The sequence below is a fragment of the Rhodopirellula bahusiensis genome (assembly GCF_002727185.1).
GTDB classification, from domain to species: domain Bacteria; phylum Planctomycetota; class Planctomycetia; order Pirellulales; family Pirellulaceae; genus Rhodopirellula; species Rhodopirellula bahusiensis.
The window spans coordinates 173,015-230,685 of the sequence record NZ_NIZW01000006.1 but is presented as its reverse complement, the minus strand read 5'-3'; the positions used below and the strand labels follow the sequence as shown (position 1 = coordinate 230,685).

40 protein-coding genes (2 of these 40 running past the window's edge) are annotated in these 57,671 nt (G+C 55.8%); 20 read left to right on the top strand and 20 right to left on the bottom strand.

Features of this window, described 5'->3' with window-relative positions; translation table 11 throughout:
- The 3 genes from CEE69_RS08725 to CEE69_RS08715 form a co-directional block, all read left to right on the top strand.
- A protein-coding gene (locus CEE69_RS08725) for an Hsp70 family protein (RefSeq protein ID WP_099260297.1) crosses the window boundary here: on the top strand, positions 1-319 show its 3' portion. 1,544 nt of this gene lie to the left of the window's left edge; only the last 319 of its 1,863 coding nucleotides appear in the window; its start codon lies beyond the left edge, outside the window; it ends in the stop codon at positions 317-319.
- Between the two features lie 9 nt (positions 320-328).
- A complete protein-coding gene (locus CEE69_RS08720) occupies positions 329-3,181 on the top strand; it encodes an Hsp70 family protein (RefSeq protein WP_099260296.1) in 2,853 nt (950 codons plus the stop codon).
- Between the two features lie 96 nt (positions 3,182-3,277).
- Positions 3,278-7,267, top strand: coding sequence for an FG-GAP-like repeat-containing protein (locus CEE69_RS08715; protein WP_099260471.1), 3,990 nt, complete (start codon positions 3,278-3,280; stop codon positions 7,265-7,267).
- Here the strand turns inward: CEE69_RS08715 and CEE69_RS08710 are convergent.
- The 6 genes from CEE69_RS08710 to CEE69_RS08685 all read right to left on the bottom strand — a co-directional run bounded on the left by CEE69_RS08710 (position 7,264) and on the right by CEE69_RS08685 (position 15,560).
- The gene (locus CEE69_RS08710) at positions 7,264-8,115 is read right to left on the bottom strand and encodes a TerC family protein (protein WP_099260470.1); all 852 of its coding nucleotides are present in this window, start codon (positions 8,113-8,115) and stop codon (positions 7,264-7,266) included. The genes CEE69_RS08715 and CEE69_RS08710 overlap by 4 nt on opposite strands.
- 94 nt (positions 8,116-8,209) lie before the next feature.
- Positions 8,210-8,986, bottom strand: coding sequence for a sulfite exporter TauE/SafE family protein (locus CEE69_RS08705; protein WP_099260295.1), 777 nt, complete (start codon positions 8,984-8,986; stop codon positions 8,210-8,212).
- On the bottom strand, positions 8,983-9,381 hold the full coding sequence (locus CEE69_RS08700; RefSeq protein ID WP_099260294.1) for a nucleotide pyrophosphohydrolase: 399 nt from the start codon (positions 9,379-9,381) through the stop codon (positions 8,983-8,985). Before CEE69_RS08700 ends, CEE69_RS08705 begins: the two co-directional genes overlap by 4 nt.
- 19 nt (positions 9,382-9,400) lie before the next feature.
- A complete protein-coding gene (locus tag CEE69_RS08695) occupies positions 9,401-10,585 on the bottom strand; it encodes an FG-GAP repeat domain-containing protein (protein ID WP_199169830.1) in 1,185 nt (394 codons plus the stop codon).
- 74 nt (positions 10,586-10,659) lie between these two features.
- Complete coding sequence (locus tag CEE69_RS08690; RefSeq protein WP_099260293.1) at positions 10,660-12,057, bottom strand: NAD(P)/FAD-dependent oxidoreductase; 1,398 nt, start codon at positions 12,055-12,057, stop codon at positions 10,660-10,662.
- Between the two features lie 38 nt (positions 12,058-12,095).
- Positions 12,096-15,560: a mechanosensitive ion channel domain-containing protein gene (locus CEE69_RS08685; RefSeq protein WP_390179967.1), complete on the bottom strand. Its 3,465-nt coding sequence runs from the start codon at positions 15,558-15,560 to the stop codon at positions 12,096-12,098.
- 331 nt (positions 15,561-15,891) lie between these two features.
- On the opposite strand from CEE69_RS08685, the gene CEE69_RS08680 reads away from it, so the two are divergent.
- Together CEE69_RS08680 and CEE69_RS08675 are read left to right on the top strand one after the other, a co-directional pair.
- Positions 15,892-17,169 carry a hypothetical protein gene (locus tag CEE69_RS08680; RefSeq protein WP_099260468.1) on the top strand — a complete coding sequence of 426 codons (1,278 nt, stop codon included), beginning with the start codon at positions 15,892-15,894 and terminating at the stop codon, positions 17,167-17,169.
- 88 nt (positions 17,170-17,257) lie between these two features.
- Positions 17,258-18,781, top strand: a complete 1,524-nt coding sequence (locus tag CEE69_RS08675; protein ID WP_099260291.1) for an RtcB family protein — start codon at positions 17,258-17,260, stop codon at positions 18,779-18,781.
- 1 nt (position 18,782) lies between these two features.
- Here the strand turns inward: CEE69_RS08675 and CEE69_RS08670 are convergent, their stop codons facing one another.
- Positions 18,783-19,769 (bottom strand): Gfo/Idh/MocA family protein, encoded by a 987-nt coding sequence (locus CEE69_RS08670; protein WP_099260290.1) that lies wholly within the window; start codon positions 19,767-19,769, stop codon positions 18,783-18,785.
- 50 nt (positions 19,770-19,819) lie between these two features.
- A complete protein-coding gene (locus tag CEE69_RS08665) occupies positions 19,820-21,577 on the bottom strand; it encodes an alkaline phosphatase (RefSeq protein ID WP_099260289.1) in 1,758 nt (585 codons plus the stop codon).
- Between the two features lie 375 nt (positions 21,578-21,952).
- On the opposite strand from CEE69_RS08665, the gene CEE69_RS08660 reads away from it, so the two are divergent.
- Positions 21,953-22,528, top strand: a complete 576-nt coding sequence (locus tag CEE69_RS08660) for a hypothetical protein (RefSeq protein WP_233215061.1) — start codon at positions 21,953-21,955, stop codon at positions 22,526-22,528.
- A complete protein-coding gene (locus CEE69_RS08655; RefSeq protein ID WP_099260288.1) occupies positions 22,518-23,015 on the top strand; it encodes a response regulator in 498 nt (165 codons plus the stop codon). Before CEE69_RS08660 ends, CEE69_RS08655 begins: the two co-directional genes overlap by 11 nt.
- Here CEE69_RS08655 and CEE69_RS08650 read toward each other — a convergent pair.
- The 3 genes from CEE69_RS08650 to CEE69_RS08635 form a co-directional block, all read right to left on the bottom strand.
- Entirely contained in the window at positions 23,012-23,719 is a 708-nt protein-coding gene (locus CEE69_RS08650; RefSeq protein WP_233215060.1) for a hypothetical protein, read from the bottom strand. The two genes, CEE69_RS08655 and CEE69_RS08650, sit on opposite strands and share 4 nt — an antisense overlap.
- Positions 23,720-23,802: 83 nt before the next feature.
- On the bottom strand, positions 23,803-25,326 hold the full coding sequence (locus CEE69_RS08645) for a trypsin-like peptidase domain-containing protein (protein WP_099260286.1): 1,524 nt from the start codon (positions 25,324-25,326) through the stop codon (positions 23,803-23,805).
- A gap of 242 nt (positions 25,327-25,568) precedes the next feature.
- Positions 25,569-26,960, bottom strand: a complete 1,392-nt coding sequence (locus tag CEE69_RS08635) for a tetratricopeptide repeat protein (RefSeq protein WP_099260285.1) — start codon at positions 26,958-26,960, stop codon at positions 25,569-25,571.
- A gap of 598 nt (positions 26,961-27,558) precedes the next feature.
- On the opposite strand from CEE69_RS08635, the gene CEE69_RS08630 reads away from it, so the two are divergent.
- On the top strand, positions 27,559-29,247 hold the full coding sequence (locus tag CEE69_RS08630) for a ferredoxin (protein ID WP_099260466.1): 1,689 nt from the start codon (positions 27,559-27,561) through the stop codon (positions 29,245-29,247).
- 194 nt (positions 29,248-29,441) lie between these two features.
- Here CEE69_RS08630 and CEE69_RS08625 read toward each other — a convergent pair whose 3' ends face one another.
- The gene (locus CEE69_RS08625; RefSeq protein ID WP_099260284.1) at positions 29,442-30,284 is read right to left on the bottom strand and encodes a hypothetical protein; all 843 of its coding nucleotides are present in this window, start codon (positions 30,282-30,284) and stop codon (positions 29,442-29,444) included.
- Complete coding sequence (locus CEE69_RS08620; RefSeq protein ID WP_099260283.1) at positions 30,265-30,972, bottom strand: PTS sugar transporter subunit IIA; 708 nt, start codon at positions 30,970-30,972, stop codon at positions 30,265-30,267. Before CEE69_RS08620 ends, CEE69_RS08625 begins: the two co-directional genes overlap by 20 nt.
- A gap of 227 nt (positions 30,973-31,199) precedes the next feature.
- Here CEE69_RS08620 and CEE69_RS08615 point away from each other — a divergent pair, with 227 nt between their 5' ends.
- The 3 genes from CEE69_RS08615 (at position 31,200) to pnp (ending at position 35,962) form a co-directional block, all read left to right on the top strand.
- Positions 31,200-32,810 carry a hypothetical protein gene (locus CEE69_RS08615; protein WP_099260282.1) on the top strand — a complete coding sequence of 537 codons (1,611 nt, stop codon included), beginning with the start codon at positions 31,200-31,202 and terminating at the stop codon, positions 32,808-32,810.
- 119 nt (positions 32,811-32,929) lie between these two features.
- Positions 32,930-33,199, top strand: a complete 270-nt coding sequence (gene rpsO, locus CEE69_RS08610) for a 30S ribosomal protein S15 (protein WP_099260281.1) — start codon at positions 32,930-32,932, stop codon at positions 33,197-33,199.
- A gap of 501 nt (positions 33,200-33,700) precedes the next feature.
- Positions 33,701-35,962 carry a polyribonucleotide nucleotidyltransferase gene (gene pnp, locus CEE69_RS08600; protein WP_099260465.1) on the top strand — a complete coding sequence of 754 codons (2,262 nt, stop codon included), beginning with the start codon at positions 33,701-33,703 and terminating at the stop codon, positions 35,960-35,962.
- A gap of 112 nt (positions 35,963-36,074) precedes the next feature.
- Here pnp and CEE69_RS08595 read toward each other — a convergent pair whose 3' ends face one another.
- Positions 36,075-39,431, bottom strand: coding sequence for a PVC-type heme-binding CxxCH protein (locus tag CEE69_RS08595; protein WP_099260463.1), 3,357 nt, complete (start codon positions 39,429-39,431; stop codon positions 36,075-36,077).
- A gap of 74 nt (positions 39,432-39,505) precedes the next feature.
- On the opposite strand from CEE69_RS08595, the gene CEE69_RS08590 reads away from it, so the two are divergent.
- The 7 genes from CEE69_RS08590 to ylqF all read left to right on the top strand — a co-directional run bounded on the left by CEE69_RS08590 (position 39,506) and on the right by ylqF (position 47,323).
- On the top strand, positions 39,506-40,420 hold the full coding sequence (locus CEE69_RS08590; RefSeq protein WP_233215059.1) for a ThuA domain-containing protein: 915 nt from the start codon (positions 39,506-39,508) through the stop codon (positions 40,418-40,420).
- 50 nt (positions 40,421-40,470) lie between these two features.
- Positions 40,471-41,886 (top strand): alkaline phosphatase D family protein, encoded by a 1,416-nt coding sequence (locus CEE69_RS08585; protein WP_099260279.1) that lies wholly within the window; start codon positions 40,471-40,473, stop codon positions 41,884-41,886.
- Positions 41,887-41,913: 27 nt separating this feature from the next.
- Entirely contained in the window at positions 41,914-42,222 is a 309-nt protein-coding gene (locus CEE69_RS33115) for a hypothetical protein (RefSeq protein WP_233215086.1), read from the top strand.
- Positions 42,131-43,717, top strand: a complete 1,587-nt coding sequence (locus CEE69_RS08580) for an alpha-L-fucosidase (protein WP_233215083.1) — start codon at positions 42,131-42,133, stop codon at positions 43,715-43,717. Before CEE69_RS33115 ends, CEE69_RS08580 begins: the two co-directional genes overlap by 92 nt.
- A 59-nt stretch (positions 43,718-43,776) precedes the next feature.
- Positions 43,777-44,781 (top strand): aldo/keto reductase, encoded by a 1,005-nt coding sequence (locus CEE69_RS08575; protein ID WP_233215058.1) that lies wholly within the window; start codon positions 43,777-43,779, stop codon positions 44,779-44,781.
- Between the two features lie 91 nt (positions 44,782-44,872).
- On the top strand, positions 44,873-46,198 hold the full coding sequence (gene fucP, locus CEE69_RS08570) for an L-fucose:H+ symporter permease (protein WP_099260276.1): 1,326 nt from the start codon (positions 44,873-44,875) through the stop codon (positions 46,196-46,198).
- 144 nt (positions 46,199-46,342) lie between these two features.
- Positions 46,343-47,323, top strand: a complete 981-nt coding sequence (ylqF, locus tag CEE69_RS08565; RefSeq protein WP_099260275.1) for a ribosome biogenesis GTPase YlqF — start codon at positions 46,343-46,345, stop codon at positions 47,321-47,323.
- A gap of 109 nt (positions 47,324-47,432) precedes the next feature.
- Here ylqF and CEE69_RS08560 read toward each other — a convergent pair whose 3' ends face one another.
- Together CEE69_RS08560 and CEE69_RS08555 are read right to left on the bottom strand one after the other, a co-directional pair.
- Entirely contained in the window at positions 47,433-48,251 is an 819-nt protein-coding gene (locus CEE69_RS08560; RefSeq protein ID WP_233215057.1) for a dienelactone hydrolase family protein, read from the bottom strand.
- A 161-nt stretch (positions 48,252-48,412) separates the two neighbouring features.
- Positions 48,413-49,609, bottom strand: a complete 1,197-nt coding sequence (locus tag CEE69_RS08555; protein ID WP_099260273.1) for an LptF/LptG family permease — start codon at positions 49,607-49,609, stop codon at positions 48,413-48,415.
- Positions 49,610-49,938: 329 nt separating this feature from the next.
- Between CEE69_RS08555 and CEE69_RS08550 the strand changes: the two genes are divergently transcribed.
- Positions 49,939-50,940, top strand: coding sequence for a formylglycine-generating enzyme family protein (locus tag CEE69_RS08550; RefSeq protein ID WP_233215056.1), 1,002 nt, complete (start codon positions 49,939-49,941; stop codon positions 50,938-50,940).
- A gap of 426 nt (positions 50,941-51,366) precedes the next feature.
- On the opposite strand, the gene CEE69_RS08545 is transcribed toward CEE69_RS08550, so the two are convergent.
- From CEE69_RS08545 to dxr, 4 genes are all read right to left on the bottom strand, one after another.
- Positions 51,367-52,302 carry an alpha/beta hydrolase family protein gene (locus CEE69_RS08545; RefSeq protein ID WP_099260272.1) on the bottom strand — a complete coding sequence of 312 codons (936 nt, stop codon included), beginning with the start codon at positions 52,300-52,302 and terminating at the stop codon, positions 51,367-51,369.
- A gap of 78 nt (positions 52,303-52,380) precedes the next feature.
- Positions 52,381-53,280, bottom strand: a complete 900-nt coding sequence (locus tag CEE69_RS08540) for a DMT family transporter (RefSeq protein WP_099260271.1) — start codon at positions 53,278-53,280, stop codon at positions 52,381-52,383.
- Between the two features lie 64 nt (positions 53,281-53,344).
- Positions 53,345-55,576 (bottom strand): site-2 protease family protein, encoded by a 2,232-nt coding sequence (locus tag CEE69_RS08535; RefSeq protein WP_099260270.1) that lies wholly within the window; start codon positions 55,574-55,576, stop codon positions 53,345-53,347.
- Positions 55,577-55,614: 38 nt separating this feature from the next.
- Complete coding sequence (dxr, locus tag CEE69_RS08530) at positions 55,615-56,982, bottom strand: 1-deoxy-D-xylulose-5-phosphate reductoisomerase (RefSeq protein ID WP_099260269.1); 1,368 nt, start codon at positions 56,980-56,982, stop codon at positions 55,615-55,617.
- Between the two features lie 248 nt (positions 56,983-57,230).
- On the opposite strand from dxr, the gene ftsH reads away from it, so the two are divergent.
- A protein-coding gene (gene ftsH / locus CEE69_RS08525) for an ATP-dependent zinc metalloprotease FtsH (protein ID WP_099260461.1) crosses the window boundary here: on the top strand, positions 57,231-57,671 show its beginning. Its footprint extends 1,749 nt past the window's final position; the window shows 441 of its 2,190 coding nt (coding positions 1-441); it begins with the start codon at positions 57,231-57,233; its stop codon lies beyond the right edge, outside the window.

Sequence of the window (57,671 nt, the reverse complement as noted above, 5' to 3'; positions counted from 1 at the left end):
TGGTGTCGTGGTCGGCTCTCCGGCTCGGTTCCGATTCTTTTCCTCAACCACTCGAGCGAGTGACAATCCCGGCGACCGTTTGGACCGCTGGAGTCCGACGGAGCTTCAAGAAAGCGAACCCATCGAATTGACGTTGGATCAAAATCAAGGCGAAGACTCCGGTTCCTCAGCTTCGGACGAACCAGCTCAAAGCTTTGTGCCGGTGCAGTTTGAATCACGCGTCACCGAGCTGGGCATGTTTGAACTTTGGTGCCATGACAAACGTGGCGATCGACGTTGGAAACTGGAGTTCAACGCTCGCCAAGACGACGAGTCGTAGGAAGACGGAATGAATTCTCGCGATCCTTCGACCGACACTGATGATCCACTTCCGCCGCGTTATTGCATCGGAATCGATCTGGGCACGACCAATTGCGTGTTGGCCTATGTCGATACGGAAGTCGTGGAAGAAGACAGCGGCAACATGGAAGACGCGACGACCGAGTTCGCCGTTGAAACTTTCATGGTGCCACAGTGGGTGGATCTTGGCGTGGCCGAATCCAGGTCAACGCTGCCGTCGTTTCACTACACACTTCATCCTTCGGAGAAACTGTCGCACAGTGACTCGCACGATTGGTTGAATCCATCGGGCGACACCCTGGCATCGTGCGTCGGCGAATACGCCCGAATCGCCGGGCTGTTGCATCCCGGTCGGCAGATCGCATCGGCAAAGAGCTGGTTGTCGCACGAAGGCGTGGACCGGACCGCGGATTTGTTGCCTTGGCATGGTGACCATGACGTTCCGCGTCGATCGCCGGCGGATGCCTCAGCGAGTTATCTGAAACACTTGGTTGATGCTTGGGATGCCGAGCACCCCGACCATCCGATGTCGCAGCAAGACATCGTCATCACATTGCCGGCATCGTTCGATGAAGTCGCTCGTGAGCTGACCATTCGCGCCGCGAAGATGGCTGGTTTGCCTCGTATTCAATTGATCGAAGAACCCCAAGCCGCCTTCTATGCTTGGTTGGATCGACATCGAAGCAAATGGCAAGATCTCGTCCAAGTCGGCCAGCTCATTTTGGTGTGTGATATCGGTGGTGGCACGACCGACCTGACACTCATTCGTGTGCGTCCTGCCGACAAGGATGATCAATCCAACGTCGTTCAGTTTCATCGTGTCGCGGTGGGCAAACACCTGATCCTGGGCGGAGACAACCTCGACTTGGCCGTTGCAAAAGCGGCTGAAGCCAAAATTGGACGCACATTGAGTCCGCGGCAATGGCAACAACTGTTGGCGGCGGCTCGCCAAACGAAAGAGACGTTCCTGTCAGAGCCTCGACCCGAACGCACGACGATTCACTTGCCCGGCGAAGGTTCGTCGCTGATCGGTGGCGGGCTTAGCGTTGAAATGACCGCGGAAGAAGTCGACACGCTGCTGCTGGATGGATTCTTTCCGGATGTTGAGATGACGTCGGAAGTCGACTCGCAACAGAGCGGATTCCAAGAGGTTGGGCTGCCCTACGCTGCCGATCCCGCTGTCACCAAGCATCTTGCCGAGTTCCTTCGGGAGCATCGACGGACCGGTCTGGACGACCAATCCGCAAGCGACCCAGACTCGATGGACAGCGACCAAGTCAACTTGGTCCTCTTCAACGGTGGCGTGCTGACGGCGCCCGCGATACGGAAACGCGTGGTTGGTTCTTTGACGAGGTGGTTTTCCGAGCCCGCCGTCCTGGAATCCGCTCGGTTGGATTTGGCTGTCGCTCAAGGTGCAGCCCACTATGCGATGGTCCGACGTGGCCACGGAGTTCGCATCGCTGCGAACTTAGCCCGCACGTACTTCATGCAGATCGAACAGAACCCACCGCGAGCGGTTTGCGTGATTCCCGCGGACGCGCAGGCCGGACAGTCCTACCGGATCGACCAAGTCCCGATGGATCTGCGAGTCGGCGTGCCGGTTAGTTTCCCTTTGTGGGTCAGCAGCACGCGATTGGCCGACCGACCGGGAGAAGTGGTCGACATTGATCCCAACACGATGACCGCTTTGCCGCCCATTCAAACAGCGCTCAAGGATCGAAAACGCCGCGATCAATCCACGATGCAAATCGTGATCGAATCGGAGCTGTCAGAAATCGGAACGGTCGGTCTGTTCTGCGTTTCGGATCCGAAACGATGGCGACTGGAATTTGACATTCGCGGAACACTCGAAACCGATCGCGAATCGCATGACTACGCCGGGGAATCCGCGGGGATTGTCGATGAAGAAACGCTCGACGAATGCCGCCAATTGATTTCGCGAGTCTTTGTTGAAGGGACGCTTAAACCTTCTCTGTTGATCAAACGGCTTCAAACCACGGTCGGCTCTTCTCGAGACCAGTGGCCACCGGCACTGCTTCGGCAGTTGTGGGAATCGTTGTTGGAGGTTCAAGATCAACGTCGTCGTTCGTCCGCTCATGAATCTCGCTGGTTGAACCTGGCTGGTTTCGCTCTTCGTCCCGGATATGGCGTCGCGGTCGATGATTGGCGTACCTCGCAAACCTGGCGCATGATCTACGGAAAAATCACGCACCCGGATCACCAGGTACGCGCCGAGTCCTATGTGATGTGGCGACGTATCGCGGGCGGAATGACGGCGGGGCAACAAAGTCAACTGGCCACTTCGCTGGGCAAATGGTTGCTTGCGGGAACCTCCAATCAAGACATGGCCGAAGCCAACGAAGCGTGGCGGACGATTGGCTCATTGGAATTGCTGCCGATTGATCAAAAGCGAATTTTCGCGACCGCCGTCATGGAGTCGCTCGACCGCAAGAAAGCATCGCCGTTGTACCCCAGTCTGTTTTGGACGCTTGGACGCCTCGCGTCTCGAGTGCTGGCGTATGGACCGTTGAATTTGATCGTTCCGGCCACAGATGTCTCGCACTGGATTCAAAAACTCTCGAATTCGCGATCGCTTGAGACCAAAGACGATGCCACCAACCGTTTGGCCGCTTTCACGATCACGCAAATGACCCGTCGCTGCGATGACCGTTTTCGCGACGTCGACCAGCCCACGCGGGATCGAGCCTTGAGTTTGCTGGATCGACTCGGTGCCCCGGATCACTGGACCGATTTGGTCAAGAATGGCGGCCAACTCGATCACGAAGAACAGCAAGCCGTCTTTGGCGACACGCTGCCGCTGGGAATCGAACTGCGAGGTTGAACGGATTCGATTGCCTCCCGCATCGAATTCGCTCGCATTTGCTAGACTGCACCGGCTCTCGACCTCGTGTCAGTTTGTTCTTCAAGGATGCACTCGGTGACTTCGTCTCAATCCCCTGCCGGCAAACAATATTCGGCCAACAAACAGTCTCCATCCAGCACCTGGCTGATCGCCTTGGTCGCCATCGGCTTGCTCGCTGCGGCCGGTTATTGGTTCAGCCGCGGGCCCGCTGTCGATCCCGAAGATGACAAGGTCGCTGGCGGTGACGATCCGGCTCAGCAAATCGCGTCGCAAAACCTTGACCTGAACCGCGTTGCACTCGCGTCGATGGAAAACTTGGAAACCGATGACGCGGAAAAGGCATGGTCGTCGCTTTCCAACGCTCGCCCGGAAGACCTCTCGGTCGCGTTGAACCGGGCTCTGAACCGGGCGTTGACTATCGATGAACTGTCGGCGGTCGCCACCGATGCCTCAGCCAAACCAGAGGAGAAACAAGCTGCCCGGCAGCGACTGGCAGCCTTGCTCTCAGAAACTCGAGGTTTGATCCAGAAGTATGTTGATCTGGGCGGTGATTCCAACCTCGCAACTTGGATGAATGCTCGAGTTGACCTGAACGAAGCTAACTTGTTGCCACGGTCCGTGATGCAATCGATCCGCAAAGAGGTCTTTGGGCGGCTGATTGAATCGATTCAGAGCTCTGCCGAAGCGAAAGGCAACGAGAACAACTCCATTCTGCTGGCGGGCACGCTGACCCAAGTCGTCGATTTGTTGGAGGACCCCATTCGTGGCATCCCGCCGACAATTCTAGATCCCGCCGCGACCGCACTGACGCAGTTGTCCAACCAGCAGCCCAACAATCTTTACTTGGCCGTCCGAGCCGCACGACTCGGGATCGCGAATGAATTGAAAGCTTCTGTGGATGCGATCCGGCGAACGCAAACGCTCGCTGCATCAATCGAACCCACGCTTCGCCAACAGACCGCTCCGATTGGAAAGACACCGGCCGAATTAGTCGACGGAATTGTTGCGTCAGTCGAAGCCGGCAAGTTCGAAGAAGCTGACAACCAGATGATGTTGTGGTTCAACCTTTTGAATTCAACGGAGCTGATCAAGACCGACCGTCGCCGAGCGTCACCGCACCCTTTGGACATGATTCAGTTCGATTCCCTACGCCGACTTTCCGCAGAGGTTTCCAAACAATCACGAATTGCATCGGCCTCCGGACCATTGGTATACGACGTTGAATCTTTCAATGTTGCTGCCGACGGCATCGAAGTGTCATCGCCCACCGACCTGATTCCCATCGATGCCAACCTCGACTTCAAAATGGACTTGGTGTCGCTGCATCCGGGGGACGATTCCGCGGCGTTGTTCCTTTGGATGCAAGGCGACGATGGTTGGCAGAATTTCGGGACGCTGAAAGTGGAGGGTCAGTGGACCGGGATGATGGTCGCGGATTTGTTCATGGTCGACTCCAGTTCGCCAGGCCGACTTCGCCAGGACGCGACATCGCGAACCCACAACACACTTCGCAGTCTCATCCTCTTTGGCGAATCGGGCGTTCAATTGGTTGTTGTTGATGGGCGAGACTTCGGCCAGCCCGATGCGTCGGGTGAAAACACATTGAAAGCCGAGACCGCCGATGGGTTGGAAACGCTTCAGAACGTGAGTGCCATGATCAGCGGTGACTTTGAAGGTGACGGGGACCTCGACGTGATGGCTGCCACCGAACGTGGTTGGGAACTGCTCGTCAATCGCGGCAATCGGACCTTCTTCCCGCTGCCGACGAACGATCAACAAGCCACGTCGTGGGGCGAAGGCGATCAGCCCGTCGCCTTCGCCATCGCTGACTTGGATCGCGACTTGGACCTGGACGTCGTGACGGTCCACCCCAAGTCAGGCCGCGTCGGCTGGATCGAGAACCTGCTGCACCTTCAGTTTCGTTTCTCCTACCGAGACGATATTCCCGTTTTGCCAGGTGTGGATTCGCTGGCGATCGAAGATGTCGACGGCAACGTGTCTTGGGACATTGTGTTGGGATCACCCAAAAACGGGCAGCTCGTGTTGTCGCACACCGGCGACATCGGAGTGTGGCGCGTCGATGCAGTCACGCCCTTCTCGTGGCCGACGTCCGATGATGACTCGCAATCATCGCAATCTAATCCTGGTTCACTCGTTGTCGCCGATTTGGACAACGATAGTTTCTACGAGTGCCTTCGCGGCGGAATCGCTTCTTCCGCGTTGGAATTGTCGCCGGCTTCGTCAACGGATGAATCGCCGTCCGAGTTTGGGCCGAAGCAGGATTTGCAATGGAATGGCTCCCGCGAAAACGCGGGGCTTCACATCCATACTGCCACTGACTTCGATGGCGACCTGCGACTTGACTTGGTTGGATGGCCCGAAAATGCAGAAACAAGTTCACCGGCCATCTCCGTCGCGTCCAACGCGACAAAATTGAATGGCAAGGCTGTTTCGGTTCGATTCAAAGGCATCGATGACAACAATGCGAACAGTGGCCGAGTCAATCATTACGCCGTTGGATCGGTCCTCGAGTTGCGGTTTGGTCCGCACTATCGATCTCGCATCATCACCGACCCAACCACTCACTTTGGGTTGGATGGATTGACCGGCCCCGGGAATTTGCGAGTCATCTTTCCCAACGGTCTGACACAATCGGTTCCAAAGATCGAGTCCGGTGTCATGATCGAAGAGGAACAAACTCTCAAGGGATCTTGTCCATATCTCTATGCCTTCAACGGAGAACGATTTGAGTTCGTCACCGATTGTTTGTGGGCCGCTCCACTTGGATTGCAAACGTCTCCCGGTGTCGTCGTCCCTGATCGTCCCTGGGAACATTTGCTCGTCGAAGGAAAGTTCTTGGCTCCTCGCGACGGAGCCTATGAACTTCGAATCACAGAAGAACTATGGGAAGTCGCTTACTTCGATCAGTTGGAATTGGAGGCGATTGATCACCCAAAGGAGGTCGTTGTCTTCACCAATGAAAAGGTCGGACCTCCGTCCGTTGCTGAACCAACGATTCACGCGTTTGAACGATCGGAACTGCAACCGCTTTCGAAAGTCACCGACACATCGGGAGCGGATGTGACTTCGCTTCTCCGCGAGACGGATGGTGAGCATGTACAGGGCTTTGAACATCGCTATCGGCAAGGCCTTTGCCCGCCACATTGGATCGATCTCGACTTGGCAGATCGAGTGTCAGGCGACCTGTCCCGCGACGCGAATATTCACCTGGTTTTGAATGGCTGGATTCTGCCAACTGACACGTCACTGAATATCCAAATTGATCAGAACCCTGAACTAGCATCGCCTGAGCCACCGTCGCTTTGGGTTCCGGATGACGCCTCCGAATCCGGTTGGAGTATTGCTTCGCCCTACATCGGGTTCCCCGGCGGCAAGAACAAAACGATCGTGGTCGACATCACTGATCACGTGAACCGCGACGATCCGCGAATTCGAATCCGAACGACCAACCAAATCTACTGGGATTCCACCGCGGTTTCGATTCGAACGGACGAAGAGATCGAGCGACTACACTCGCTCGTTCAGGTTCACCCGCTGGCGTTGCAATCCGCCGAAGTGGCGTGGCATGGTTTTTCGAAACGAAGCCATCCTGGGCCGAAACAGGCTGAGACCTATGACTATCAAATCGTCCAGGACTCGCCTCGTTGGCCACCTTTGGACGGACCATTGACCAAGTATGGTCCCGTCGAGGATCTGATAACGGACTGGGACGATTCGATGATTGTGATCAGCGGTGGCGATGAAATTCGACTGCGTTTTGCTGTTCCGGATAACGAACTGCCCGAGTCCCAACAACGCGACTTTGTCTTGCACGGAGTCGGGTGGGACAAAGACGCTGACCTGAATACCCTGGCCGGGCAATCGACGCTGCCCATGCCATATCGATCGATGAGCAAGTATCCGCCGCCGGCCACTCAAACGACGGGTGAGACCGATTCGCAAGAAATCAACTCGGGCCACCTCTCACGAGAACAATCGTTTCGCGAATTCTGGTCGCGCGGTGTGAATTCGCGTCAGCAACCAAGCGAGACGCCAGTTCACTAAGCGTGTTGGAGAGTCGCTTTCTTCGACATCCGTAGGTTCAGGAATTCGACCATGAGAGAGAACGCCATCGCGAAGTACACATATCCCTTGTTAATCGGCGTTCCAACGGCTTCACTGAGCAGCACCACAGAGATCAAGATCAGAAACGACAACGCCAGCATCTTGACCGTCGGGTGTTCCTGAACAAAGTCGCTGATTTGATTGGCAAACGTGATCATCACGCCCACGCTGATCACCACCGCAGCGATCATGATCGGCAGGTGCGAAGCCATTCCAACGGCGGTGATCACGCTGTCGAGTGAAAAGATGACGTCCATCAGCGCGATTTGAAACAACACCGAGCCCACCGTGACTGGCTTTCGAGATTTCACTGCCGCATCGGCTTCGGGCAAATCCATGTCCATTTGTGGATCGTCATCATGCTCTCCTTCGATTTTGTGGTGGATTTCTCGTACCGCGGTGAACATCAGGAAAAGGCCGCCGAACAGCAGGATCAAATCTCGTCCGCTGACTTCATTGACTTCTGCATCGGCAGTCAAGTGTTCTCTCAACGATTCGATTGGCACCAGTGATGAGAGTTCGATGATCGGCGACTGAAGGCTCATCAACCAGCCGATCATCATCAGCAGCAGGATTCGCATTCCCATGGCGACGAACAATCCAAATCGCCGAGCAAATGATCGTTTCTCGGCCGGAAGCTTTCCGGTCAGGATCGCGATGAACACAATGTTGTCGATGCCCAGCACGATCTCCATCAGCGTCAGCGCAAACAACGCGATCAATGATGGGACCGACCACAGCGGCACATCCGAGGCAACTTCAACCGACGAGGCAATCAAATCCATCATGGGACTCACAACAGAGACTTCCGAACTTGCAACACAAAGAAAACGCGAACCGAATCCGCGCGTCTGTCGCAACAGCCATCGACGGAAACACGGACTAAGTGGGTGACAGCCACGGCGCGGCCAAACCAGCCAACCCCATTAGCAATAACAATGCCATCGTGATTCGGCGTAGACGCTGCGTCCCCAGAGCCGTTCCAACTTTTAGCCCGACCCAAGTGACCATCAGCAAAATAGGAATCGCGGCGGTGGCGATCAATGCCGGGGGAATCACGCGAGATCCAAAGAACCATACCAAAATCGCGATTCCTGGGGCCAAGCTGATCAGATACATCGAAAACAAGAAGCCTCGCATTCGCCGCGTGTCCCAATCATGGGCTTGCACCCAAAGCACCATCGGCGGCCCGCCCATGCCGACCAAGCCCTGCAGAAAACCAGACAGCGGAAACACCAAGTAGCTCCAAATCGACGCCACCTGTTCTCGTGGCCTGGGCCGAAACTGCATCGTTGCCAACGTCGCCGACAAAACGGCCACGCCGACAATCTGCCGAAGTGTGACCATCGAAAACGATTCCATCCATTGCAGCGTCAGCACGCCCAAAGGCAGGAACAACAATCTCGCTGCTCCGGGCCAAACCAATCGTTTGGAATCCAGCGAATCGCGGAACGAGACGACTCCCCATAGGTTTTGTGGAATGGTCGCTACCAGCAACGATGTTTGGGCTTCCGGGATGGAATACCCGGCCCATAGAAGCAGCGGCACAATGACCAACCCGCCGGCAAATCCAGCGGCGGCTTGAACAAAGATGCCCAGGCACAGTACACCCACCAGTTGCCAAGTCGCCGGTTGAGCCAGTATCTCAAGAAAGCTCACGCGGATTCCGACGATTCGTCCGAGCCAGACAATTTTGCGTTTTCGCGATGCCGAGTTGCGTCCCGCTTCGTTTTCTTGTCAAGGTTTCGCCGCAGGGCGTCCGTCAAATCGATTCCAGATTGATTGGCTAAGCAGATCACAACGAACATCACGTCGGCGAGTTCGTCTGACAGTTCACCAAGCACCACGCCGGGCTTGGTTGATTGTTCGCCCTTGGTTCGCGAAAGAATGCGAGCGACCTCGCCGACCTCCTCGACCAACTGAGCCAAATTGGTCATCTCATCGAAGTATCGAACGCCAATGGTTTGAATCCATCGGTCGACTTGCTCTTGCGCCTCGGCAATCGAGATGGACGAGGACGTGCGTTCCGCGGGGTCCGAAGAAGATTGCGGCATCAAATGTTTCGACCAAGCGTCAGGGTTTTGCCAACAGAAGGTACGTGCCGCTTTTTCCAGCGACCGCCAGGTCCATTTTGCCGTCGTCATTGAAGTCTTCAGCGATGATTTGCAACCCGGTACCCACGCGGCCTTCGTCAATCACGTGCCGCTGAAAAGATTTTGACGCAACATCGAACGAGTACCAGTAGAGGCAGGGAACTTCTTTCCCGCCCGGGTCTTTGCCATTGTGGGCGTAGTAGCGTTTTCCGGTCACCAAATCCTTTTGACCGTCGCCGTCCAAGTCCACCCAAATCATCGAGTGAGGTTGGCTGAATCGTTGATCGATCTCGTGCTCTTTCCACTGAACTGATCCGGAATCATCGACGCCGGTGTTCTCCCACCACTGCAAACCGTAGTTGTGACCTTCTCCGTAGATCAGGTCTTGGTCGCCGTCTTGGTCAATGTCTTCGATCAGCATCGGCAGGCTGGCATGCAGTTTCCAATCTTGGTGGGCAACCCAAGGTTGCCCCCAGGCGTTCTCTGCGGGTTGTTCGTACCATCCCCATCCGACCAGGATGTCATTCAGGCCGTCACCGTTGATGTCACCCACACCGATTCCGTGGCCATTGAATTGTTCGCCCAAAACGTGGCGTTTCATTTCATAGGCCGGTTTGCCAGCTCCGGTTGGTTCGCTCGGTTCCATTCGCCAGATCACGGTTGGAACTTCGTTTTTCCAGCTGTTCACAATCCACTCGGGACGTCCATCGCCGTCGATGTCTTCGAACAGTTGCCCTTCGTTGGCGGTGGCACCCGTGTCGACCAAAGTGGATTCGGGCCACATTTTTCCGAGCCGCAAATCCTCTTCGCCGGGATTGCGGAACCACTTCACTTCGGTTGGCAAGAACGACCCAGCGATGACATCCAACCGGCCATCCGAGTCGACGTCAAACAAGTAGTCGCCATTGCTTTGAACGTAGCCGTTCCAATCATCGATTGCTCGCAAGGGACGTGGTGCCCAATCGCCGTTGCGGAACCAGTTGCGTCCGGCGACCAAGTCGGTCTTCCCGTCTCCATCGACATCGCCGGCTGCGATCCCTTCGTTTGCATCCATGGTCAACAAACGAATATCAAACTGAACAGATTCCTCTGCCGATGATTCGGCGACTTGGGTCGACAGCGAACCAAGCAAAAAACAACCAGCCAACAAACTACGGAACCACATCAAACAACCACTCCAAGAAGAAGGACGCCACTTTTGCGGTCATTGTAGTTCAAAGCGGACTCTGGCTGGCGGGGTCAGCTCGAACTATCAGATCCGGTTTGCGAAGATGGTTCTAAACCGCGAGTGGTTGGCATCGCTGGATCCGCATTCCATCCGGTGGCTTGTTCCATCGTGGAAATTTCCGAGTTAGCACCGTCGGTGATCAAACGAGCCGATCGATCGTGCGTGACGAACGTCCAACCCCACTGCATCAACACCAGCAATCGGTTGCGGAACAATGTGATGTACATCAGGTGGATGAAAAGCCAAATGAACCAAGCGACAAAACCTTTGGCCTTGTAGCTTCCAATTTGCCCGACCGCAGTGCAGCGTCCGATCACCGCCAAGCTGCCTTTGTCTCGATATCGAAACTCAGGTCGCGGATTGGATTGCAAATCCGCTCGAATGCATTTTGCCGCCTGAGCACCCATCTGCATCGCTGCCGGTGCGAGTCCCGGAACTTCACCGCCTTCCTTCATTTTGACTTGAGCCAGATCGCCGCAGACGAAGACGTTGTCATGGCCGGGGACCGATAGATCTGAGCCGACCGGCACGCGGCCGCCTCGATCCGCATCAATCCCAGCAGCCTCGCAAAGGATCGCTCCCAGTGGGCTTCCCTTCACGCCCGCCGCCCACAACACCGTTCGCGTGTTCAGGCGTTTGACTTCGTCTGTCTCTTTGTTGCGAACCATCACATGAGTGGGTTCGATTTCCACGACCCGGCACTGAGGTTGGATCTCAACCCCAAGTTTCTTCAAATCGGATGCGGCGCGTTGCGGCAAAGGTTCCGGATAAACGTCCAGCGGAGCGTCACCGGACTCGACCAACACGATCCTGGCGTCGGCGGGTCGAATCGATCGAAAGTCGTTTTGCAGAGTGTGACGCGAGATCTCGGCGAGAGCCCCCGCTAGTTCGCAACCGGTTGGTCCGCCGCCAACGATGACGAAAGTCAGCAATTCGTGTATCTCATCGGGGTCGTTGCTGCGCTCGGCGGCTTCGAATGCACCCAAGATCTGACGGCGAATCTCGGTCGCGTTTTCGAGCGTCTTCAGTCCCGGCGCAAGCGGACGCCATTCTTCGCGACCAAAGTAATGATGAATCGCTCCCGTGGCGACAATCAAATAGTCAAACTCAATCGCCGAGTCGGTGGTGTGCACCAGATTGGAATCGAGCGAGATCGACGTGACCTCTTCCAGTATGACGCGAGCGTTCGTCTGTTTTCGAAGAATCCCACGCAACGGAGTCGCAATGTTCGCCGGTGAGAGCTCTCCCGTCGCGACTTGATAGAGCAACGGTTGGAACAAATGAAAGTTGCGGCGATCAAGCAACGTCACCGAAACGTCGACCTTTCGAAGTTCACGTGTCGCTTGCAGGCCCGCGAAACCGCCGCCGATGACGACCACATGAGGTCGTTGCTTTGTTTCGCTGGTCATCGGATCTCTCACTTCACTGGCGAATAGTTTTCAATGCATCATGCCTTTGGCGACGCACCCAATCGTTCCATCAATTCCGGTGGTAGAGAACGTAAATGCAAATCGCGTTGAGGGAAAGCGATCTCCAAACCACTGGCGTTGAACCGCTTGTTGATTTCCGTGTGAAGTTGATGAATCGTTTTCAAACGCTCGTCCAAAGTCGACAAATAGCATCTCAGGACCAAGTTCAGCGTCGAATCGCCGAAGCCCTCGAAGGTCACCACCGGCTCAGGATCTTTCGCGATTCTTTGGTTGTCGTCGCAGATTGCTCGCAACAAATCGCAGGCGACGTCGGTATCGCTACCGTAGGCGACCCCGACATTGACAACGATTCGGTTGGTGCTGTCGGTCAGCGTCCAGTTGACCAATCGTCCCGTGATCAGGTCCTTGTTGGGAATGATCAACTCTTGACGATCCCAGTTCGTCACCGTGGTGGCCCGAATTCGAATCCTGGCCACGACTCCCGTTGTATCGCCGAGCGTGACGACGTCGCCGACGCGAATGGGTTGCTCAAACAGCAGGATCAAACCGCTGATGAAATTCGCGAAAATTTCTTGTAGGCCAAATCCGAGGCCGACGCCCAACGCGGCGACCAACCACTGGATGTTCTGCCAGTGCAGACCGAGTGCTTTGGCGCTCAGCATGATACCGATGATAATCAACGCATAAGTGCCAAGGGTCGTGATCGCGTACCGAGCGGGTTTGTCCAGCGGCAAACGCTCTAGCAAAACCCCTTCGATCAGCCCGGGTAAGTTGCGCACCGACACAAAAGTCAACACGATGATCGGGATCGCGAAAACAATGTTTTTAAGCGTTACCGGCGATACATCTCCTGCTGCATCGGTGGTGGACCAAAGCTTCACTTGATCGAGGTATTCGACCGCCGGCAAGACAGGCGACCACACCAACGCGATGCCAACCAACGCAATGATGAACAGAATTGTCTGCAACAGTCGTGTCGTCTGAGCATTGATTTCCGAGGCTTCCATCGAAGTGGTTGGTTCAATCTCGACTCCGCCCGCTCCCAAGCGTTCCGATTCCTCCAAACGCTCACGGTGAACTGCCATCGTCAAGCGACGGCGATTTGTCAGCAACCAACGATTGACGAATCCGCTGACATAGTAAGTCAGCAAGCAGAGCCAAAGCGTCAAGTAAAGCTGTTCGACTAAGACACTCGCACCACTACTCAGACCGATCAGAGCAATGAAGGCGAGCGACAACGGCACCACCAAAATGAACCCGAACCAGATGAACCTTAGGCGAGACATCCAGCCGTTTGGATTCAGCTGGATATATTTCGAAAAGACACCCGAAGACGGCGAAAAGGATCGCCACAGCACCACGCTGACCAGGACCATCCCCATGACCAACATCACACGGCTGAGGGCCGCCGCGGCTTGCCAGCGACCAAGGTTCTGAGCAATTCCATAGAAGATCAGGATCGGCACACCAATATCGATCAACAATCGCAACCATTTCCGTAAGGGCGCGATGGAGGTTTCATCCGCACCGAAGTGAGCAACGGCCAACCCATCTCGACGCAAACATTGACGCAGCAATTCGATCGGAGTCACCGCGACGGCGGCCAGGTGAAATGCCTTCGCTGTGGCTCGGACGATCGCCTCACTGGCACCCGACGCCAGCAACGCATCGCCAATGATCCAAAGCAATCCGACCAGTGGCAGCACCAAAGCCCAAGACAGCAACGTGGCCGCCAGCGTGGGTTTCAAAGAGACGCTTTGGCGACTGCGGGCGCGTTCGCCGTGCGTTGCAATCCGTCGCCGCAGACGCGAGCCAGCGTAGATGATGGTGAAAATGGCGATCAGCGCGATGGCGATCAATTCCGGGCGGTTGAGCAACCCTTTGAGCACACAACGGCCCAGAAGAATCAAGTTCTCCGGATGAACGATGGCGCGGAAGACCTGCCATGAAACGACCAAATCATTCAAACGAAATGCTGGCTGGCTTTTGATCCAGACGATTTTCGTATCAATGATCGATGTCAGATCGTTGACCAGTCGTTGCTTCTGCTCCAGTTGACTTTGCAGACTGACCATTTGAACGATGTAGTCGCTCAAGTCGGCGATGAATTTGTCGACCAAGCGGATCTCATCTTCCGACAGTTTGCCTTGGGGAATCGAAACACCTTCGATGTTCTCCAGTGACAGCCCAATTGACGAGTTGTCCAAGATCCCTTCGAGCGTCAATTCCAATTGAGTTTGAAGCGCTCGATTGGTCTCGATACTTTTGCGTAGATCGGAGATGCGAGTGGTGATCGGCGACAACGCAGGGAGCTTGTTTTTTAGCAGCAACAACTCGACACCAAGCGTGCTGGACAAACCGCCCGACGCCGAGATGTTGTCATCGATGTCCTTCTTGATTTTGGTGAGTCGCTCCGACAAGCTGCCCACCTCCAAACGCTCGTCGTCGAGCGATCGGCTGATGCGATCCTTTTCTCCGGCGATTCGCATCCACCGGTCTTCGAGCGACAGAATCAAAGACTCGCTTGAATCGCCTCCCTCGGCTTCAACTTTCCGCTGAAAGTCCTTCAAGTCCTTGGCGATTTCGCTCTGTCGTTTTTTGGCGAGGCTCGCTGACCATGCCCGTGCTTTCGCTTCCGCTTCGGTGACCTCCTTTTCCGCTGCCGTTTTCATCAATGGCAGCAGATCACCCTGTGTTTCCAACAGCGTTTGATGTTGCTGGTAGGCGGCCAATCGCTTGCGAGCTTCGTCGAGTTTTGCATTCAGCTCGATCTCTCGAATGGTACGCAGACGCCCGTCTGGATCATCTTTGATTTCACCGATCGTCTCGCCCGAGAGAGTTTCGATGTCCTTTCGGGTTTGCACGATTTGCTCGGGGAGTTTCTCCAACGTCTCTTTCCGAGCGGTGATGTCCGACTCGATCTTTTGCAGCTTGCTTCGAGCCGCGTCCAAGCTGAGATTGGCTTCTGCCTGTTTCTGCTGGATCTGTTCGATCGCCATGTAGCGATCCACTTCGATCGGCTGCAACGAGACTTCTTGGCTCGCGAGCGTCTTGTAGCGTTTCTTCTCTTCCGCCATCGACAGCAGCGATTTTTCATACGATGCGACGCGATTGACGGCATCTTGTCGAGCCGTCAGCACGGCCTGGAGACTCTTGAGAGATTCCAACAACCGATTCTTTAGCATCGTGTCCATGGTCGCGTCGTTGTTCACGGAATCGATTTCCGCTGCAACGGCTTCCACTGTGCTCAGGTCGCTCGTCAGTTTGGGTTTGGCATCCGCGGTGCCGCCTCCGGTCGCCGGTGTACCGGTCGCGTCATCGGCTTGGAACGGCGTGTAAGCCGCGACTTGCAAAATCGATTGCGCAGGAGATGCCGAATTTTGGATGTTCGGCGACGCCGGAATCGGTGTCGCGTCCTGAGCGTTTGCGTTACCGGAAATTGCCGCGATGAAGCAGCCTACCAGCACCCAACGAAGTGACATTGGGAACGCCGATTGACGATTGGATTGTGAACAACCGGAAACGATGGATGGTCCGTCAAGGAGCATGTTGGATCGTCGGAACGAGGTGTTGGTGATAAAGCAGTGGGAATGAAAAAAACAGGTCGCTAAAGTGTCTCGAAAAGCCGTTCGCGACCGAAAGCCCAAACCCATTCGTCGAGATGATTCCGATCAAGTTCTGTGTGCGTCTGAGCGGAAGGCGAAAGCGGGCAGGTCAAATCGCGTGCCGTTTCGACCTTCACCGGGGAATTCGAAATGGCGATGCGAGTTGCACGTTGACTTTGGCGACCGAATTTTGGTAGCTGAATCGAACATGAACGAGTTATTCCCACGCGCCGTCGTCCCCACTGCCTCACCGCGAAAAATTTTCGCGGTGCCACGTTCGCGATGGTGGTTGGTCAGCGGCTTCGCGATTGCTTGGTTGGCAGTCGGGTGGTTTGGTTCCGCAATGACCGCATTCGCTCAAACCGACGAAGCAGAAAGCGGCAAATTTGTGCTGCTTCGAAACGATCGTGTTCTTCGAGGCGATGTTCAGATCGCCGGAGAATCCGTCATCGTGCGCCGCGGCGGATCTGAAATCCGAATGCCAGCGAAGGAAGTCATCGGTGCGCGAGACAGCTTGGAATCTCTATTCGAGCTTCGGGAGCAATGGTTTGCCGCTCGAACTTCTTCGCGACCCATTCAGCGAGCTTTGTCCGCGGCCCGTTGGTGCATCGATCATGGGTTGAATCGACAGGCGGCTCAACAATTGATGGTCGTCTACCACGCGGACCCGGAGAATTCCGAGGCACAGCACTTGGAATCGCGGCTTCGCAATCTGACTCGTCCGGAAGAACCCAAACAAAACACGAGCGAAGTTCAACAGGCCAGCTTCGTCGAAGCGGACAGTGAAATTCAAAGATCGTCTGAAATATTAAATCCGTCTCAACCAGTTGACCCGCTGCATAGTGAGGTCATGAACTCATGGTTGCTGCATGCGTTCACCGCTCGGGTACAGCCAATTCTTCTGGCCAAATGTGCCCAATGCCACGACCAGTCGCTGAGCGATGCTCCGGGCAATTTTGCGTTGTCTCGTCCTGTGCATTCCAGCCGCCCAGGTCGTCAAATCACAGAAGCAAACTTGCGGGCGATCCTGAAACTCTGCGATCCCGGCAAATCCGCGGCTAGTCCTTTGGTTGTGATGGCGAAGAAGGATCACGGCCCCAAGTCATCGCCGCGTCAGCATGCGACCGGCATGCCCGCCGACTCTGTCTTGATGAAAACGCTCGAAAGTTTTGTGGACCAACTTCCTCTGCGAAGCGAACTGAAAGTTGCTGAGGAAGATCCCGTTTTCGAGGAAACGGCAAAAGCAAGTGACCCAAGCATGGTCGCTCCCGCTTCCTTCGTCGATGAATCAACCAGCGCCGAAGACGCTGGCGATCCACGCGACACATCATCGCAATGGTCACCGCCCGGCAACGCGAAGAAAGATGGTCCCTCACGTCCGGTGCGTTTGCCGAGGGTGGAACAGCCTCTCTCCAAGGATCTGTTCAATCGCCAAACAGAACTGATCGAAATGTTTCGCGGAACGATGCATTCGCAGGCCGAGTAATTTGCTTGCTCGGATGAGGTTCCTCGGTTCTGGCTGATTCGCAGCGAACCTTTGACATCTCGTGTTCTCTTGTTGTTCAATCAATCCCATGAATGAACTCAATCGGACCAGTGCAATGGACACGATGCACGAGATGTTGGAAGTCAGCGGACCCGCGACGGCAACCTTGCCTGTCGGCGGAGGATGCTCGCCTATCACTGTGATCGGAACCGATCCCATTCGGCAGTCGTTTGGTGGCCAGACTTTCCAGCAGGCGATCAACAGTCGTCTGGCACCGGGGGTGTCACAGGTTGTGCTGAATCCTGATGCACACGTTGGCTACGGTGCGCCGGTTGGTTGCGTGATGGTTTCGCCAACGCATGTTTACCCAGGTCCCGTGGGCGTGGACATCAAGTGCAGCATGAGTTTGTTGCAAACCGATTTGCCTGAGGACGAGATTGCGGATTGGAAGATGCGTCGCCGTGTAATTCAAGCAATCGCGAAAAGGGTTCCCACCGGTGCCGGTCGCGGTCAGCGACATGTCCCCAAGAGCCGAAGCGTCGATGGTCCGCTTGGATTCCAGGTGGCAACCGAAGGTGCGTCAAAGTCGGTTCTGAAAACGCTCGGCATCCCTAAGTCTTGGGCCAATCGCTGCGAAGACGCATCGCACACCGCTCCGGATGGATCGGTTGACACTCTCGCAGCGAGACTCGAATGGATGGGACGAGAACGCGACAAACGCGATCGGATCGAGAGCAAGTTTCGTCAATTGGGGAGCTACGGCGGAGGCAACCACTTTGGTGAAGCCGAGGTCGTCACGTTGGCACAGTGCCCCAAACTACGATCGATTGGTGAACAGTGGGGACTGCGTAACGGTCGCGTCGCGTTCTTGTCTCATTGTGGGTCGCGTGGGTTTGGCCACGATTTGGCGATGGGGCAATTCCGAGCGATGAAGTCGCACTTTCAAACCAACGGCATTGCATTTCCGGCTGGTGATCCGCAACTGTGCTACGCCGAGGCGGGATCACCCGAAGGCCAACGTTACCTGTGTGACATGGCGATGGGAGCCAACTTTGCAACGGTCAACCACATGCTGATCAATCAGTTGGTTCTCGAATCGTTCCGCGAAGTTTTCCCGGGAATCCAAGGTGAGTTGATTTACTTCATCAGTCACAACATCGCTCGCCAAGAACCGGTCGATGGGCGCCAGCAATGGGTTCATCGAAAGGGAGCGACACGGGCTTTGCCGGCGGGGCACGAACAACTGGCGGGTACCGAATTCGCATCGACGGGTCACCCGATTTTGTTACCCGGGAATCCACGCGATGGTTCCTCGATCATGGTCGCGCGACCCGGTGCATCCGTGTCGGCGTTCAGCGTGAACCACGGTGCGGGGCGACAACTCAGCCGCACCAAGGCGAAGAAGAACCTGAACCAATCGACGGTCGACAAGAACCTGCTCGACCACGACGTCATCAGCAATTGCCGGGTCTATCCACGAGACGAAGCACCCGATGCGTACAAAGACTTCACGGAGGTTCTTAAGAGTGTCACTCAGGCGGGACTCGCCGATGAAGTCGCACGGTTGAAAGCTAAGTTCGTGCTCAAGGACGGTGCCCCCGCCGATGATTGAGTCAGCGCAAATCGCCGGCGGTTCGATTGGATCCACCGGCGTTCTCGTAAGCTAGCTCGATGATGTCGTTGGTTTGCTTGCCCCGGAAACCATTGATTTTCGGGGCGCGTTTTTGCTCGAGCGACAGCGTGAAGTCTTCGATCAACGGTGCGTGCAAGTTCTCGGCGGGCGGATGAGATTCTTGCGTGACTCCTTCGGAGTGAAACCGATTCAGTTCGTCGCCGTTGAGGTCTTCGATGGTGACTCTTCCTTCGGTCCCGATGACTTCCAATCGATCGGGAGTGTTGACGGTGCCAAAGTAGGTTTGCAACACGCCGTGAACGCCGTTTTTGAATTGCATCAACAGGGTTGCCACCTGCTCGGCCTCGAAGTCAGGCGAATCGATGACGCTAGATTGAACCGTTTGAACTTCGCCGAATAGGTACAAGAACAGATCCAATCGATGGCTGCCGATGTCCATCAACGGGCCCCCGCCACCTCGGTCGGTGATGACTCGCCAATCATCAACCGGAAAACAATTTGGATTGCCAGTCACGCAGGCGATCGACAGCACACGGCCCAAGGCTCCTGATTCGATCAGTTGCTTGATTCGCTCCACCGCGGGATAGAAACGCCGGTAATAGGCGACGCCAAGAGTCACTCCCTCCCGCTCGCACGCTTCGATCATGCGTTGGCATTGTTCAGGATCGATCGCCATTGGTTTCTCGACCAAGACATGCTTGCCCGCGTTTGCCGCCGCGATTGTTTGTGGGCAATGGCAATCGACAGGCGTGGCGATGTAGACCGCGTCGACCTCCGGCGATTCGATCAACTGCTGCGAATCAGTGAATCGATGAGGAACGTTGTGCTGGTTCGCAAATTGATGCAATTCGCGCTCGCTGCGTCGGCAAACAGCGACCAATTCCGAGCGAGAGTCACTCTGGATGGCCGCCGCGACGCGTTTGTGGGCGATGTCACCGGTGCCGATCAGTCCCCAGCGGATTGTCATGGAGATTCACTTCTTTTCAATGAGTTGTGCACTGGAGATTGTCCGCTGGATCAGCGGTTGGCGGCCGCAGCCGTTTGAGCTGCATCGCTGATCGCGTCAACGTTTTCGATCACCAAGAAGTGACCGTGGTCGCTGGTGACGAACACAGCCGTGTCATCCCACGCTTCGTTCTCTTCCACCCAATTCACGATGGTTCCGAAGGCGTCATTGCCACTGAAGACAGCTCCGATGCTGCTGTCCAAATTATTCGCGTGGTTGGCCCAGTCGACATCGCCTGCTTCGACCATCAACCAGAAGTCGGACTTTTCGTCCGAGCCCTTCTGCGGAGCGGATAGGAAGTCCAAGGCGGACTGCGTCATGTCAGAAACCGTTGGGTTCTCCACGACGTCGGCACGGGTGTAACGCTCCGTTCCCTTGACATCGAAGGTTGGATTGAAGTTGCCATCTGCGGTTTGGAATGGGAGGTGACCGCCTTTGGTGCCAAAGAAACCAAGCAGGCGTGCCTCTTCTTTGATCGCCTTTTCGGTTGCAGTCTTCAAAACGTCCACTCCGGACTCTCCTTCGGTTCGTTCAGCGACAACGTAGGAGTTTGGCTTTCCTGCTTTGTAGTTCTTCTTCAGAGCATCTCGATCGGATTCATGAAAGTACTTGTTGCCTTTCAAGAAGTTGTCGCCTTGTGATTTGTCTTCGCCCGTGCCTTCTCCCCATCCACCGCCGATCAGTAGATCCAAACCCGGCAAAGGTTCTTGACGGTGAGACGACGATGGCAATCCAACTAGGTCGCGAGTGATGTCTTGATAGTCCTGGCGAATGACGTTGTTGGCATACGCTGATGCCGGTGTTGCATGGCTGACGGGAACGCTGGTCACCGCCCCGACTTTGAAGCCATCGGCTTGCAACTTACGAGCGATTGGAACCGCGTGTGATCCATCGGGCATCACGTTGATCGAACCGTTGTAGGTCTTCACGCCAGACATCAAACTGGTCGCTGTTGCGGCTGAATCGGCGACCGTGTGAGGCACCAATCGGTCTTGGCCGATCACATAATCACGACGTGATTGTTCGTGCCAAGGCATGCGTCCTCCACGATCGGGTGAATACCCGCCGGTGGAATCGTTGCTGGGGGCGGTGATCGTTTGTGAGTTGACATCGATCTTGGCACTGGAGGCGAATGGTGTCGTGACCAAGAAGGTGAAGTCTGTTTTTGTGCCTCGGTAGTCTTGGAAGATCAGGCCGGTTCCGCGTCCACTGTCATAGCGATTGCTTTGGTTGTGATAAAGCGAGGCCGCTCGGGTGGTCGGCCAATCCATTCCATCGTAGACGACCAGAATCACGTGTCGCTTGCCCGATTTGACCGCAGCCATCTGCAAGTCGTAGACGTCGACTTGATCGTAGTAATTCGCGTTTGGGTTGAGCGACTCTTCGTCCACTCGCCCAAAATGTTCCTTCATTCGTTCCGGGTTGCTGTACAGGCTTCCCTTTTCTCGAAGGTCATTCAGGGTGTACCCAAACGTGTACAGCGGCACCATCCGGTTGCTGTGGTTGGTCCACGTGCTGTACTTCTTTGGGTTGCTGCCCCAGTGACCCCAGGGAGCGGATTGTTCCTTGATCGCATTGGATTGCATTTCACGCAAAGGATCGACCACCGGTTCACCCGAGGTCGTCACTCCAGGTGCTCTCGCGTCATCAATGTCGACCAAGCTTTTGGCTTTCTCGAGCAGCTTGGCAACCGTTTCCTCGCCAGAAGCGGGCATGGCCAAAAAAGAAGCGAGCAGACAGGCAACGAATTGTAATCTTGTCGAGATCATTGAATCGCGAATTGGTGGGGCGGGACGTTCGGGGTGGGGTGAGGAATTAAGTGACATCATGTCTTCAAAATTCCACTCGTCAAACGGGGCAATGGCGAAGATCGTAATAAGAAACGATTCAGAAGTGTCCTCGAAATTCTGGCGACGACTCACAACCGAAGGGAGCGTCTACCCCGGTTGGCGCCGCACGTTAGTCAAAGGGCGACGATTAGAGGGAGTCTGATCCTCGACAAGTGCAAAGGAGGTGACATTCTACGCCACCACCCTGGCAAAATTCCTTGACGACCGGTTCTAGCAATCGTACCCTCACAGTCACTGCTCTGGACGTGATCTTCCAGAGAACGGGCCACCAACGCACGGAGGAATTGCATTGGTATGACGAGCGCAAAACCCGATCTTCGAAGGGACGCACCCCTGGGTGCTCCCGACGCTTTGGTCCGGGATGGTGAAAACGCCTCCCAGACAATTTTGATCAATGCAGCCTTCCTGCAAGAGATCAAGGACAGCAACCCAAATCTGTGGCACGCCGCCAGCGAATTGCGGGCGATGTGTGAAACGGATGAGTGGGACGCTGAGTCGACCACCCGCGACCAAATCAAACAATTCGTCCGAGCACTTGGCGAGTTGCGGGATCTGATCTCGCTGCAGTTTGGCTTGGAAGAGTCGTACGGTTACCTGCACGCCGCGGGGCCTGCCCCCCAGTTGGCTCCCCTCCAGCCGGATTTCGCCGACGTGCAGCGGCAGTTGCACCAGGCCCTCGAGCAGCACTGCAGGCTCTATCTGGACCTTTGTGATCTCGTCGAGCAGTCCGAGGAATTACAATATCGAGGTTGCGATCGCCCCGCTTTGCTGGCTTTCGCCGAACAAGTTGCACAATTCTCTCGTGAGATGACCCGTCATGAACGTCTCGAAGCCGAACTGATCGAAAGGGAGCAGTCGAATGCTAGGTGATTCACGCACGAAACCAATGGAGATTCTGTTGGTGGAAGATGGACTGGTCGATGCGAGAGTAACCATTCACGCTCTGCGACGAAGCGGCTTGCATCACCGATTGACGCTGGTCCGCAGCGTTCACGAAGCCATATTGTTCATGAAACGGACGGGGATTTTCGCGCGGGCGCCGCGTTTGGACCTTCTGTTGTTGGACATGATTCTTCCCGATGGCACTGGAATCGATGTTCTCGAAGAGATGTCCGAGCTGCAATCGGACTCGTCTCGCGTCACGACCGTGGTGCTGACCGCATGCGAAGATGCGTCCTATCGCACACGTTGCGACGAGCTGGGAGTGTACGACTACATTCAAAAACCAGTCAGTGAAGACGAGTTCTTGCGTGTCGTTCGAGATCACAAGAAGCTGATGATTCACCTGCAACAAGCCGCGGTGACCGCAGCAGCCGGGAACCACAGTCGCTCGCCCTCGGGCACATTGCGAGCCTAGACCCGATCAGCTGACTGATCGGTGCCGATTCGCAATCGAATCGGTGATTCGCTGCCGCGAAATGTCCACTTCGGATTCATCGTCATCATTGGCCTGATTGACGTTCTGCCTCGCCAGCTGATGGCGAACGGCCCTATCCGAAGCACGTGAATCCGTCCGGCGTTCGCGATTTGGAACCGGGCATGAGCCCGCATGCTGCGGTGGTTGGCGGGATTGATCGCTGCCCAAACGGCCACCGCTTTCTTAGGGTCGGGCAATACGCTGGATGAGAGCACCTCATGAAGTAGCGTTGAATAGGCACCGCGACCTCGAACGTTTGGCAACAGTCTTGCGGCAAAGAGCCAATGCTGGTGCTCCGACAATTCAATTTGCAGATGCAAATCGGATTCGTCGAACCGTTTGGCTGCGAGCCACACGCCACCGACAATTACTTTCTCGGGGTGAACTTGGTCGCTCGACGAGAGGTTCGGTTCTCGACTCTCATCAAGGAACAGACCGTAAGCCTGGAACGACGGCTCGCTCGAGATGTTGTTGTTACTTGGTTCGCTTGCTCGCTGAGGTGGACTCCGCTGATACAGCGTCACGCGTTCGACGGCTTCGATCTCATCGCGTGAATCAACCTTGCGAGCGAGGTAGGCACCCGCTTCGGTTCGGTGAGCCAATCCGTGAGCGTTGGCTGGGGCGCCAAGCCGAACGATTTCCATGCACCGGTATCGAAGGCACCACGCAGGGACGATGCGGCACCAAAGAATTCCGAGCGTGTATCGCAGGCCTCGACCTGCCATCGCTATCGACTCATCGCGGCTTGGCGAATTTGACGAACCAAATCAGCATCGGGACTGTTCAGTGTCATCACCTGTTCGCGTTGCTGGCCATTGGGATCCCGTAAAATCACGATCATTTCGGTTGCGGCACCTGCGGTTGCTGCACCGAACTGGCGGCCGCTCGCACCGTTTTGGCTGGGGGCGTTGAGTGCTGGTTCGCCAACGAATTGATTCGAAGGTGGCGAAGGAGCCGACTCGGTCGATGCCAGGTCGTTGCTGACGGGAGCGGCGGGGCTGCCTTGATACAAACGCCCCAGTTGAATCCGTTCCAATTGCCAGTGGACCGAACCTGGTCCGGTGTAAATGCCCAAGTCAGATTTGTAGTCGGCTGCATTGCACACACCGATCAACACGCCACGGTCGTCAAACAAGCCACCACCGCTGCGGCCATCAATCGGGGCACCGTCGATCTCAAGATTGGACATGCCCAGGTTTTGGTTGTATTTGTCGACACCAGTGATTCGGGTGTCGCGACGACTTGGGTCATCGCCTCGATCGCATCCATAGCTGAATGCGGTTTGTCCGACTTTGACCTTCTCGCCTTCTTGAATCACCTTCACGGGAGTGACTGGGAAACCAGGTCGAATGGCAACCAGACCGATGTCGCGGTCGCCAGCGTCGTAATCGACCACTTGGCCTTCGACGGTGCGGACTTCACCAGCGACAAACAGGTCCACTTCGATTCGGTCTTTGCCTTCGCCATCACGGAACAAGTGGCCGCATGTCAGCACCAAGGCTTCGTCGCCGTTGGTGTCGATGATCGTTCCGGTGCCGGCGCCGTATCCGCGACCGTCGAAGACTCGCAAGCGAACCGTTGCGGCTTTTGCGTTCTCAATGGCGCCCGCCAGCGACATGCTGGGCATCGGCTCCATGGCGGCATCGCGAGCGCTGACCAAGCGTTCGGAGGATCCGTTAGCGTTGTTCATCGATTGCCAATCGCCAGCGAAATTTGAACCGCTGTCGGCTCGCTCTTTTCGGATTGCTCGGCGTGGGCTGTGATCGACGGCGTTTTGTCCGGAGGTCAGGGGGGCCAACCGGGTTTGAGGTTCGTTCCAAGCTTGTTCGGTCGAAGAACTGCGTGTGGGAATCAGGGGCCCAGCAGCGGATTGGTTCAAGGCGGCAGAGAGTTCGCTCACTGATTGAACGCCCAGCAATCGCGTGACTTCTTTTCCTTCGCGAAGGACCACATAGGTCGGTGTGCTGCGGATTCCAAACCGGCGGGCCAAGTGAGTTTCGCTGCCGACATCGACTTGGCGGACGGGGACTCCGCGAGCGATCAGTTCGGAAACGACCGGCTTCATGGCCAAGCACGGTCCGCACTGAGCCGAGGAAAACTCCAGCAAGACGGCGTCAGTCGCGAAGGCGGATGAGGCGATCGCCGCACATGAGAAACACACGGCCATGAACTGAATCATGAGATGTTGGGCAAACCAACGAAATTGCCGTGATCGGTCGAGAACGCCAGCCAGTTGATGAGTCGTTTGCACTCTCGTCCCTCCTTGGACGATGGAATAGTTCGTTCAGCACAAAGCGTCCCTGAGCTCTCCCTCACCATCCTTGGCGACGAAGAAACGACTTTGTGTCCGTCGCGCGATGGTCGGACATCCTCACGAACCACGGCAACCCCAATTGAATTGGCCATCCGCCAAAACTTGAGCGTTTCTGACGAGAATTCCAAAAAAATTGAACGAGCCAACGTTTTCGCGAAACGATTGATTTCAGTTGGGAACTACTCGGCCTTCTCCAATCCCGTCGCTTTCGCGTCTTTTTCAGCTTCTTCAGCCAATCGCTTCGCCGCGGCTTTCTTCGCAGCCGCGTTTTCTTTCTCGGCTTTTGCATTGGCTGCTTTCTCGGCCGCTTCCAAGTCAGCTTTCTCAGCCGCGGCGGGGTCCGAGATATAGGGCTTTCCAGCTCGATATCGGTCCAAGATTTTGCCCGCGAATTCTTTGGCGTCTTCGGGAGCCGACTCGACTACCTTTTCTTGCCAACCAACCGCTTCCTTGAATTCCCCTTGAGCCGCGAGCGCCGCCGCCAATGCGGACAGGTCGCTGACGTTGCCGTAGCCATTGAGTTCGCAGGCCTTTTTCGCGGCTTCAACGGCGGCGTCAGCGTCTCGCAACGATTTGTCGTCGGTGGTCGCCAACAACCAAGCTCGGTTCTGGTGGGCCAACCCGTATTCGGGAGCCAACTCGATCGCCTTCTCGTAATCCGTGAGCGCGTCCTTCGCTTTGCCAAGCTGGTAACGGTTGTATCCGCGATTGTTCCAGGCGACGGGGTCTTTCTCGTTCAACTCAAGCGCCGCTGAAAAATCGGCGGCGGCCGCGGCGTATTCGTGCTGCTGAAAACGGATGTAGCCTCTGCCCATGATCGCCGCGACGTCTTCCGGGTTGTCGTCGACAATCGCGTCGTAGTCCTCGATGGCTTTTTCCATCTCACCGGCGGACTTGTAAGCCAAAGCTCGCTGCCGAAGTAGCCCCGCGTTGCCCTCTCGTACCTCGAGAGCTTCGGTGTAGTCGCCGATTGCGGCTTCGAATTCACGCTGAGCCATTCGAACGGCGGCTCGATTGATGAGAGGGGTGATGTCCTCGGGATCGAGCTTCAACGCACGTTCGTAGTCTTTGATGGCGGACTCATGTTCGCCGCGAGCCGCGAAAAACAGGCCTCGGCTGCTGTAGGCGTGAGCGACTTCGTAGCCCTTGTCGATGGCTTCGTTGAAGTCCTCCATTGCCTTTTCTTGTTTGCCCAGTGCCCACCATGCCGACGCGCGGAGCGTGTGGTAGCGGCCCTCCTCGGGGAATTCTTCGATCAGATCCGTGTAGATCTCGGTCGATTCAGCCAGCTCGACCGCGTTGACTTTGTCGACGGCACCGCGAGTCCCATCGTGGGTCACGATCACATAATCTTCCCCGCGATCTTCGACGACGGTCAGCAGATCACCTTTGGCGATGACATCGACGACCTTGTCTTCTTTCGCGAATTGCATTTCGACGCGAGCGACGACCGGTTGGCCTGGTTTGGCTGCGACGCAGAGTCCGGGACTGATCCAGCAAACCGTGGCGATTGCGAAAGCGGAGGATCCGATGCGGACGGCCCAACGGAAGGAATCAAATAGGGCGTTCATAGGTTTCTTCGGGGTGCAGGATTCGGTTGAGGCCGGATCGTCGACTGTCTGGCAGTCTCAAAATGGAATCCTCCAGCGATCGATTCAAAGGAGGACCCAGCGTGCCAACAAGAAATTTATCAACCGGAAACTCCTCTCACGAGGGACACCGCGAGCGAAATGGGAATCTTCCCGACATTTCCCCGCGGCGAAAGTTTCCTTCGCACGGTTTCGACGCCCAAGGTGGTTGACCCACGCAAATCTGCGTGCTGTAGGATGTTTGTGCGGAATGCAATGATTGTGCCCATTGCAACAATTAGGCACTTTTTTGCGACCTGAACGATTGTAACGCTCTGTGGCTGATCTACTCTGTTGCAACAGAGTAGCGGCCGGGCCCCCCGGGGCGGTCACAAGACCTTTGGTTTGCGTCCGTCGAAGTGTTGATCGGATGACGATTGCCCGCACCCTTTGATTCACACCCTTCACGTGTGCCGTCGGACTTCGATTGGCATTCGTTTCCGTCGTTGTTTATGACTCTTTGAGGATTTCTCCAGTGAAGTTTGGATCCACTTTCGCAGGCATTGCTGCAGCATGCCTCGCCTCCATGGTGGCAACCGCCATGGCTCAATGTGTTCCGTGCGGCGGATGTTCCGATCCGTGCGGCGTTTCGGCCCCCGTGGTCAGCAGCGGTTGCGGCGGAGCGATTGGTTGCGGCCAAGGCTATGTCGTTCCCAGCCAAACGTATTCGACCGGTGTCGCTTACAGCAGCGGCCCGTCCGTGATGAGCGGTTCGGTCGTCACTTCATCGGTGCCCGTTCGCGAAACCATTTGCGAACCTGTCGTCGGCTATCGCGTGGTCATGAAGCCGACCTACGTGACCGAATCTCGCATGGTCAACGTGACCGAGAGCCAACCGGAAACTCGCTTCCGCACCAAGACTGTCTACAAGACTGTTCCTGTGACGGAAGAAAAGTACCGCACCAAAGTGGTCAACGTGCCAAAGACGGACACGAAGACAATCACTTACTCGGTTCTGGTTCCCGTGAAGGAAGAGAAGCAAGTCGAAGTCACCGAGTCGGTTCCACAGTGGTCGGAAATTCCGGAAGAGTACACCGTTCGCGTTCCAACCTTGGTCGACGTTCCTGAGACCTACACCGTCAAGGTTCCAAAGTTGGTTGACGAAACCTTCACTTACACCGTCAACGTGCCACAAGCCGTGACGACGCAAAAGACTCGAACGGTTGTCAATGCTGTTCCAGTTACCAAGAGCCGTACCATCGAAGTCGCCGTTCCTAAGACCACCATGCAAACGGTCACCAAAGACTACGGTCACTGGGAACAACAAGTCGTCGAAGTTGCAGCAGCACCGGTTGCAACCAACGTCGCCTACGTCGGCGGTTGCGGATCATCTTCGTCTGTTTCATCTGCCTGTGGCGGATCCTGCGGACGTCGTTGTGGCGGATGTGGATCGTGCGGCGGTTGCGTTTCGAAGTGTGGCGGTTGTGGCAGTGGTTGCGGCCAAACCTACGCCGGTTGCGGTGGCGGAGTCTCTTACTCAGCACCTGCGTCGACCGCTTGCGGATCAACGACCAGCACCATCACCAAACGCGTTTGGGTCCCCAACGTTGTTACCGAAGAAGTCCCTGTCACGACCAGCACGACCGAATCGCAAATCGTGAACTACACCGTGTACGAACAACAAGCGACCCAGGTCCCTTACGAGTGCACGACAATCGTCTATCAACCTGAGACTCGTACCGGATCAAAGCAGGTCGTTCAGTACGTGGACGAAACCCGCACACGCACACGCAAAGAAGTCCAGTACAACGAAGAAACTCGGACTCGTGTTCGCAAACAGCTGACTTACACGTCGGTCACCAAGACCGAAACGATTCCTTACGTCACCTACAAGACGGAAGAACGTACCAAGGAAGTCAGCTTCACTTACAACGTGCCTGAGTACACGGTCGAACCTTACTCGACCACTCGCTACGACCAAGTTGCCGAGCAAGTCGTTGAAGAGTACACGATCAGCGTTCCCGTCACCGTGACGAAAGAAAAGAAGGTCCAAGTCTGCAAGATGGTTCCGACTTTGGTCGAAGAATCCTTCACGCCTTGTGCCGCACCAGCCGCCATCGGTGGCAGCTACTCGGCACCTGCCATTAACGTGGGACCATCGGTCATCATGGGTGGCAGTGGAGCAAGCGGATGCAGCACTCCAATCCACTACCAATCGGCACCGTCGGTTGGCAGCGGGTGTGGAAGCTGTGGCGCAACGGTCAGTGCATCACCTTGCACCGGCTGCTAGTTCGTGACTTGAATCTTGGCTCACTGTTGCGTGGGCAAAACGACTCCAAAACGCTTGGCCGAGATACTCCACTCGGCCGGCAACGAACCCGTCCGCGATTTTTCGCGGGCGGGTTTTTCTATGCGCAGTCGCCCGAGTGATTCAGGCGATATTAGAAACTCCTGTTGGCAGAATGCATTTCAACGCCAGGTGCTTCAGCGCCAGAGTGCTTCGATCGACTCGCGACGAGTTGGCTTGTTCCATACCACGTTCACGCCCGAGCGAAGTGCGGTGTCAATCTGCGACGGCGTTGCCATACCCGTCAACCAAATATGGCGGTATTCGCGGTTTGCTGCGTCAGCCGGCAATCGACAAGGCTTCGGCGTGGAGGGACGCCATACCGAATCGTCCCAGACCACGTGGGCGTTCGTGAATCGGTCCGCTCGCGTCAGTCCGTCTCGCCGCCAGGTCATCACGGGCATCGACTTATTTTGCTGTGCCGCAATCGATTCAACCGCGTCAAACAATGCGTCCGCCGTCGCCCAAGATCGTGAGACGATGATTAATCCTTGAGTGGTGCATGATCGAGCGGAGTCATCCGAGTCGGGGCGACCGTCCAACCAGTTTGGAAGTGCGTGGGAACTGTCACGCCAACTGATGGACTCGATCCAGTCGTCTTGTCCAGGCAATCCGACCGATGGGGCCACCAGCGGGCCCAACCAACGAAGGATCTTTGCAGTCGGAGCGACTCGCCTCAAATCACGAATCTGACTGGCTTCGACCGAATGCGATCGATCGGTTTGAGCCAACAGAACGTGCGTCAGCGGAAGTCGCGGCGGGGAGGCAACGATGGACGCAACATCGCGATACGTCGCGACCGCATCCGCGTTTCGTTCGCACAGAGCTTTGGCTTGAAGCGTCAGCGGATCCGAAGAGTCTCCCACCCAAGCGACGATGCAAGGTGGACCGGCAATCTCCGCTGGCTCGGGGGCGTCCGGCCATCCTTCGCGTTGGTTTGGTGGCGCGGACGAGTTCGACTCAGAAAGCGTGATTCTCATCGAGTGACATCTCGGCTTCGTTCAAGATCGCCCAAGCGTCCGCCGGCGTGTCACTTGCACGCACGCCTTCCAGGAAGGCTTCATCGGAGACGATCCGGCTCAGTTTGGCCAAAATACGCAGGTGAGAACTGTCGTCATAAGAGCAGATCAAAAAGAATATGTCGGTCAGTTGCCCAGTATCGGAGAAAGCCACCGGTGTGGGACAGACCCCCATCGCCAATACCGACTCAGCCAAGATGGATGTTTGTGGACGGCGAGGGTGAAGCAGAGCGACGCCGCAGTCCAAAGCCGTCGGATGCAACTTTTCGCGAGTTGAAACGGCTTCGGCCATCGCGGGAGCGTCCCACAGCATGCCGGTCCGACTCGCAAGTTCGCACATGTTTCGGATCACGCTGCCGCGAGTTCTGGCGACAAACGGATTGGAAACCAAATCGACGGGGCAGATTTCCGCGAGGGTATGCGGCGGAGCTTTTGACCGCCGGTGGAGTACCGCACGAACTTGGTCGAGTTCGCCTTGGTCGCTCAGTCCGATTCGCTCTTCCAACCAGTGGTGGATTTCGGCCTCGTTGAATTTCCAGTCGCCACCGACCCGCCGGCCCGGCAGATTTCCTCGCGAAACCATTTTGCGGACTTGGTCAGGCGTGATGTGCAAATATTCAGCTAATTGCGGGATGTCTAGATCTTCCATCGCTCATGCTTGCCTAGTTTTCAATGAATTGTGGTGCTCACGAGCCATTCGCCGGCCAGATTTATCTTGACGAAAGTTCGTGAAAATCGCTAAATCGACTCAAGTTGTTGTTTTGACCGCGCCCGCCGACTTCAAAGTGTTTTCTTTTGGCGAACCAATTCCATCCCTTCGTCGCTCCGCAGTCGAGCGCCATCATAGGAGGATTCTCTCGAATCGTCCTCTCCTTGATGGCAGCTTTGTTGGGATGCGGCATGGTCGCGATGGATTCGGCAACTTTGAATGCCCAATCGAATTACGGCGAAACACCTCAGACAAATCTCGCGCCGATCCAATCGCCCGCCATTGGTGCCTCACAGTACGGGCAATCAGGGATTGCTCCTCCCCCAGCTACCGCGAATGGTGCGCCAAATGGGGCCTACGGAAGCTCGATCTACAGCAGCCCCAATTTCGCGACTCCGCCCCGTCCAAACACGGCACCCGTTTCAGGTTCGTTGTTTGACCCGTATGCGTCCGCGGCCTCTGCTCCCAATTCATTCGCGGTGCCTCAGTACACACCGACGACCCCGCCGGGCACGACACCTCTCGGATCGCCTGTTCCTTTAGGTTCCAGTGCCGGAGCCTACCCTCCCGCCACCGGAAACTCAGCGTATCCCAATGGAGGCCTGTTGAACGGTTTGTTCTCCGGCAGCATGTTCACCCAAGGTTCGACGACCGCGCCGTACCAAGGAGCGACCTTCCAAGGCAGCGGATTCGCAACCGGATATGGTGCCGGAACCGGGGTCCCGTATGACGCCGGTTCGATCTACTCCGGCCCGCCGCCGACTTACCCCGGAACCGGGATGGCCTACTCGGGCGGACAAGGATATCCGGGCACCGCCGTTCCTTCGGCGGGGTTGGATCTATATCCGTCCGCAGCCTATCCCTCCGGTTCTCCTTCGACGCTGTTCCCCGGCGGTTTCTCGGGTTCGCCTTCGAGTTTGTTCCCTGGTGGATTCAGTTCTCCTGAAGCGATCAGCGCTTACCGGATGCTCAACGGACCTCGGCTTCGCCACACGTTTATCGGTGGCGGCGATGGAGCGACGGATGTTGGGTACAACCAAACCGACGCTTCGATCGGGTTCGCATTTCAGAATTTTCTGTTCACGACTCGGCCGCTATTTGTCGTTCCATCGTTTTCGCTGTACTTGTTCGATGGACCAGCCACACCGGCCGCCACACCCACGCGAATGTTGCCGAGCAGTGCTTATGCAGCCTTCATTGATTTCGGCTGGCAAACCGACCCCAACCAAATTGTTGGAGCTGAGCTTGGGGTGCGAGTTGGTGCGTACACCGATTTCGACACCTTCAACAGCGACAGCATCCGGGTGCTGGGAAAAGGCTTGGCTTCCTTTCGTTTGACGCCGACATCGACGTTGAAGGCGGGCGTTTACTACTTGGACCGTCTTGATACGAAGCTCCTTCCTGCGGGGGGATTGCTGTGGCAGCCCAACCCATACACGCGGTTCGACATCTTTTTCCCTGAGCCAAAAATCGCGAAATACTGGCGAACGATCGGAACGCGTGACGTTTGGTGGTACTTGGCCGGCGAATACGGCGGCGATTCTTGGACGCTCAGCGATACTTTGCTCGCTCCCGACGGGGAACGCGTCGATATCAATCAGATCAACGCGATGTTCGGATTCGAGTGGGGCAACACGCAATTGTTGCGAACCGGTCAACGCTCCGGCTTCATTGAGGCCGGCATCTCGTTTGACCGTGAATTGCTCTACGAACGTTCTTCATTGGGCAACACAGGCCTGGAAGAAGCGTTTATTCTAAGAGCTGGAATTGGCTACTGAGCCGATTTTCCCGCGGCAGCGAATTTGACGTTGCGTTCGCAGGGGGGCACGTTAAACTCCTGCGATTCAGAAACATTGGCCCACCGCGATCACTAACGATCAGGAAAGCATCAGTCGGTATGACGATTTCGAAAGAACGGAAAGAAGAAGTAATCAGCGAGCACGGCGCCGCGTCCGGAGACACAGGTTCTCCTGAAGTGCAAATCGCTATTTTGACGGAACGAATCAACGGATTGACCGAACACATGCGAACCCACCGCAAGGATTATGCCTCGCGTCGTGGTTTGTTGGGTCTGGTGAGTCGTCGTCGTCGTCTGCTGGATTACGTTCGTGGGCAAGACCCACAACGTTACCTGGATATCATCGGTAAGCTTGGTATCCGCAAGTAATTGGTGACCGGGTGGTCGACGGCATGGCCGCGGCCATGTGGTGTGCGTCCCCCCGGGCTCTTTGGTCCCGGGGTGGGGCGGAGTCGTAGATTGACTGCGGCTCAGCAACGCACTCGGGAGTGTCCTTTTCAGGACTTAGATCCTTCCCATTCATATCAGCGAGCGTGATCGCCGCTTCGCTGGCTCTACTCTGACGTGACTTTGCTGGGCAATCGTTTCGGTTGCACTTGCCTTCCTCGTCAAAGCAGTTCCTTGGTGGCACCTTCGGGTTTCCACTGCGATCCAATCAAGCCAAGCCCACGTTTGATTGTTGCGGATCGTGGATGTCGTATGACGAATTCACGGTCATTTCATTTTGTTGCGTGGTGACTCAGTCGCCACTCTTTCCCATCAGCCGTTGTGGCTGACGAGGCCTTGTTGGCCAGGGATGCAAAACGGGCCGGCTTCGGAAAAGCCGTTCCAATTGTTGTTTGTTGTGTAAGTGCAGGAAAAGAGGTTGTTGTGAGTGTTCAAAAAGTTCGCGTGGAGCGAAAAATTGGTGATTCGGTGCTGTCGTTCGAGACAGGACACATCGCTAAACAAGCAGCCGGCAGCGTGCTGGTTCAATACGGCGATACCGTTGTGCTGGTTGCGGCCGCATCGGGTACGCCACGTCCGGGAATCGATTTCTTCCCATTGATGTGTGACTACCGCGAGCGTTTGGCTGCGGCTGGTAAATTCCCTGGTGGCTTCCTGAAACGCGAAGGCCGTCCCAGTACCAAAGAAATCCTCAGCTCGCGTTTGATGGATCGCCCGATCCGCCCGCTGTGGCCTGCTGGCTACAAAGATGAAGTTCAGGTCCAAGCTTGCGTGATCGCCAGTGACTTGCAAAACGATGGCGACGTGTTGGCAATGATCGGTGGAGCCACCGCGTTGCACATCAGCCCGTTGCCATTCAAAGGCCCTCTCGGCAGTGTCCGAGTCGGTAAGGTTGATGGCAAATTGGTCGCCTTCCCAACCGCTGATCAACTCGAAGAAAGCGAGTTGGACATGATTGTCAGTGGTAGCCGCGACATGGTTGCCATGATCGAAGGCTTCGCCAACGAAATGCCTGAAGATGAAATGATGGAAGCGATTGGCTTCGCTCATGACGCCATCCGCGAAGTCATCGACCTGCAAGAAGAGTTCTACAAGAAGGTCAATCCAGAGAAGACTCCTTACCAGTCTCCTGAAGACGACGGATTGCTCGAGCGTCTGACCGACGCTTACTACAGCGACTTCAAAGCCGCTCAGCAAACTTCGGGCAAACAAGCTCGCGCGGAAGCCGTTCGTGCCGTTCGCGATCGTGCCATGGCCGACGTCATTCCTGATCCAAATGCGTCCGACGCAGTTTGTGTCAATCGCTTCAAAACCGTCTGGCACGACCTCGAAGAAAAGGTCGTTCGCGACTTGATCCTCGCCGGCACTCGCCCCGACGGTCGCGACCACAACTCGCTTCGCGCCATCCACTGCGAAACCGACTTGTTGCCACGCGTCCACGGTTCGGCTTTGTTCCAACGTGGCGAAACCCAAGCCCTCATTACGATCGCTTTGGGAACCAGTCGCGACGAACAACGCGTCGACGGACTGCAAGACGAGTACAGCAAGAAGTTCATGCTGGACTACAACTTCCCATCGTATTCGGTTGGTGAATGCCGTCCGATTCGTGGGCCTGGACGTCGTGAAATCGGACACGGTTGCTTGGCCGAGCGTAGCGTCGCTCCCGTGCTTCCTTCCGCCGACGACTTCCCGTACACGATTCGCGTGATCAGTGACATCACCGAATCCAACGGTAGTTCATCGATGGCATCCGTCTGTGGTGCGACCCTCGGCCTGATGGCTTCGGGCGTTCCAATCAGCAACCCAGTCGCTGGTATCTCGGTCGGCTTGGTTCAAGACGGTCCTGACAACTGGTGCTTGATCACGGACATCCTCGGAACCGAAGATCACTTCGGCGACATGGACTTCAAGATCGCCGGTACCCAAAACGGTATCACCGGCATCCAGTTGGACTTGAAAGTCACCGGTGTCACCAACGACATCATCCGCGCCACGCTGAAACAATCACGTGAAGCTCGGATCGAAATCCTGAAGAAGATGCTGACGACGATTCCTCGTCCTCGTCGCGAAATCTCGCCAACCGCACCACGCTTGCTTCGCACGAAGATCTCGCCCGACAAGATCGGTGCCTTGATCGGTCCTGGCGGAAAGAACATCCGCGGCATCCAAGAAACGACCGGTGCGGTCATCGAAGTGGATGATGAAGGTACCGTTTTGGTTGCCAGCAGCAACAAAGACTCGGCTCAAGAAGCCATGCGTCAAGTTGAGGCTTGCACAGCCACCGTTCAGATCGGCAAGATCTACGACGGAACCGTCAGCAGCATCAAAGAGTTTGGTGCCTTTGTTGAGATCCTTCCTGGTCGCGATGGACTGGTTCACATCAGCGAAATGAGTGGCGGATACATCAGCAGCCTCGACCAAGTGATCGCCGTTGGCGACGCCATGAAGGTCTTGGTCATCGATGTTGACGAGCACGATCGCGTGAAGCTCAGCCGTCGCAAAGCTCTCGAAGAGCTCGGCGAAGAAGATCCTTTGGCCGTTGAAGGCGAAGGTGGCGGCGACAGCGAAGGCGGTGGAGACGGCGAAGAACGCCCACGTCGTCGACGCGGCGGAAGTGGTGGCGGAGGAGGCGGAGGTCGCGGACGCGGCCCACGTCGTAGCGGCGGTGGACGCGATCGCGACTGATCGCTTCTCAACCGAAACTCCACTTGATTGATCATTTCGCCCCGGCATCCAATTCGATGCCGGGGTTTTTTTGTAACGAAAGTGAACAATTCAAATAGTCAATCCGGGTTTCTTAGTGACCGTCGTGACCAGGCGACGACTTCAGGTACGCCATCAAGTCCACCAGCTCACGCTCCGTCATCAAGTCCGAAAGGTTGTTGGGCATCAAGGATCGTTGCGACGCCTGCTGAATCTCAACTGCGTCGACCGGAACATCCTGGCTCTTTCCATCGGAGGTCGTCAGTTTGATGATCTCGTCATCCTGGCTGGCTACCAACCCGACCAGGACGCGGCCGTCATCGAGCAGCAAGCTTTGCGATCGGAAGGCTTGGTCGATGTTCCGATCTGGTAGCACCACATCTTCGACAAGCCGCTCAACGCTTCGAGTGATGGCTCCATCCAATTGCGGCCCGACCAGCTTCCCTTCGCCATGAAGTTGATGGCAGGTTTGGCACTGCTTCGTGAAGACCGCTTTGCCATTCACTGCGTCGCCATTCAGCTTGCGAATCGAAACGAGCAACTGGTTCAGCTTTTCAGTTCGTCCTGAATCGAAAACGATCCCTTCAGTCAAATCATCAAGCTTGTTCCGCAACGCATCGTCCAGTCGCGGGCCGATTGCCTGTTGGACATCCGGATCGACCAGGGTCTCCGCCGCGTAAGCTCCCGATTCAATCGCAGAGAACATTGAATTCATGTCGGCACCGCTACCGATCCATTCCAAAACCAATTCGCGTTGCTGCGCAGCGTTCAAATGCGGCCCAAGATTCTTGAGTGGTTCGACTGCGTCCCACTGCTTGCCGCTGATGGCGGCGACAAGCGACTCAGCCAGTGCGAATTGATTTGTGCCCGTCGACACAAATTGAGCCAACGTTCTGAGTTCGGTCTCGCCATTCAGTTTTGCGAGCGTACTTGCCGCTCGCAATCGAGTCAGCACACCAAGTTGTTTGTCCGATAGCAACTCGTTCAGTTGGCTCTCGAACTCAACCAGCTTCAGACGCTCGATCCAGCTCAGCAGTCTTGTCCACTGGATGGCCGCTCCGGTCGGGGCAATTCGCTTTGGAGTGAAGTCGCCGATCGCCAGCCAGGCGTAGGCGGTACCGGAATCGCCATCGACCGCTTCGATACGAACCGACTGGCCAGCGACGTTTTGTGTGTCCCAAACAATTAATTCGGTCACGTCGGATCGAGGAGGCAACGTTTGCTGCAGGATTTCGCCTGTCTCGGCCAATCGCAGGCGAACCAAGTTTTGCTTCGGGTTCGTTTCCTGCGGTTGTGAATTGTGACCTGCGATCCGAAACTGGATCTGCTCCGGTGCCGCAAACCAATCACTCGCAAACGTTCCGGTGTAAGTCTCGCCAAGTGGGAAGCTGCTGCTCAATTCAGCAAACTTATCGCGTTCCGCTGGAGAACTCGCCACATAGGTCAGCCGCCGCTCGGGCATCCAACTTTGATCCCCCGTTCCGAACCACGCCACCGAAACCTCGGCATTTCCAGTCAAGTCTTTCCAGTCCGATTCGATCAGCTCCAACGCCCAGCCACGAATTGACGCGGGAACGTTCGAGGATTGAAATTTGCCCGCATCACAAATCAGTCGTAACCACTCAAACGATGATTCTCTATCGTCGTCAGCCAATTGCTTCGCAAATTCGACACAGGCATTCATTTGAATTGGTTTGGCCAGCGAAACCGCATGACTCAGCAAAGCTTCCCTGGCTGCTTGGTCGGAATTGGTGAGCGGAGAAACCTTCAGATAGGACAGGATTGGCTCCACCACCTTGCTTTGCTTGAGTCCAAGCATGGCGGAAGCCGTTTCCGCATGGGGCACGGTCTTCCAAAACGGATCGTCCTGAGGCGTACGTTGCATCAAATCGCGAATGGCGATGCGAATCGTTTGCCGAAGTACGAAGTCCTGGTCAGCAACTTCAGCCAACGTCGCAACCAAAGGAGTCACGTCCGAAATCTCTCCTCGTCGCCCCAGAAACTCCGCTGCCATTCGCACCACGTGTGCATTTTCGTGCGTCAGCAACTCGCGGCATTCCTTTAACGCTGCCTCATCGGTGGCGCCCCCTAAACTCTTCCGGATTCGCGAGACCAGTTGTTGGTCTGTGCTGTTCACGTCGAGGTCGTCGGCTTGCTCGCCCGTGTATCGGATTTGCCAGATCCGTCCACTCGTCCGGTCACGTCCCGGGTGTTCCAGCGGCACTTCGTAGTGACCGATGATTTTGTTGTAAAAATCGGCGACGTAGATGTTCCCGTGTTCGTCGACTTGAATGTCGACTGGGCGAAACCATGGATCATCGCTGGTCAAAAAGTCGGGAAGCGCCCGCCCCTTCGCGGTCGCGCCGACAAACTCCCGTTCGTTCCAATTCAATCGCGACGTCATTACGTTTCCGCTGATGAATTGACCCCGAAGCGGTGTGATCGAAGACTCGGGTGGAAAAAATTGAATGCCCGAAATGGCCGTGCTTCCGTGCAGGTGATCCATCATCGGCGGCAGGAACCCCAGCCCATCATCCGGTCTGCCAAAACTGGGGTAACAGGCACCGGCGACCAATTGGCTGATCGGTTTGCTGTGACAGTCCGCTGAATACCAGTATCCCCATTCGTCGCGAGTCATCCCAAACGGATTGACTTGCCCGCGCGCGTGCAACTCCACGCGACTGCCATCGGGACGGAACCGAAATGTGTTGCCCGAATGCATCGTGACAACATGACCGTCCTTGCCAGCGACTTTGCTTTGGTTGTTGAAGCCGTGACAGGCATAGATCCACCCGTCGCCACCGTCTCGCAATGAGTTGATCATTCCATGCGTATCGCGAGACGTGTCGAACGGACCTAATACAACCTCACGGTCGTCGCACTTTCCATCGCCATCGGTGTCTCGCAAGTACCAGATGTTTGGAATGCTGAAGCACAAGCATCCTTCTCCGTAGGGCAAGACACCCATTGGGATGTTCAAGCCATCGGTGAACGTCGTGATCGAATCAGCTGTCCCATCTTGATCGGTGTCTTCGAGAACTTTGACTGAATCAGGACCTTCTTCGTTCGTCGCGACCGGGTAGGGATAGGCGACGCTGTCCGTCACCCAAAGTCGCTGCTTGGAATCCAAAGCCATGTTCAATGGCTTGGCAATATCGGGCTCGGAAGCGAACAGCCGGATCTCGAAGTTCGGCGGCAAGTGAAATCCCGCTTGCTCTTCGCTCGGAGTGCGGTACTCGGTCGATCTCACTCCTTCGCCGTAGACATCCGCTGCGGTCGCTGGTTCGGGCGCACCGATCGGCAGATCCGAAGCGAGGCTTTTGTTTGATTCTGACTCCTGCCCAAATGCCCCTGTGAACAAAGAGCACGCCAGCACGCCGGCGGCGAACGATCGATAACCAATGCTCCCGGGCATCCCGCTACGAAGGGACTTTAATCGAAGACGACTCATGGCATTCATCTCTGTGGGGCGGATTTCAGCAGAAAACACCATACCCCAACCAATTGCCGCGATGGTCGTTTACAATGCGTACCTTCCGATCTTTCGACTCACTTCAAGCTCACATCACGATGCAAAAGTTCATCCATTTCGCCTTTGCTGCTCTCTTGTTTCCGTTGTTCCTCGCGGACGCTGCTCACGGAGAAGATGCCGCGGCGTCGGCCGAGACGAAACCGCTTCAGGTACTGCTCGTCGCCGGCGGTTGCTGCCACGACTACGCCAGCCAAACGAAGCTCCTGAAAGAGGGCCTCGAAGAGCGTCTCGATGCGAAGGTCACCGTGGTCTTGAGTGACAACACCTCCACGCGAGCTCGATTCGACATTTACGAATCCGATGACTGGGCGGATGGCTACGACGTCGTGATTCACGACGAGTGTTCAGCCGACGTCATCGAAAAGCCATACGTGAATCGAATTTTGAAACAGCACCTCGATGGCGTTCCCGCCGTGAACCTTCACTGCGCGATGCACAGCTACCGCTGGGACGACTTTCGCAAACCCGTCGAAGATGGTGCCGACAACGCAGGTTGGTATGAGATGCTCGGATTGCAATCGACCGGCCACGGACCCAAGTTCCCCATCGACGTCAAGCACATGAGCCAACACCCGATCACCGCTGGCATGGAAGATTGGACGACGATCAACGAAGAGCTCTACAACAACGTTCGCGTGTTTGATGGTGCCTCGGCTTTGATCCAAGGTGTCCAAGAGACTCCGCCGAACAAGAGACAGCTGAAGCAAAATCCAAACGCCAAAGCAAAAGAAGCCACCGCCGTCGTTGCGTGGACCAACGAATACGGCCCGAACAAAACGCGAATCTTCAGCACTTCGCTCGGTCACCAAAACGAAACCGTCGCCGACGCACGTTACATGGATCTCGTTTCGCGTGGTGTGCTCTGGGCCGCTGGACAACTCGACGAAACCACCGCCTCAGCCGAGTGAATTCCGAGTTGTTCCTGCGCAACTTCCCAGTGCTCCTTGCTTGAGTTGAAATGATGCGATCACGTCTTGCTTTGGTTTTTCTCGCGTTGCTTGTTTGCCCATCTCTGGTTCAAGCACAACAGCATTTCCTAGGCCAAGGCGTGATGTCCGGCGAAGTCACTTCGACTAGTGTGCTGCTGCAGACGCGACTGACCGCGAGAGAAGGGCTGGACGAATCCGGAGACCTGCCCGGACGAGCGGGAAGGGTCCGTTTCGAATGGTCCGTCAGCCCCGATTTTGAATCGTCGCAAACAAGCGATCTGTTGCTCGCGGAACCTGGCAACGACTTCATCGTGCGGCACCAAGTGTCGTCGCTCGCCCCTGGAACGCGTTACTACTATCGAGCTTTGGTTTCCGCTGCGACCGAAGAACGTCCGGTCGAGCCCATCGGTCAGTTCCAAACTCTTCCGGGCGAAGATTCCGAGACTGACGTCGAGTTCCTTGTTTTCAGTTGCATGAACTACAACAAGTTCTTGCACGGCAAGAAAGCCAAATCATCCGGTCCACTGACCGCCACGGAAGAGGACAAGCGATTGGGTTATCCGTCGTTGGTCCACATGAAAGAACTCTCGCCAGCATTCTTCGTCGGTACCGGCGACATTGTCTACTACGACAATCCCTTTCGAAATGCAGAGACGCTATCGCAGCTCCGAAAGTGCTGGCACGAACAATTCCGCTTCCCGCGTCTGATCGATTTCTTGAAAGAAGCTCCGGGGTATTGGTCCAAAGACGACCATGACTTCCGTTTCAACGATTCGGACCACGACAAAGACCGCCTGCCGCTTCCACAAACCGGAATCGATGTCTTTCGAGAACAATTGCCGATCGTTCCCGCTGGCGATCAAGACTCACCGACCTATCGAACTTTTCGCGTCAACAAGCACCTTCAAATTTGGTTGACCGAAGGTCGCGACTACCGATCGCCCAATCGCATGAAGGATGGACCTGAGAAGACGTTGTGGGGCAACGAGCAAAAGCAATGGCTGCAGAGCACATTGAAAGCGAGTGACGCGAAATGGAAATTGCTGATTTCGCCCACGCCTCTCGTCGGCCCCGACGATGCCTACAAGAAAGACAATCACGCCAACTTGAAAGGCTTTCGACACGAGGCGAATGAATTTTTCGAGTGGTTGGAATCCAACGAAATCGATCACTTCATGACGATGTGCGGCGACCGACACTGGCAGTACCACAGCATTCATCCGTCTGGCATTCAAGAGTTTGCCTGTGGTGCCTTGAATGACGAAAACTCTCGCATGGGCGTATTGCCGGGATCGCGAAGAGGTACCGACCCCGATGCTTTGATCCGGCAACCATTCATCTCACCGGAACCCAGCGGCGGTTTTCTATCGATCACAGCAGGCGAAGACTTGCTGATCAAGTTCTACAACGACGAAGGCAAGCTTCTCTACGAAGCCCGCCCCTGATCGCGATCTGGCGATTTCCAACCGCGAATGGGCGGTGCCTGCTGCGCCGAACGAGAATTGATTGCCCGCCACTTTCGCCAGTTTAAAAATGGGCATGCAAAAATCAAGCTCGGCTATGGGATTCCTGCGGCTTCAGTGGAAACTAATCCGGCTGAAACGTCGTCTGAAGACGCTTCAGACACCACTAACCCCCGCATCGCCCCGCCTTTCGATGAGTTGCAGCATGATTTTTCGGCCGACTTTGATGTCCATGTTGGCATGTATCACACTCCAGGTTGCCGTGGCGCAAGAGCAGTCCAAGCCACATCCGGCAACCTTGCCCCATCCAAAAGTTGAGCCAGCACTCGAGACCATCCACGCGACCATTTCGGACGGGCCGTTCAAAGCCGACTGGAATTCGTTGGAAGACTATGAGATTCCACAGTGGTACAAGGATGCAAAATTTGGCATCTTCATTCACTGGGGTGCTTACAGCGTTCCTGCGTACGGAAGCGAATGGTACCCGCGGCAGATGTACATCAATCGCGACCGCCGTGGCGACAATTTCTTCCAGCATCACATCGACACATTCGGTCCGCAAAAGACGTTTGGCTACAAAGACTTCATCCCGCAGTTCAAAGCGGAAAAGTTTGACGCTGGACAATGGGCCCAGCTCTTCAAAGACACCGGTGCTCGCTACGTCATTCCGGTTGCCGAGCATCATGACGGTTTCCCAATGTACGACTGTGCGTTCACCCGTTGGGACGCCTCTGAGATGGGACCCCAACGCGACGTGATTCAAGAGTTATCAGAAGCCGTTCGCGCGGAAGGCATGAAATTCGGAGTCAGCAGCCACCGAGCGTTCAATTGGATGTTCTACGTGCGTGACGAATCGTACGACAACGCAGACCCTCAGTACGCAGACCTTTATGGTCGGCCAATGCCGTTCCTCTTCGAGGACAACGCTTGGGACTACCAACACAACTTCACGCCACAAGATGACCAGTTCAAAGACGATTGGTTGGCTCGGTCTTGCGAATTGGTGGACAAGTACAAACCCGATGTGTTTTGGTTTGACTTTGGTATCACACCCAAGCACGGCGACTCGACTTATCTCAACAACACGTACGCCGAGCACCTGCAAAAATTTGCTGCCTACTACTACAACAAAACGTCGGCCAAAGATTCCGACCTCGGCATCATCAACTACAAGTTCAACGCGTTTCCCGAATCGGCTGCGGTTCTGGACAAAGAGCGTTCGAAGATGGCAGAGATTCGCAAGCCGTTCTGGCAAACCGACACGGCAGTCAGCTCCAGTTCATGGGGATACACCGAAAACCAACGCTACAAGACTCCAGAGCGTTTGGTGAATGACCTGGTCGACATCGTCAGCAAGAACGGCTGTTTGCTGTTGAACGTGGGGCCACGTGCTGACGGCACCATCCCAGAAGAAGACCAAGCGATCTTGAAAGCCATCGGTGATTGGTTGAAGGTCAACGGAGAAGCCATCTACGACACGACGTACTGGAAGACCTTTGGCGAAGGTCCAACTTCGGTCTCCACCGGGCACGTCTCCGAGTCGAAAGACAAGCCGTTCACGTCGGAAGACTTGCGTTTCACCACGAACGACAATGTCTTGTACGTCCACGGATTGAAGTGGCCGAAAGACAACCAGATCACGATCAAGACATTGGCTCAGGGCAGCGATCTCTACCCAGAGGAAATTGGCGCCATCGAATTGCTTGGGTCGGACGAGAAACTGGATTGGGAACGCGGCGATAGTGGCGTGACCGTTTCACTTCCAGCGGACAAAGCGTCGAAGTTTGCTTACGTCCTGAAGGTCACTCAGTGATGCCAGAGTCCGTCGCTTCTCGACAAACTGAGAAACCTGCTGTGCCAACAATCGGCAACATGCTCCCGCCAATCATTTTTGGCACCAGTGCGTTGGGCAACCTCTACCAAGCGGTCGATCGTGACACCAAACGGTCGATTGTGTCGGAATGGTTTGCTCAGTGCGATGGCGTCGTCGCTGCTGATTCGGCTGGAAAGTATGGAGCCGGGTTGGCGTTGGAAAGCATGGCGGATGCTCTGCGATCATTGCAGGTTGCTCCCGACCAGATTTTGATCAGCAATAAACTCGGTTGGCGGCGAGTTCCTCTGACCTCTCCCGAACCGACTTTCGAGCCCGGTGCTTGGGTTGGTTTAAAACATGATGCCGTTCAAGACATCAGCTACGATGGTATCCTGCGTTGTTGGGAACAAGGCTGCGAGTTGCTGTCGCCGTATCGGCCGCAATTGGTATCGGTCCATGATCCCGATGAGTACCTGGCGGCGGCATCCGGCGAAGACGATCGAAAACGTCGTTGGGATGATATCTTGGGTGCCTACCAGGCGCTGAGCGAACTTCGCGACCGCGGTGACGTTCTCGCGATCGGTGTTGGTTCAAAGGACTGGCGAGTCTCCGAGGAGTTGGCAAAGTCTCTTCCATTGGACTGGGTCATGCTCGCGACCAGTCTCACGATCCGGACACACCCCGAACCCTTGTTGGACTTTGTCGAGACGATGCGTCTTCAAGGTGTCAGTGTGATCAACTCCGCGGTTTTTCACGCGGGATTTCTGACTGGTGGCGACCACTACGATTATCGAAAAGTCACCGGCGAAAGTGTTGAAGATCAAGAGCTGATCGCGTGGCGAGAACGTTTCCAGATTCAGTGCGACCGATTCAACGTTCGCCCCGCTGAAGCATGCGTCGCCTTTGGTATGTCACCGCCCGGTGTCGTGGCAACGGCTTTGAACAGCAGCAAGCCCAGCCGGATTGCTCAGAATGTTCAGCTGGTTTCATCAGAGCCTCCCGCTGAGTTTTGGGAATCGATGAAACGCGACGGATTGATCGACGCGTCTTATCCCCACGTCTGAATCAAGGCGTTATCATCAGCTCGAGTCACGCCGTTTGGTCTTCGCGTGAACACTTCTTTCATTGCTCCTCCAACCTTTCCCTAAGAAACTCATGGCTGAACCAATCGTCGCTGAACCGCAAGCTGAGGCTGAAGTGGTTCCCAAGAGTTACTTGGTCGCGTTTGTTCTGACGACGTTCTGTTTCGCTTTGTGGGGCTTTGCCAACGACATCACCAATCCGTTGGTGGAAGCGTTTGGACGAATCTTCAATCAGAGCAATTTTGTCAGCTCGTTTGTGCAGTTTGCTTTCTATGGTGGCTACTGTTTCATGGCGTTGCCGGCTGCACTGTTCATCAAAAAATTCTCTTACAAGACCGGCCTCCTGGTTGGCCTTGCTCTCTATGCGTTGGGTGGACTCGCTTTCATTCCCGCGGCGAGTGTCGGTGAGTTCATGCCGTTCCTCATCGCATTCTTCGTGATGACCTGCGGACTGAGTTTTTTGGAAACAAGCGCCAACCCCTACATCCTTTCGATGGGGCCGGCATCAACCGCGACGCAGCGTTTGAACCTGGCACAATCCTTCAACCCAATTGGCTCGATCGTCGGCATCCTTACCGCGAAGTACGCCATCCTTTCAAACATCAATTCATTGGATGGTCCCAAACGAGCGGAGTTGCCCATCGAAGAATTTGATGCCATGAAGTTCTCGGACCTGGCGATTGTGCGTGGTCCTTACGTGGCCATTGGGTTGGTGATCGTGACCATGTTTGTGCTGATTTTGGTCAAGAAGATGCCACGCAACCAGGACTCGGATGGATCGCTCGATATCGGCGGAACAATCGGGCGTCTGATGGCGAATTCGCGATATGTCGGCGGTGTGATCGCTCAAGCGTTTTATGTCGGTGCGCAAATCATGTGCTGGACCTTCACTGCCCAGTACGGCAAAGGGGTTTTCATGGCCGATGGGATGTCCGCCGGAGACGCCGCCACTGCCGCATCGTCGTTCACGCTGTATTCGATGGTCTTGTTTGCCGTGGCCCGATTCGTATGCACATTCCTGCTGAAATATGTTCGCCCCGGAGCCCTGCTGATGGTTTTGGCCGTTGGTGCAATCGGGTTGTTGGTTCCCGTCATGTTCGTCGGTGGCATCGTGGGCCTGTGGGCTCTCGTCGGTGTCTCAGGCTGCATGTCTTTGATGTTCCCAACGATCTATGGCATCGCCCTGGATCGAGTGGGGGACGACGCGAAGTTGGGTGCCGCGGGGTTGGTGATGGCGATCGCGGGCGGATCCATCATGCCTCCGCTGCAAGGCTATTTGATCGACACATGGTCGCTGAATTTGTCATTTGTTTTGCCCGCGGTCTGTTTCGTCGTGATTGCAATCTACGGCTTGTTCACCTCAAAACCTGAAGCTCCAGTTGCGACGGCAGCCGCCTGATCAGCAAACCGGATAGAAATTTCCATCCCAGTGTGTGACACTGGGCGGGCTTTCCACTCGGACACGTGCGGTCGGGGCGAATCGATTGATTTGATTTCCTGATGCAGCCGGTCGCAAACCCGCTCACGACGAAACACGCTGATCATGTCGATCCAATGGTTCCCCGGCCACATGCACAAGGCTCGGCTGGAAATCCAGTCCGCCTTGCCCAAGGTCGACGTGGTGATGGAAATCATCGACGCTCGAATTCCCTATTCGAGCGAAAACCCGATGTTGGCCGACCTTCGAGGTGACAAGGCTTGCCTGAAGGTACTAACCAAGTCGGACTTGGCCGACCCGCATCGGACCGAAGAGTGGCTGGAGGCTCTGAATAGTTCCAGCTCCACCCGGGCTCGCGCTGTCACGACCGACGACGTGCCCACGATCAGGCGATTGAAATCCGCTTTGATAGGCATGTGCCCTCAGCGAAAGGGGCGGTTGATCAATGCCATGGTCATGGGCATTCCCAATGTTGGGAAATCGACGATCATCAACTTTCTGGCTGGACGAAAAGTCGCCAAGACTGGAAACACGCCAGCGGTAACACAGCATCAACAACGCGTCGACATCGGCGACGGAGTGATTCTATGGGACACACCTGGGATGCTCTGGCCCAAGGTGCACAACGTCAGCAGTGGCTATCGGCTGGCACTGATCGGATCCATCAAAGACACCGCGATGGATTATACCGACGTGGGTTTCTTTGCAGCTCGGTACTTCATGGAGCAGTACCCAGATCGACTGGCCAAGCGTTTCGAACTGGAATCCATCGCAGATACAGAAATGGCGGTGATCGAAGACATTGGTCGCCGACGAGGATGCTTGGGGCGAAACAACAAGGTTGACTTGGAACGAGCTTCCCGAATCCTGATTCAAGAGTACCGAACCGGTGGCTTGGGACGGCTGACGCTCGAGACTCCCGCGACGATGCAGCGCGAACGCATTCTCACGCAAAAGGCGATGGTCGAAGCGGAAGAAGCCGCTCGCCTGAAGGACGAGAAACGCAAGAAGCGATTCAAAACCAAGCAAAAAGCACAACGCAAGTCACGCGAAATGGATGCTTCGCGTCGCGATCGCCGGCAGTGAGAGATTGTAAGACTGATCAATCCGCCGACCACGGAACACATGGCAAGCAATCCAGTGCGTTCCGCGGGCTAGCGGTTTCAGATGGTCTCAACTGGATTGCACAGCTGGGTCACTCCGCTGGTTTAGCAGCGAACAATTCGTGGAAGAAGACTCGCATGGCGTCCCACGATCGCAGGTCTGCTTTCTCGTTGTAGGCGGCACCTTTGCTGTTGTCGTCGCCGGCCATTGGCTGCGTGAACGAATGGACCGCATCGGCATAGACATTCATTTGCCAATCGACGTCATGGGCATCGAACTCAGCGATCATTGATTCGACGTCCGCTTTAGGCACAAATGGGTCGTCGGCACCGTGACAAACCAGGACTTTTGCTTGGATGTTGGCTCCGTCATCAGGTGATGGCGAATCCAGTCCGCCGTGGAAGCTGACGATTCCGTTGACTTTCGCTCCACTGCGAGCCAGTTCAATCACTCCGGTTCCGCCGAAGCAATATCCAATCGCAGCGATCTGATCTTTCGCGACGTTGTCCGCTTTTCGAAGTTGTTCCAAACCTAGGTTCAGACGGCGGCGGTACAGTTCGCGATCACTCTTGTACTTCCCGGAGAACTCAGCCGCCTCTCCCGTGTCGGCTGGTCGAACGCCGCGACCGTAAATATCAAGTGCAAAGGCGATGTAGCCCAGTTCGGCCAACTGGCGACAACGGCGGCGTTCGTAATCGGTCAGTCCCATCCATTGATGGACCACCAAGACGCCAGGCTTGCCGGATTCCGCTTTTGTTCCGGCGGGGCGAACTTTGGTATCGAAAGCTAGGAACCCTTCTAGCATCACGTCGCCATCTTGGTAGACGATCGTTTGCGTTTGCACTTCGGCCTTCGCGACTGTTGCCGTCCACATTGCGCTGGCAAACAACATGCAAGTGAACAGCTTCACCGAGTTCAAAAGACGGGAGCGGCGGACATCACGACGGCAGCAAAACATGGAAATTCCTTGAGTGGGCTATGGCAACAGGTGCAAACAACGCATGCGATTGTAAAAGCAAAACCACCCCGTCGAAAAGAACGCGTGCAGAATTGCCTCCACCGCATCGATGCTTAGTATCGCCGAACTCGAGCGATCAGCATCATCCCGACACCGGACAGAACCAAGTTGCCGATCCAAACCCCATAGGGCGGCATGTCGCCTGCTTTGGCCTGGTCGAGACCCAGCAAATAGAGCGGGTAGTAAACCAAGATTGTCGGAAGAAAGCACATTCCGAACGTCGTCCAGTAGTCACTGGTCTTGGCCACAATGGCGAGGGGCGCCCCGACGAGCACGAAGAAGAAACAGGTGAAGCCTTCCGCCCAGCGACGCCAAGGTTCGGTTTGTAAACGCGTTAAGCGATGGCGACTGGACTTCAACCCCGACTGAATCGCGGAAGATTTTTCGCCGCCAATTTCAGCAGGTCGCGAAGTCAACAACGAGAACCCGGTGAACGCGGCCAGTTCCCCAATTTTCGCGTGGGTGCGTTCGCGTTGACGTAGTCGCTCGTTTCGAATCAAACGAAGAGGCAACTCACTCGGACTGCGGGTGGAAATGTCGTCTTCTTCCAACGCATTGCCAATTGGAATCTCGAAGCGATGTTCACCGTAGAAATCGCCTTGTAGACCCTTTCCGCGGTTCACTTGGCTGTCGACCAGTTTCAGAACGAGAGATTGAGTCTCCTCGTCCATCATCAATTGGCCTTCGCTGGCGGTCACGGTGAAAGCATCGTCGCCTTTGCCGCGAACGGTCACCCGAGGCGAAATCATTCGGCGACCGTCAATTTCGCGAACGTGGATCGAGAAACCGTGATCCGACGTGTAGGAGTGATCGCGTTCCAGCAAGCGATACGCGATGTCTTCGATCGATAGCAGCACGACTCGTTTGACGCCGGGTTTTCCCCAAGAAACCGCCATGTCGCTGCAATACACTGCGACTGGACTGAGCAAGGCGGCGAACACAATTGCCGGTTGCAGTAATCTCAGCGGCGAAATACCTGATGCCTTGACCGTCGAAATTTCGCCGTCGGCCGCCATTCGTCCATAAACGCAGCAAACCGAAAACAACGCCGTCGCGGGAACCGCGTGTTGCAACGAGATTGGGATCGCAAAGGGGAGCAATTGCAGGACCGCCATCGCGCCCAAGCCTTTGCGAAACAATTCACGTCCGACCGCGATCAGCAGGATCAAAAGCGTCAACACGACCAGCGCAACGACGAAAATCCGGAGGATCTCGAAGAGAATCGTACGTGTCAGACGGGTGGGAATCACAGGTTCTGAATCAAGGCCGCGGAATCTTGCTCATTGAACCTTCGGAAGTAGCAAAAACGTCGGCCTCAGCGACAGATCAGCTCGTCCGCCCCCCCGCCGTGCACCATGAACCGGATGGCCTGGAGAAGCTGAGACCTTTGCCAGAGCACTGGCGCTGCTCAAAGAACAGTAGAATGGACGCTTTGCTACCCCAACATTCGGCCATCATCATGTTGATATCGATCCGACTGCTTGTTTGCTCGCTGATTTTGGGGTTTGGCGCCACAGTGGTGGGGGCTCGAGAACCAGAAGCAAGGATTCAACCGAAACGCCCAACGGGGGAACGTTCCGTGAAAACCGACCGGGGATTCATGGTCGCCTACACTCAGCGAATTCCGGGGACGAACGTTGAGATCGAGATGGTTCCGGTTGCGGGTGGCACCATGGATTTGAAGCCTCCGCCTCCGCCACCAGCATCATGGAACGATGAATGGCGAGCGGAGCAAAGGGGAGCGACGTATGTCCCGCCAAAAGTCGATCCAGATCTCAAGGTGCAGACGGTAGAGATCGAACCGTTCTGGATGGGGAAGTTCGAAATCACGATGGAGCAGTACATGCCGTATCGGCAGTTGTACTACGCTCACAAAAAAGCGGCGTTTCGAAAGGGGTATGAGCGGCCCGGGTTTGACGAGGTGGATGGCGTTTCCAGCCCCACGGACGTCTACGATTATTCATACAATTTTGAATTTGCAGGTGCCTCTGATTCGCCGGTGCCCACCACAAGCCAATTCGCTGCGCGGCAGTACACGAAATGGTTGAGTCTGACCTGCAAACTGGACTACCGTTTGCCGCTCCGAAGTGAATGGCAGCACGCATGCGTTTCAGGCCAAAAGCCAGAGCTGCTGGTCGATGATGTTGCTGTTCACTTTGAGAACACAGAAAAGGTCGAGACAATTCGTGCGGGTACGAAACTCGCGAGTTCCTTGGGGCTGCACGATCTGCAGGGCAATGTTTCGGAATGGGTGATCGAGGATACCGCGACAACGGGTCTGTTTCGTGGGCACGTTGCCATCGGCGGGAATTTCAACTTGGATGCCAAGGATTGCCAATGCGATTCCATTCTTCGAAGCACCGAAGATTGGTGGGACTCGGATCCTGATTTTCCACAGAGTCCTTGGTGGGCAACATCAGACGAATCCCGCGCAACCGGTTTTCGAATCATCAGTCCTTTGAAACAGATGAGTGATCAGCTGCGTGAGCTGTACTGGGAAGCGGACTCGGATCGATTGCGAGAGGATGTTGAATCAAGGGTGGAGTCTGGCCGAGGAACCTTTGGTTTGGTGAAACCTTGAGTCGCCGGGATACGTTTGGTTTATCCTTGACGCCTTCGGGTTGCATTTCGAGATTGTGCCGTCCTTGTCGGATGACAATCTCGAACGCCGGAATTGATTCCCGTTGAAAATTTCAGGAATGTTGGTTTCGGCATTTGCGAAATCTGTGACCGGTGTCTTCGATCCTCCGACCTCGAATGCTCCCGCGAGAACGTTTGAGACTGGAAATGACTCTTTGATTGTCGATCAGGAGCGAGAGATTCGGGAGCTCCAGCAGCAAGTGATTTGGCTTGAATAAAGAAGAGACGCTTTGAAAGAGTCACTGCGTCTCAGCAAGCGATGATTCAAGTGCGCTTTGTTTGATCCGAAACGAAAAAAGCCCAACGCGTCGCGTGAGCGAAACGTTGGGCCTGATGTTGAGGCCGCGTGGCTATGGTTCGCAAGCGGTCAACGCTTGATCCATTCGTTTTCGCTTTCGCTGACTGGGACATTCGCTTTGATGAACTTGACGATGTCAGAAGCGGTCGAGGGGACTTCGTTGATCAACGCTGCTCCACTCAGGCTGGTGCTTTCGGTTTTGACTTCCAATCCACCAATCTTCGATCGTTTGCGAAGAGCGGTGATTCGTCCGCCCAGTCGTTCCGCCTCATCAGCTTCGGGGCTGTTTTTCCCAGCGACGATCATCGTGGGAAGAGACCCGACGTTGCGATCACGCAAAGTAGAATCGATTGTCAGCCCGTTGAAGTTCTTGACCGGGGAAACGTAGACGAGAGCTTTGACGTCTTGTCCCTGTTTCATTCGGCCGACACTGGGGAATCCCCAGTCACGAACGGCCCAGTGTGCCGCCATGATCGCTCCTTCTTGAATGCCGAGAACCGTCAAGGCATTCAGGTTCAAGCGACCTTCGTTGTTTTCGTCCTTCAAGAATTGCTTGGCTTCTTCCAGGTCATACTGAATGATTGCCTGGATGTCGCGTTTGCCCATTCGGGAAATGTTGAAGTCTTTCGTCTCACCACTTGGGGTCGTGTATTGGCGGCTGTTTCCATGGCCGCGGTATTCGACCAACAAAACCGCCAATCCAGCAGAACGCATGCTCATGCAGAGCTTTTGGTAGGGCGATCCCTGGCCTTTCCACTCGTGAATCAACAGCACTGGAACCGCATTCTTGCCTTCCGCGGAAGGGAAGTAAAACGCGGTCAGCTCGATGTTGTCTTTGGTTTTGAGTTTGACGGGACGCGGTTTGAGGGCCGGGTCTTCGCCGCGTTTGTTTCGCTGCGCAGAAGCGGGAACGGCTAGCAACGCCGAAATCAAAACGACGGAGCATCCGATCAGAAACTTGCGAGTCGATGGCGATGCGAGTGACTGAAAAGAGTTTACAAACATGGGGATGCGGGACTTGGGTGGGAGTCAACGAGGATGAGAAGAGACTTTCATTTTAACCCAAGCCCGCGCTGCCTGCACTTATCCAATTGGCAATCGTTTACGACGGGACCAACCAGTGTGTGCCAGCACCAGAATCGCGATCGCGGTCGCACCAACATAAAAACCGACACCCAACGTCTGATAATCGCCGAACAGAATCGCACCGAGAATCATGCCGTAAACCGGCTCGAGGTTGTTGGCGAAGTTGATGGTGAACACGGAGAGGCGTTTGAGAAGCGAAACGTATTCGCTGTAGGCGTAAACCGTGCACACAACCGCCAACACAAGCAGCCAGCCAAAATCACTGGCTGAGGGGACCAAATCCAATCCACGTCCTTCACTTAAATAGAACGCGGACAACGGCAGGCACGCGGCGCAGAACCCACATGCCCCAACCATTTCGTAGAGCGAGATGACTCGGTGGGGAGTCGTGGCGGCGAAGCGTCCATTCAAAATCGAGAACACTGCGGCAGCAAAGGCGGCGGTGATGGCGATGAGGAATCCACCGGCGTATTGCAGTTCGCTTTGGAAGATGACGGCGACCGCTGCGATCACGCAAACGCCAAAAATCAAATCCATTCGGCGGAGTTTGCGGTGGCGAATCATCAGCGGTTCGAGCAACGCGGTCCACAACGAAACCGTCGCGATGCCAACCATGCACACTGACACGTTGGCGACTTTCACCGCCAAGAAGAACAGCACCCAGTGAGCTCCGATCAAGCAGCCGGTCGCCAACATGGCCAAGGCTCGCTTAGCCGGAACACGCCATGTCTTGCGGACGATCCAGCCAAGCACGACTGATGCGATCGCACTGCGGAACAGCACGATCTCCACGGCGGGCAACTGGATCAATTCGCCAAGGGCGCCGGTGAAGCCCCACACGAACACCAGAAAGTGCAACTTCAGGTAGTCGCGTGGTTCACCCAAATCTTCGTTCAACGCATCCCTTTCACATCAACGATGGAAATCAAGTCAAGCAGATTTCATCGAAGATGCTTCTGACCTACAGGAGGTTCAGGATGTCGTTGGTGAAGACAAAGATCATCAATGCCAACAACGCCAACACGCCGACAAACGTCAGACGCATTTCCATGGCTTCGTCGACTTTCTTGCCCCGAATCAGTTCGGCGGTCAAGAAGACCATATGGCCACCGTCGAGAGCTGGAATGGGCAGGAAGTTCAGGATCGCCAAGTTCATGCTCAGCATCGTCAGGAACATCAGCTGCGCGGACAAACCTTTCTCGGCTTGGTGGCTGGCCATTTGAGCGATCCGGATCGGACCGCCCACAAATTTGGCTTTCACTTTGCCGCGAACCAACATGCTCAAGAAGCGGCCGACATCGGCCATGCGTCGTTTGGCTTCGCTCACACCGAGCGCGAGTGCCATTCCAATCGAATCCGCTTGTCGAATGGACTCGACCGGTGCGAAGTTCAACCCGCGGTCGTACCAGAATCGATCCGACTGGCGAACGGTGAGGGTCTGCTCAACCACGGTGCCGCTGGGTGGACGGATCGCAGTGACGATGATCTTGGTGCCGACGGGAAGGATTTGAACGGTTTCCATCAGATTGCCGAGCGGCTGAGTGGGGCCGATCTCCCAGCCTTCCGTCAGGGCTTCCATCGCAGTTTCGGACAACTCGTCTTCGATCGATTCACGATCCTCAGCTTTCGCGAATTGAACGCGAATTTGGCGGAGTTCGTCACCCACTTGAATTGTCTCGCCCGAGGTCGCGGCGGACTCTTCGCCACCACCGAGCACTTCCGAAGCGACAGCGGTTGGTTCGTAAGCGAATCCGAGCGAATCCACCGACATCATTTCGCCAAACGCTGACACGGGCGTCATCGTTTGTTCAACCCGTTTTGGGGTCAGCGTCAATTCGACTTCTTTGCTGGCGTCACCTTCACCTCTTTGAACGGTGATTTTCACCGGTTCATCGTATTGAACGTCGGCCAGCAGCATTTGATACGCGTCGACGTCGGTGTCGTCGCCAACGGAGATGATTTGATCGCCGACTTCCATGCCAGCCAAGTCAGCCGGTCCGTTTTGCATCAACGCTTTGATTGGCCCAATTTTGAATTGGATGCCAAAGTCTTTTGCTTGTTGCGGCGGCAGCGTCAGGGAGTGTTCGGATTCATCCGCGCGAGTCAGCCGAACTTCGATTGGTTGGGACGGTGCGGTGTGGATGCGAGTCAGCAACGGGGTGATCGGCATGATCGCCGATGAATCCAGCGTCTGTTCATCGAAGCCCACCACCTTGGCTCCCGCATCCGCATCGGTCACCACATCGGCAGCAGCCGAGTTTGGCATTGCAGGAAGCTCGGAGAACAACGTGTCACCGGTCGGGCTTTGGATGCCGATCATTCGGCGATCCGGTTCGATCGGGCTGGCCTGAGTCACCAGTTGATATTCGCGGGTGTCATCGCCGTATTGCAGGCGAACTGGAACAGCCGTTTCGGAAGATTCAATTCCCGCTTCCATGATCTTCAATTGCATTTCGCTGAATGGCAATTGCGAATCATCTTCGAGCGAGCTGACTGAGACGACTCGTCCACCGGGCCGAATGCCGGCCTGCCAGGCGGGGCCACCGGGAGTCACTCCACCGACGACGGCGGGTGTGTAACCGACACCGTTGAAGAAAGCGAACGCTGCGAACAGGACGCCGGTGATCACATTCATGACCACGCCCGCACTGATGATGATCATCCGCTGCCAAACTGGTTTGGCGGGGTAGCTTCGTGGGTCGAGTTTCTCTTCGGCGTCGGAGGCTTCTCCACTTTGTCGAATGCGTTGGGCTTCTTCTTCCGCTTTGCGTGGATCGTCGTCTTGGCCCAGCATCTTGACGTATCCGCCGAGGGGCAAAATTCCGATTCCGTATTCGGTTTCGCCGTAGGTGAATTTGCCAAGTGTGCGAGGGAATTTGATCGGACCGATCGAGATCGGGACATCAAAGCCCACATAGAACTTCTCGCACTTCACGCCAAATGTCTTTGCCGCGAGGAAGTGTCCGAGCTCGTGAACAAAGATCACCAAGCCGATTCCGAGGGCGACTTGGATCCACAGCCATGTGGATTGCAACCAAGCGAAAATGCCGCCGGTGTCTTCGGTGGCCGCCAACAAGGAGGGCAAGAGGGACCAATCAACAGGCAACGACATGAATTCGACGGGGGTGAAGGAGAGTTGAACGGGGAATGCCAGCCCGGCAAATCCTCGTTGAAGATATGGTTGGTTGGGCAAACAAGTTCAGCGAACCAGCTTTCCCGAAGGGTGAAACTTTAGATTTGAGCCAATTCTCGGGCTCGATCGCGTGCCCAAACGTCCAATTTTAACAGTCGTTCGAGCGTGGGCGAAGATTCGTGGTCGTGATCTAGCAGAGTTCGGCGGCAAATTTCGGGGATGTCAGTAAAGCGAATTTGCCCGTTCAGGAACAGGTCGACTGCGGTTTCGTTGGCTGCGTTGACCACGGCGCCCGCCGTCCCGCCCACGCGAGCGACTTCGAATCCGAGGGCGAGAGCCGGGAATCGATCCGGATCCGCGGGGCAAAGCGTCATGTCCCAACCCTGCGAACGGTCCAGTTCAGGGGCGGGACAAGGCAGTCGCCGCGGATAGGTCAGGGCGTATTGAATGGGCATCCGCATGTCAGGCGGGCTGACTTGAGCGATCAAGCTGCCGTCTTCGAATTCGACCAACGAATGAATCAATGATTGCGGGTGAACGACGACTTCGATTTTGTCCGCTGGAACATCAAACAACCATTTGGCCTCAATCACCTCGAGGGCCTTGTTCATCATCGAGGCGGAATCGATCGTGATTTTCGCCCCCATCTTCCAAGTTGGATGGGCGAGGGCTTGTTCGATCGTTGCGTCCCGCATTTGAGCGGTGGTCCAATCTCGAAAAGGCCCACCGCTGGCGGTCAGAATCAGTCGGCGGACGCCCGGCCAATGCGTTTTTGCTGATGATCCGGTGGCCGAGGTTGGGTCGGTAGCCGTCGTCGCGGAGTCCGCTCTCGTTGACTGTTCCAGAGTGGCAGGTTGGCTTTGACGAGCCCGTGATTCCGCCAAACACTGGAAAATCGCGGAATGTTCGCTGTCGACGGGTAACAATTCCGATCCGTTTTCCGCCGCAGCTCGCGTAACGACTGGCCCGGCAACGACCAAGGTTTCTTTGTTAGCCAGGGCGACCCGTTTTCCCGCGTGAACGGCCGCCAGCGTGGATTCCAAACCGGCTCTGCCGACGATGGCGGCAACCACCACATCGACGTCTTCTTCCGTCGCGGCTCGAACCAAAGCCTCGGGGCCTACGTCCAACCGACAACGGTTCGTCAGTCGCGAATTTGGTTGGGCGGATGCCGAATTCAGGGCTTTGGCGGCTTGTGCCTCGTTCTTGGCATCTGAAACCACCAAGCATTGCGGAGGCGTGTGGCAACCAGCCGCCAATTCGATCAGAGAATCAATTTGAGAGTGACCGGATACGCTCGAGACTTCCCAGGCGAATTCAGGATCGCACCGATTCAAGCTTTCGATCACGTCCAGCGTGGCCACGCCGATGCTTCCCGTGCCGCCCAAGACAGCCACGCGGCTGATGGGACGGTTGGTTGACCGAAAATCAGGGACCGAGTCCTCGTTCGGCGTTTCGGCCGGCACTGTCGGTTCCGTTGGAGAGGGGTTGGGCTGGGGCGATGTCACAGGAATGATTGTCCAGGGTGTCAGGGGCCGTATCATGGGGGAACGGACCTGCCAGAACAATCCGAATAAGTCATCCAGACCCGTTGCGAAGGCAGATTTTCACACGGTGCTGAGAGTGGTGCCTTGGGAAGTCGACGAGCAGAAGAAATAGTGGAACCTTGGCTGAATCAGCCGTAATTCAACGAAACAAAGACAATTGGAACGCAATGAGCAACGAACCCAAGTCGAAACGCGGTGGATCGTCCGAGAATCGAGGCGGAGGGAATGTTTGGTTGGTTTTGCTGGCTGTGACCGGCGCCGTGGTGCTGAGTGCGTTCCTGTTCAGTGACAATCGCCGGCGTTTGGCCTACCCGCACCTGACGGAATTGCTGACGAAGTCGGCCGAGCGGCAAGAAAAGATCGCTGCCCAGATGGAGCCCGCCGATTCTGACTCGACCGATGCAGCGACCTCAGGCGAGCAAGATGACTCGCAGACGACCGAAACATCGTCCAGCGTCATCCCGACGGTTCGCAACGATATCGAGGCCGATTTTCCGGTGCCGAAAATCGTGGTCCCCAGCAGCACGAAGGAAAACGTGCTACACGAATTCAGTCGACTCAGCGACATCTTCGTCGCGGATGATCGCATCACGGGGAAGGTCTACTTC

Coding starts and splice junctions, on each gene's coding strand:
- CEE69_RS08695 (WP_199169830.1), bottom strand. CDS start 10,585: ATGTGGTTCCGTAGTTTGTTGGCTGGTTGTTTTTTGCTTGGTTCGCTG.
- CEE69_RS08685 (WP_390179967.1), bottom strand. CDS start 15,560: ATGTCACTTCGTTGGGTGCTGGTAGGCTGCTTCATCGCGGCAATTTCC.
- CEE69_RS08545 (WP_099260272.1), bottom strand. CDS start 52,302: ATGTTTGTAAACTCTTTTCAGTCACTCGCATCGCCATCGACTCGCAAG.
- CEE69_RS08680 (WP_099260468.1), top strand. CDS start 15,892: ATGAACGAGTTATTCCCACGCGCCGTCGTCCCCACTGCCTCACCGCGA.
- CEE69_RS08585 (WP_099260279.1), top strand. CDS start 40,471: ATGATGCGATCACGTCTTGCTTTGGTTTTTCTCGCGTTGCTTGTTTGC.
- CEE69_RS08655 (WP_099260288.1), top strand. CDS start 22,518: ATGCTAGGTGATTCACGCACGAAACCAATGGAGATTCTGTTGGTGGAA.
- CEE69_RS08720 (WP_099260296.1), top strand. CDS start 329: ATGAATTCTCGCGATCCTTCGACCGACACTGATGATCCACTTCCGCCG.
- CEE69_RS08580 (WP_233215083.1), top strand. CDS start 42,131: ATGTCCATGTTGGCATGTATCACACTCCAGGTTGCCGTGGCGCAAGAG.
- CEE69_RS08665 (WP_099260289.1), bottom strand. CDS start 21,577: ATGATCTCGACAAGATTACAATTCGTTGCCTGTCTGCTCGCTTCTTTT.
- CEE69_RS08675 (WP_099260291.1), top strand. CDS start 17,258: ATGAATGAACTCAATCGGACCAGTGCAATGGACACGATGCACGAGATG.
- CEE69_RS08635 (WP_099260285.1), bottom strand. CDS start 26,960: ATGAACGCCCTATTTGATTCCTTCCGTTGGGCCGTCCGCATCGGATCC.
- CEE69_RS08650 (WP_233215060.1), bottom strand. CDS start 23,719: ATGGAAATCGTTCGGCTTGGCGCCCCAGCCAACGCTCACGGATTGGCT.
- CEE69_RS33115 (WP_233215086.1), top strand. CDS start 41,914: ATGGGCGGTGCCTGCTGCGCCGAACGAGAATTGATTGCCCGCCACTTT.
- fucP (WP_099260276.1), top strand. CDS start 44,873: ATGGCTGAACCAATCGTCGCTGAACCGCAAGCTGAGGCTGAAGTGGTT.
- CEE69_RS08625 (WP_099260284.1), bottom strand. CDS start 30,284: ATGAGAATCACGCTTTCTGAGTCGAACTCGTCCGCGCCACCAAACCAA.
- CEE69_RS08590 (WP_233215059.1), top strand. CDS start 39,506: ATGCGTACCTTCCGATCTTTCGACTCACTTCAAGCTCACATCACGATG.
- CEE69_RS08620 (WP_099260283.1), bottom strand. CDS start 30,972: ATGGAAGATCTAGACATCCCGCAATTAGCTGAATATTTGCACATCACG.
- CEE69_RS08690 (WP_099260293.1), bottom strand. CDS start 12,057: ATGACCAGCGAAACAAAGCAACGACCTCATGTGGTCGTCATCGGCGGC.
- ylqF (WP_099260275.1), top strand. CDS start 46,343: ATGTCGATCCAATGGTTCCCCGGCCACATGCACAAGGCTCGGCTGGAA.
- CEE69_RS08630 (WP_099260466.1), top strand. CDS start 27,559: ATGGCTCAATGTGTTCCGTGCGGCGGATGTTCCGATCCGTGCGGCGTT.
- CEE69_RS08700 (WP_099260294.1), bottom strand. CDS start 9,381: ATGCCGCAATCTTCTTCGGACCCCGCGGAACGCACGTCCTCGTCCATC.
- CEE69_RS08660 (WP_233215061.1), top strand. CDS start 21,953: ATGACGAGCGCAAAACCCGATCTTCGAAGGGACGCACCCCTGGGTGCT.
- rpsO (WP_099260281.1), top strand. CDS start 32,930: ATGACGATTTCGAAAGAACGGAAAGAAGAAGTAATCAGCGAGCACGGC.
- CEE69_RS08670 (WP_099260290.1), bottom strand. CDS start 19,769: ATGACAATCCGCTGGGGACTGATCGGCACCGGTGACATCGCCCACAAA.
- CEE69_RS08575 (WP_233215058.1), top strand. CDS start 43,777: ATGCTCCCGCCAATCATTTTTGGCACCAGTGCGTTGGGCAACCTCTAC.
- CEE69_RS08595 (WP_099260463.1), bottom strand. CDS start 39,431: ATGAGTCGTCTTCGATTAAAGTCCCTTCGTAGCGGGATGCCCGGGAGC.
- CEE69_RS08615 (WP_099260282.1), top strand. CDS start 31,200: ATGGCAGCTTTGTTGGGATGCGGCATGGTCGCGATGGATTCGGCAACT.
- CEE69_RS08710 (WP_099260470.1), bottom strand. CDS start 8,115: ATGATGGATTTGATTGCCTCGTCGGTTGAAGTTGCCTCGGATGTGCCG.